Raw genomic sequence first — 57671 nt, forward strand, 5'->3', positions numbered from 1 at the left:
CAGCACAGCCATTTGCGGGCAAAGGTCGTGCACATCGTCGACGATGTGGGTCGAGAGTATCACCACGATCTGCTCGCCGATTTCGCTCAGCAGGTCGTGGAACCGGTGGCGTTCGGTGGGGTCGAGACCGGCCGTCGGCTCGTCGACGATCACCAGTTGCGGATTGCCGAGCAATGCCTGTGCAATGCCGAACCGCTGGCGCATTCCGCCGGAAAAGGTGCTCACGGCCTGTCGGCGGTGCTGGTACAGGTTGGTTTTTTGCAAAAGGGCAGTTACCTGCTCGCGTCTTTCGGGCTGATGGGTCAAACCTTTCAGTACGGCCAGGTGATCGAGCAAATGTTCGGCGGAGATGCCCGGATATACACCGAAATCCTGCGGCAGGTAACCCAGTTTGCTCCTGAGCCCGGTGGTTTCGCGGGTAATGTCCTGTCCGTCGAAAGTAATGAGTCCGCTGTCGGGCGGGGTGAGTGTGGCGAGGATGCGCATGAAGGTGGATTTGCCCGCGCCGTTCGGGCCGAGCAGCCCGAACATTCCATTGGGTATGTCGAGCGAAACGCCGTCGAGGGCGCGGATGCCGTTGGGGTAAGTTTTGGAAAGTCCCTGAATCTTTAATCGTTGCATGGCTTGGCTATTGAAGTTCATGCCTCAAAGTTGCATGCCATTCAAAATGCAATCAATTAATAATGAGCAAGGTAATGCCGGCGATGACGAAGGCGTTTGTCAGCCGGATTTCCTGCCTTTTTTACCAATATCACCAAAATCGCGACGGTCGTCATTAATTTTTGATGGCAAGCGTCCGGTGCGGTTTATTTGCGTTATGGAGGTAACAGGAAAAATAACCGACGCGCTGACCCGCCGCAGGGACACCTGGCTGTATGCGGGGCTGCTCTGCTGGGTTTCGATCGGATTTACGATCGGCCGGGATGCGCTTTGGGAGGCTTATTTTCAATCGTTGCTGAGCTTGGCCGGATTGTGGTCACCTGTGCTCGCGGTTACGTGGGCGCGCGAGGGAAGCGGGGCAGGGCGCTTTGCGGGGCGCAACCGCCGTTCCTGGTTTGCGTGCTTTTTGGGTTACTTGCCTTTGCTACTGGCCGTTTCCGGGGCATCGATGAGCACCGGCGCGCTGTTCTGGCCGGTGGTTTTTACGGGCGGGCTTTGCATTGCAGCGCTGGAATGTATTCTGGTGGCGGAAAGCCAGTTTATGGGCCAGTTGTACCAGGTCAAATGGGTGCGGAGACTGAGCCTGGAAAAGGCGGTGTTGATCAGTATCACGGGGCTTGCATTGCTGCTGGGCGCGATGGCGGTGTCGAGCCTTGACAATCCGGCCTACCATTCCGGTAAGCAACTGCTTATTGGTTTCGAAATAGATCCCTTTAAAATCCTTGCCCGGTTCCCTACATTTATCACCTTTTCCCTGCAACTTCTGCTGATGTACCTGGCCGGGTATTTTTTCTTTTACATCAATAGCCGCTGGCTGGTCCCACGCATTCTCAGGGAGCGCGGTATTCTCTACTATATCCTTTGTTCGGCTGCGCTGATCGGCATTTTTTATCCATTTTGGGGGCAGTTGCTGGCTAGTTTGCCGCTCAGCAAGGTGCTGGGCGGTGTATTTTCTGCTAGTCCGTTCGTAGCGGAAAATGCATTCGGCGTAATGTTAGTACTGGCGGTAAGTCTTCCTGTGCTTTTAGCGATTCAATGGGCGAGGCAAAACAGCCTGATTACTGCCCTGCAACACGAGAAGTCCGTAGCCGAGCTCGATCTTTTGAAACAGCAACTGAACCCGCATTTCTTTTTTAATACCCTTAATAACCTTTATGCATTGAGCCTGCAACGCTCCGAGCAGACTCCTGAGAGCATTTTACAGCTTTCGGAGCTGATGCGATATGTGATTTACAAAGCAAAGGAACCGCTTGTCAAAGTGGGCGACGAAGTCAGGTACTTAAAAGACTACCTGCAATTGCAGAAGATCCGACTGAAAAGGAACCTTGATTTACAATTTGAAGAAGAAATAGAAGACGGCACGGCACTGATCGCCCCGCTGCTGCTGATCGTGTTCGTCGAGAATGCATTCAAGCACGGCGTTGAAAACACGGAAGGGGATGCGCTCCTGAGTATTCACCTTAAAGCCGACCAGCATTCGCTTCGTTTTGTTTGTGAAAATTCATTCGAACCGGCGCCGGATGCGCATAACGGCATTGGATTGACTAATTTGCGGAAACGGCTGGCATTGCTCTACCCCGGAAAGCACCGGTTGATCACTGGATCTGACAATGGAGTATTTACCGCCAGCCTGGAAATAGATCTATGAAGTTACGCTGCCTGATTGTCGACGACGAACCGCTGGCCCATGATGTGATCCTGCGGTACCTGGAAGATATTCCGTTCCTGGAAAATGCGGGCCAATGCTACCTCGCCACGGAGGCATTCGCGTTTCTCAACCACCACGCGGTCGACCTCATATTCCTGGACATCCGCATGCCTAAGCTCAATGGGCTCGATTTCCTGCGTACGCTCGACCAGCGGCCGCTGGTTGTGATCACGTCGGCTTACGAGGAGCACGCGCTGGAAAGTTTCGAACTGGAAGTGGTGGATTACCTGCTGAAACCCTTCCGTTTCGACCGGTTCCTGAAAGCCGCGAACCGCGCATTGGAGCAGCATACTTTGCGCAGGCAGGCGGTTATCGCACCTGTGATAGCCCCGGCGCAGCACGAGCAGGAGCCGTTGTATATCAAATCCGACAAAAAGCTCGTCCAGATGCAGCTCGACGACGTGTATTACCTTGAAAGCCTGGGTAATTACGTAAAAGTATGGGGCCGCGACCAGTTTTTGCTCACGCAGCGCACGCTCGGGAGTTTTGAAGAGCAGTTGCCGGCCGATGCGTTCATCCGCATTCACAAATCATTCATTTTGAACAAAAAATTCGTGCATTACATCGAGGGTAATATGATCCGGCTGCGCAACGGAAAGGTGCTGCCGCTTGGTAAAATATTTAAGCACGTGATCAAACTGTTTCCGGGCTGATCGTCGAAGAACCGCAACAGCTATTTTAAACCTCTAACACCTCAGGCCCTAATACCAGGCGAATTGTAGTGCCTTGTTGTTTTTCAATTGTAAAGTCGGCATTGATGTCGCCACTCAGCCCAGCCATTAGCTTCATGCCCAGGGAGTTCATGTTTCGCGGGTTCAAATCTTCCGGCATTCCAACTCCGTCGTCGGATACGGATAAATGGATATTCCCGGCTTCATCTTCTTTCATTGAAATAGTGATCCTTCCCTCGTCGCGGTCCGGGAAGGCGTATTTCAATGCATTGGTAATCGCTTCATTGAGAATGAGTGCCAGCGGTATCGCCTTGGCAACCCTTAGTTCAACGGGGTCGAGATCCAACTCGAAGCGTATGGCTTTATTCCCGGCAAAACTATCCTGAAGATAATCCACCAGCTCTTTGAGGTACAGGTTCATTTTAACGATCCTGACATCATCCGACTGGTAAAGTTTCTGGTGGATCAACGACATCGCGAAAACCCGCCGCTGGCTGTTTCTGATCACGGTCACTACACTTTGACCGGGATGCGCAAGCTGCATTTCCAGCAAACCCATTACCGTCTGAAGGTTGTTTTTGACCCGGTGGTGTACTTCCTTCAGGAGCCATTCCTTTTCCTCGACGAGGTCCAGCAAAGCGCTGTTTTTCTGACTGATATCGATTTGCTGCAACGTCAGCGTCTCATTGTTTCGCTGCTTGATGCGGTATTGATTGTAAATAAGGCCTGAAAGCAGCAAAAGCATAAACGCCCCGCCGATCGTAAAGTTTCGTTCCAATTCTTTCTGGCGGATACTGGCCTGCTGGATTGCGTTCTGCCGGTTGAGCAATGCGATATTCTGCTCTTTTTCCTTACTGTCGTACTGGATCTGTAAAGTAGCGATTTTGCTGCTTTTGGCATCGTTGAAAATCGAATCGCTCAGCAGTTTAAACTGTTGCTGATGCCTGATAGCACTCAGATAATTCCCTTGTGCCGAGTCTACTTTAAAAAGCATCGCATGGAGTTGGGATACGAGCCTGACCGTGCCATTCCGGTGGTTAATGTGCAATGCCTCACTGAGATAGTATTTGGCTTTATCATATTCCTTGATGGTCAGATAGTAATTGCCGATGTCCTTATAGACTTCCACAAAGTCGATGTCTTCGTTTTTGATGCTTTTCAGGAGCGAAATAATCGTCAGATACCTTCGTTCCGCCTGCCGGTAGTCCTTCAAGCCCATATAGCAATGGCCATATGTTTTGGCCACCGTTAACTTCGCAAATATGTTGTTGGGAGGATATTTTTTAACAAGGTCATTGTAAAATGCAATCGCTTCTCTTGCCTGGCCCATATTTACCATACCTCTGCATATTCCATTGCCGGTACTCAGCACCATCATCGTTTCATTCTGGCTGGCAAAATGATTCAGGGCTTTTTCGAGGTAACGTATCCCTGGCTTCCATTGGCCTAGGTCGTAATATGCGGTGGCGAGTTTTGAATAAAAGAAACCAATAAAAACCGTATCCCCGGCTGCTTGCGCGGTTTCGATGGCAGCGTGTCCGTATTTGATCGATTCCTGGTAATTACCCATGGAATTACTCACTTCGGTCAACATGTTGTAGGTGAGATGCAACGGGCCGTTTATCGAGCGGAAGAGTGCGAGGACATCCACAAACTCCCGGAGTGATTGCGCGTAATTTCCCTGTTTATAATGGATATCGGCCACCCTGCCCAGCATATCGATTTGAGATTCCCGGTCACCGGCTTTCTCAAAGAGGACCTTTGCTTGCTGAAAACACCTCATTTTCTCGACTAGCCCTTTCGCATCCTGCGGGTAAGTTTCGCCAAGATAAAACCAGGCTATCGCCAAAAGATGCGTTTCGCCCATGGATGCACTTAACCCGATGGCCTTTTTGGTGAGTCGCACGCCCCGGGGACGGTCGCCGGTTTCTGAAAACAGGATACTCCATGTCAGTAAGGTCATTATCTGGCCTTTTTTGTAACCCAGCTGGTTGCTCAGCGCGAGCGCGGAAACGAGATGGGTACTTGCACTGTCCATGTCGGCCTGCTCTTCACCCGGTTTGTATATATAAAAGGTGGAGAGCTTCAACATCAGGATGACTTTGCTGGTATCCGCGCTCGTATACGGAAGTACACGGGCGGCACTGTCGGCAAAAGACCTGGTAAGGCGGGGAAAGAGAAATGACGCTTTTACTTCGAAATGGCAAGCTGAGAGGAGCAGTGAGATAGCGATGTAGCAAGACCTGCTCATGACAGCCGGATTAAAGTATAATTGATCAGATATGAAGGCATCTAAATCTTTTTTATACTTGGCAGACCGAATAAAATTCGCAAATTCCGTGAAAGATTTATACAGTCTCCTGCATTATAGAAGACTGCCCTCCGGCTCGGGAAAGCAGTCCGATGGCGATCAAACGCATGTGTCTATACGGCGACTTTTTGTATACATAAGCAATTGTCATTATCCCAGGCAATCGAGAAGCATATCGGCCATTCTGATCGCTTCGCTGGGGTAGGCGAGGCCCCGGACGGTGATGATGCTGCATTCGTTTTGAGCGATTTCCTTGGCGAGGTTCTCGGGCAGATTTGCATCGTTTTCCAATGGATCCGAATCGATGCGTTCGGTAGGAATGTCCATTTAGAGTTATTGATAAAGATGCATCGTATCCGGCCTTTCCAGGTCGTCGATCCATTGGTCAATGTAAGCCAGCAGGTTCTGTTGGTCCAGGCGCTCGCATTGCTGTCCGAAGCTGCCGAAAACGACAAGTCCGAAGGCAACGCAATGGGCGATCTCCAATTGAAGCAGCAAGCTCATGCTGAAACCGGCAATGAAGTTTTGACGGGCGTCCGTCGCCAGTTCGAGGACAGGCGCAGCCCGCATCCGCGCCAGGGTGAACTGTTGCTGATTACTATACAAAACCGCCTTGCTGGCGGAATACACGAGCAAGCGCGTGACGTTCAGGGTGCGGTAAATGGAAATGCATTTCCGGTTCAGATCGCCCGCATCTTCACTTTCAGGGCCCGCGTCCGCCTGGATTCCGTTCAGGACTTTCCACAGCTTGACAGTCTCGCCCTCGTCCAGGGCAAATGTGACCTTGCTATACAAAGAAAAGTCACTGATGATGTCGAGCACTTCATCCACCTGAAAGGACAGCCTGTTCTCCGGATTACCGAGGTAAAAGATAAATTCGAGATCTTTTTTGTTGATCGGCTTGATAACGTCGTAAAGCAACCCGCTCCACAGGTCGGAGGCACCCACCAGGCTCGACCAATTGTCGAATGCAACAGTGCGGCTGCGGCGAAACAGCGCCCGCAACTCGGCAATTATCGCATTATTTCTAACGAATATCCAGGGGTATCGTTCGCTGGCGATGTTGGTCGTATCGATCTGCATATCAGCCAGTGGGGTGAGGTCATGCGGACTGTCGAGGGTGATACTTCGGATACCTAAAAACTGCAATAAACCGGGAAGGGCGACTTCATTGATGCCGAACGAGCTCATGTCGAGTACCGACGCCGGACGATCGCCGTGATGGGCCGATGTTTCGCGGCTCAGATATACGGTTTGCGAAGCGTCGTAGGCCTGTATTCTCGACCGCAAGTCTGTCAGAATGGGCCTTGCATTTACCATTTCAAAGCTTGATGTTTTCATTGTTTCGAGTGATTTGCCGGTTTTGAAAATTCGGTCGCCCGTTCGCACGTGTACGGATAAACGTGGTCGGGCGGGTATGCCAGTTAGCGGAGTCAAACACGTGCCAAGTCAGGCAATCCCTTTAAAAAGCCATTTGCACGCTTGTATGGCCCTTTTTGCAGTCGGTCACATGGATGACCCGGCTGTATTACTCCAAATGGAAGAAGAAATCCAAAAAACTGGATGGCGGAGGTGGCTGGTTTGTTGTTGCCGGTTACAGTGCACGAGGCATCATCGTCGTGCACGGCGGCATTTTCATATTTGGATAACTCCAAAAAATTGGAGTTATCGCAACTGTTCGTAGTTATCAGGCCAAAATATCGTGTGGGCCAGGGCCTTCGGAATGGCCGATTGGTGCGTGAGAACTATAAAAAAACTTGGTATATTTATAATAATCGCGGTTATTTTTAATGTAACACTCAGTAAATTAGCCGCTTACTAGCCAGCTCGCGCTGTCGTGGCAATTTACCTGCCAACCTGTTTCCCTAGGATCGTTTGGAAGGTATAGTTATTTCTAAAATATGAAATTGGTCGATATCTCAACATTATAGCCGTTTGAATCAATGCAACCATCATCCAGCCTTTCCATCGACAACTCTTCCTGCAATATCCTGATTGTGGAAGACGAATACATTATTGCCAACAACCTTGAAATCATATTGACTAATGCAGGCTATACGGTACAGGGAAGTGCAAATTCGGTTGCCCGCGCACTGGATCTGATCGGGCAGCAAACGCCCGATATGGTATTGCTGGATATCTATCTGAAAGGGAATGAGACGGGCATTGACCTCGCTAAACAGCTGGAAGAGCTCAATATCCCCTTTATTTACATTTCCGCCAATGACAACCAGAGCGTGCTGGAAGCGGTAAAAGCCACTCAGCCAAGTGGTTATATCGTCAAGCCTTTCCGTGAAAAGGATGTGCTGACGACCCTGGAAATCGGGCGGTACCGGCATTCGCACAGTGTGGAGGTGAAGTTGCGGGAGGAAAAGGCGTTGCAGATTGCCCTTACCGAGGCATTGTCGGACGAGGGCAGCTGGGAAAGCAAGCTATTGACGGCGGCTCAATTGTTGCAGAAGCATATTCCTTTCGATTTTCTGACGATCCGGCATAAGAGCCTGCGTGCAACCCATGATTACAATTTCTACCGGGTAGGGTTTGAGGAGTACCAGGTGCTGAGTGTGCAGGAGATTTTACAGATGACCAATTCGAAGATCAACCAGCCGATGCTTTCGTCGGACAGCCACCATTCAAACGAGCCGGTGCGCTATTCGGAAGACGAAATGGATACGTTGTTCTTCCAAAACCCTTATGTACGGCTGCTGGCCAAAACGTTTCGCCTGCAATCGGCGCTGGTAATCCCGCTGATCCTGGGGAATGGTGAGCGGTTCAACATATGCCTTCTCAGCCGGAATCCGCGGCCCTACACGGCGTCGCACCAGGCGCTACTGAGCCGGCTGGAACAACCGCTCATGCTGACGCTCGAAAGGGTGATGGCCTACGAGGAAGTAGCCCGCCTGAGCGAAAAGCTGAAACAGGAGAACTCTTATTTACAGGAAGAAGTAAAAGCATTCGCAAATTTTGAGGAGATCATCGGAAAAAGCGAAAGCTTGCTGCACATATTTAATCTGGTCACCCAGGTGGCTCCGACGGATACGACGGTATTGATAATGGGCGAAAGCGGTACAGGTAAGGAATTGATTGCCAGGGCTATCCATAATCAATCTCTCCGAAAAGACAAGATACTGGTCAAGATTAACTGCGCCACATTACCCGCCAACCTCATTGAATCAGAACTATTTGGCCATGAAAAAGGGGCATTTACCGGCGCGGTTGAAAAGCGGATCGGCAAGTTCGAACTGGCGCACGGAGGTACCATATTCCTGGACGAAATGGGCGAGTTACCGCTCGAATTGCAGGCGAAATTATTGCGGGTGCTGCAAGAGAAGGAAATCGAACGGATAGGAGGCAAAACGCCTATCAGAACGGATGTGCGCGTGATTGCAGCCACCAACCGCGACCTGGAAGTCGAAGTGACCGAAGGCCGTTTCAGGATGGACCTTTTTTTCAGGTTGGCGACATTCCCGCTGACGTTGCCTGCGCTGCGTGAACGCAAGGAAGACATTAGCCTGCTTGCCCATTTCTTTGCCCGGAAACTGACCCGCAAGCAAGGAAAGCCATTTCTGGGTTTCTGCGATACGGCGCTCAGCGAGTTGAACAATTACACCTGGCCCGGTAATATCCGTGAGCTCGAAAATGTGATAGAACAGGCTGTCATTCTGAGTAATGGCCAAATGCCGCTGGCGCTCGGCAGACCGCTTCAAAAGCGATCGTTCTCGATCAATGCCAGGCAGGGCCAGCCCGAAAGCAGCAAGGCATTCGGGCAAGTGCCGGTTAACCCACCCAAAAACTTGTCGGAAATGAAGCAGATGCAGCGGCTGACCGAGCGGGAATACATCCTGTCGATCCTTAACCAGACGAATGGACGCATCCGCGGCGCCGGCGGTGCAGCCGAGCTGCTGAACCTCAGACCGACCACACTTGAATATCGAATTGAAAAAATGGGTATCCGCAAAATGCTAACCATTCAATCTCCTGATTCTTAATTACACACTGACGACAAACGGTAAATTTCGTGAAACTCACTATGCCCCGCCCCGGATCGGTCCGTCTTATTTTGCTGATAGCATGGCTTGGCTTTGGAGGCTTTCCGACGCGGGCGCAACCCATCCACCCTTCCGTTGCCAAACCCGATACCCATCAGATCAAAGCGTTAGTCGCACTGGGTAAAAAGAAGCTCCGGCCAACCTACACCCGAAAAGCCGACCGGGATAGCGCACGTTTACTTTTTCAGCAGGCAGAAACGATCAGTGCCAGGCTAGGTAATCAGAAGTGGCTCGAAGAAAGCCAGAGCCTGATCGGCATTACCTATTTGCTGGGTAACAATTGGCCGGAAGGCAAAGCCTATTTTATGAAGGTGGTCCGGGAAGGCCGGAAGCGGGGCGACAAGGCCGGGGAAATCAGCGCGCTGCTCAGGATGTCGACTACGGTTTTTTGCGACGATTGCCGTGAAAACCGGACCGCATTGGAGCGGGCGCTGACGCTCGCACGCGAGACCGGTGACCAGTCGCAGCAAATGCTTATACTGATGGAAATGGGTTACCAGGATTTCCAGCTGCATGCGGGAGATACCCGCGAGGCCGAAAGCAAAGCATTGCAAGTGCTGGCCATTCAAAACAAAATCGGTTCAAAGCCGTTGACCGACGCCTACCATGCACTGGCCGGGGCAAGTGTTTACAAAATGCCGGGTGAATACGGCTATTTGTCCAATGCCTACTATTTTTTGTCGGATATCAGCCAGGCCAAGGGTGATTTAAACCAGAAACTCTTTTACATTCTTAAAGTCGTCAGGGATGCCGAGGAAAGCGGCGAGCCCGACGAGCTGGACTATGCGTATTACAGGTTGGGCAATGCCTATTATGAGCTGGGGCAATTCGAGAAAAGCATAATCTATTATCAGAAATCCCTGGCGCTCAGCCGTAAAAAGGGAGAATTTATGGTGCAAACGGCACTCGCCAACCGGATGGCTATCACCCTGCTGAAACAGGGAAAGCCGCGGGAGGCGTTGCGGTTTTTGCAGGATGTGGTGCGCAAAAATCTGCCCTATACCTACGAAGATGTAATGCTTCTGGCCCAATCCTTCGGCGCCTGTTACGATGCGCTGAATCAATACCATGTCGCCGAGACCTATTACCTCCGAAGCGTGGCATGGAGCGAGGAGATCACCTCGGGATTCCGGTATGCGGCGTGGCGGAAGATCAGCCAGTTTTATACAGCGCACGGTCGGTTTGAAAAAGCATCCCCATATCTGACCCAGTTACTCGCTGCTCCCGCGAAAAAGATTATTCCGAGCCATCAGATTGAAATTTACTGGATGCGCTTCAAAGTGGATTCGGCCCGTGGCAATTACCGGTCGGCCATCACGCATTATCAGAAGTTCAAAGCATTGAATGATTCGGTTTTCAACGAGACAAAAAGCAAACAGATCACGCAACTGAGCATCCAGTACGAAACCGGGAAAAAAGATCAGGATCTGAGGCTTAAAGAACAGGCCATTCAACTATTAACGGAAAAGAGCAGGCTGCAACAAAACCAGTTGCGGCAGGCTACGTATATCCGGAACGGTATTTTCGCGGGGGCTGTGCTGCTGATCCTGTTGCTCGGCCTGGGGTTCAAGGGTTACCGGGTAAAAAAGCATATCAATGGGCTGCTGGAAGCGAAGCAGGTCGAAATCAACCGTAAAAACCATGATCTCCAACTGATTGTGGAGGAGAAAGACCATTTGCTGGTCGACAGGGAGCAATTGCTGACGGATAAGGACCGGCTCCTGGAAGAGCGCGAATGGATGTTGAGAGAAATGCACCACCGCGTGAAGAACAACCTTCAAATCATCACAAGCCTGCTGCATTCGCAAGGGTCGTTCCTGAAAGATAAGGAGGCTTTCGCCGCAATCCGGGAGAGCCAGAACCGCGTGCATGCGATGGCATTGATTCACCAGAAACTCTACCAGACCGACCGGCTGTCCAGTGTTCCGATGGACGATTACATTCGGGAAATTGTCGACTATCTCACCAATTCATTTGATCGCGGTACCATTATCCGCCGGGAGTTTGATATAGACCTCGTGGACCTGGACATTGCATTTGCCGTACCGTTGGGGTTGATCCTGAACGAGGCGGTGACCAATTCCCTTAAATATGCTTTTCCGGGAGGCCGGTCGGGTACTTTGCGAATTGAATTTAAAGAGCAAGGATACAGAACTTACCGGCTTGTGATTGCAGATGACGGGGCCGGGTTTCCGGCGAATCTGAATCCTAATCTGAGCCGCACGCTGGGTATGAGCCTTATCCGTGGATTGAGCGAGCAGATAGACGGTACTTTGAGCATTACGCAGCAGGAAGGCGTGCAGATCAGCCTCACGTTTTTCGAAGATAAGGCATCGAGAATCCCCGCCTGACCAGCCCTGGCGGATCACTGGCCGTCCTTGCGTGCGAGTAAACTCTGGCCCAGTTTGAAGATGGGCGGTGCAAAACAGATTACTGCAAGGAGCAGGATCAGAATGCATATCATGATCATAAAGACATTCATATTAGATCGCAGCTGGCTCTGAACGGCTAAACTTTTACTTACTTCCACAAAAGCCAATGTCCGCGCCTGCGCTCCCGGAAATCCCAGGGACTCGTACAATGCGACATTCTGGGTAATGGTTGCCGTAAAGTTCTGGTCAAAGTCGGTCAGGTTTCTTAAAAGCGCCTGCTTGTTGAGGAGGTTGTAATACCGCTGCATGGAGAAGAATGCCGAAATGCTGATCACCGACGATGCAAACCGGGCCATGGTAGCCATCACCGTAGCCGAAACGCCGGTGTACATCGGGGCCGTTGATACGACGAACCGGACAATTGGCACAAACAAAACACCACATGCGGTGCCTTGCAGGAAAACGGGGATGATCAGCTGATTGAATGAAATATCGCTGGAATAGCTGAAATACATCCACAAATGGTAGGCCAGCATGAGGGAAAAGCCGGCTAAGAATGCATACTTGTTTGCAACAGTTTTCAAAACCACGGGCAACGCCATTATCCAGATACCTAGCACAATGCCGGCAACATTGGTAAGGGCCAGCATGATCAACCGCTCAATCGGCCATTGCAATATGGCCGAGCTATATGCATAGACGATGTTCAGGCTGTCTTTCACTACATAAAATAGTATGAGCAGGATAATGCCAATGTAGAAACTGGGCGACTTGAATGTGTCCAGGTGAATGTACGGCCGCTTTAAGAACGACTGCCGGTACAACAAGAGCCCGAATGAATTAGCCGAGACAACGGATGAGCAAAGGATGACCGGATCATCAAACCAGTCTTTGGACGGACCATAAAGTATCGTGTATGCAAAAGATACCAGCGCAACCAGGTTCAAAGTGGCGCTTGTCCAGTCGAGTTGGTACAGCGGGTATTTTTTTAAATTGTTTGTCGGGTTCAATATCAAAAACACCAGCACAAGCGTGCTGCATTGGATCATGGTCATATAGTAGTAAATATTCGTCCACTCGATATTGCTCACCACCCAGCCGGAAAGTATCCCGATAATCACACCCGAACACAGCACAGTCCCGAAAAACATCGATAGGCCCACCGTCGGGATTTTAGCAGGCGGAAGAACGGAGAATATGAGCGTCAGTGCCGATGCGGCAATGACGCTGACTGCGAAGCCGGTGAGCAGGCGAAGGAAGATAAATACATAAATGTCGCTCACAAATAGGTGGCTCACACTCAGCAGGATACTCGCTAAAAGCGCGGTCGCCAGCATATTCCGGGTCTCGAAGTAACGTACAAACCGAAACTGGAAGGGTAGCGCAGCGACGATGCCGCAATAGGTTATTTGCAATGCAAACGACACATCCTGAGGCTCGGCCCCAAAATAGGCCATTACATAATTCTGCGTCATTCCGAACACGACGAACTGCACGGTGCCGGTTGCCAGGATAAAAACCAGCGCGATTCGGATTCCTAGTGGCCATTGCAGGGCCCAGGGCTTGAAGTAAGTGGGCGTTCTCATTGGCGTGATACTTTTTGGGCAGACACGATTACACTCATTCCCGCTCTCAGTAAGTCCACATCGCCCCGTGTAAGTTTGATTTTCACAGGAATCCGTTGAACAACCTTTACAAAGTTTCCGGTCGAATTATCCGGCGGCAAAAGGGAGAATTTGGAGCCGGTACTGGGTGAAATCGCTTCGACTTGTCCATAATACCGCTTGCCGTTCAGGCCGTCGACCGCGATGGAAACGTCCTGCCCGATGTACAAATGTCCCAGCTGGGTCTCTTTGAAATTGGCCGTAACCCATTTTTCTTTCTTGTTCACAATGGACACGAGCGGCTGGCCCGGCTGGATTTGCTGGCCTTCGATAATGGTCTTTCTGCCCACCTGCCCGTCATAGGGTGCCGTGATCACTGTGTATCCAAGATTTATTCTGGCGAATGTGAGTTGTGCTTGCTTCTTTTTGATATCGGCCAGGATCAATGCCCTCCGGCTTTCAAGTTCCGCTATTCTTGCATATGTGGATTTGAGATTTTCTTCCGCGCTGCTGAACTCGCTTGCTGCCACGTCGTGGCGTGCGGTAATCTGTTCCAGTTCCTGCCCGGTAACGGCCTCTTCATCAATCAGATTCTGGTAGCGGGCCAGGTCTTTGCGTTGCTGCGTCAGCCGCGCATTCGCGCCGCGAATTTGGTGTCTGTTAACCAAAGCCCCGATGTGGGCGGCCTGGATGCCCGCCGAAAGTACGGTTAACTGCGCTTCCGCGTCTTCGAGTGTCGCTTCGGCTTCGAGCAGTTTGGCGCGATATTCCCGGTCATCGATGACTATCAGGGTATCGCCCTTTTTGACTTGCTGATGTTCGGTGTAAAGGACCCGCTGAATGTATCCGCCGGCACGCGCCGAAATGGGGTTGATATAGGCTTCCACCTGAGCATCATTTGTTTCTGCAAATTCATTGCTCCGTATCATGTAGTCCGAAGTGTAGCTTAATATGGCCAGGATCAACAGGAGCGCGGCTCCGTTTGTGAGTAACCGGCCAATGGGGCTTTTGGAAGAAGTTGTCATGTTTTCTGAATTGAATAGGTTATAATGTTCCCTGCGCGAAGCGAAGCTGGTGGTAATAGTTGAGCGCGTCCACCTGCGCACGTACGAGGCTATACTTCGACTCCTGAAATAGGTTATCGGCATCCAGGAGGTCGATCAACAGCGCCAGTTGGTTATAGTATCTGGTGCTTACGATCCGGTAATTGTCCTCGGTTTGCTCAATGGTTCTCTTTGCGACGGCAATTCTGGTCAAAGATTCCTGGTATTTGATGTAGAGTGCGGTAATCTGGTCGGTCACATTGTCTGCCACGTTCTGCTCCGCCTGTTTCGCGATCTGGATCCTGACGGTCGCAGCCGATTCCTTGTATTTGTTGTGATAAAGCGACGATAGCTGATACTGCACTCTCAGCCCGACAAACCCGACGGAATAGGCCTGATCCACAGGCGGGAAAAAAAGGTTATTAGGATACGATAAGTTATAAGCTCCGAACAGCGCCAGCGTCGGCCTGTAATTGCTTCTTACCAGCGTAAGCCGGGTTTGTGAAATCTCCTCCGCTATCATCGCCTTCCTGACCAGGAAAGATGATCCAGCCGAGCCGTATTGATCGGCCGATGGCGGCATGGTGATTGGCAGGGCAATCCGAGCCGAATCTGTCGGTACGATATCTTCCTCGTCTTTTTTGTTCAATAGTAATTTCAACCGGTTGGCAATAATGCGGCGGTCGTTCATTACTTTCTCGGCCAGCAGCTGCACATTGGCCAGCACCACTTCCGATCTAAGCACATCGTTTCGGGTAACTCTTGTATTCTTGTACAATACCCGGATGTTGTTCAGCCGGGTTTCGGCCCGGGCGAGTTGCTCGCCAACCAGTTTTTGCTGTTCAATACTATTTACCAATTCAAAATACTGCACACACACCTGCAAGCTGATGCTGCTCTCCTGTTCGAGCAGGTTCAATGCTGCGAGGTCGCTACGCTGTTTTTGCTCCTGGATCTGCGTTTTCTGACGGCCACCCGTGTAGAGGTTCATAGATGCTTCGACGCTGGTGCCGGCACTGTTGGGGCCGGGTATGCGGGTAATGCTCCGCGAATCCCAAAGCCCATCCGAAAACAAGGTAACCTTGCTGAACCGCTGGTAGAACGCGCCCATGGTTATTTGGGGTAAAATCGCATTCCTGCTGTCGTTGTAATCTGCAATGCTTACCAGCTGTTCCTGATAGGCGATTTTGTTCCATTGATTATTTTCCCGGGCAAGGGCAAGAGCCTGGTCCAGCGACAACCGGGTTTGTGCATTGGTTCGCAGGGCAATGACGGTGAGCCCCACGATGACGAGCCATGATTTGTAATGAAAGTGGTCTTCCTGATGCTTTCCCATCGTAGTGGTACTCAATTGAGCTTTGCTTGTCAGGAAACATATAAGGCAAAGCACCTGCCACACGGGTATCGGGAAATGGATAGACGGCCCTCGTGTGTGCCCAAACCCGCCCGTTTTCGCAGTCAGCCAGGCACATAGCCATTCCCGGACCAAATTTTCCTCTCGGGCGAAAAAATATTTCCCTCGGTGGAAAGTCCCGAAAAGCCGCTGTTTACCTCCAATTTTTCGGAGTTTCTTCTGGATTAATACAAGCCTTCGTCTCGCTGAACCGACCTCGCAGGTGCCTCAGTCACTAGCAGGGGCAGTTTGGACCCACGCCCGGCGCTGGCATTTACTTTGACGCGTTGATAGCATCCCGGACAGGGACCAATCGACACAAATGCTATGAAAACAATTATCTTGCTAATCCTGCTGTCGTTCGTCGGGGCGCTCGATCCGCTTTGGAATGGAAATGGTATTTTACGGAACCCATTGCAGGATACGTTCCCTGTGCCGACCGGGATACCCGACCTCTTGTTTTACATTCAGCGCGACCTCAATGCAAACACCGTTTGCTACGTTCCCAATTTGGACAAGAGCGGCAAGCTGAATGCCCGCGCTCCAATCGATATGTTTTGGCTGAAATCCGAAGAAAACGGGGAGCGTGCGCCATTAAATTACGTACAAAGGAAATTTGCTTATGGAATCAAGGTGCGTAATCGTGGAACGGAGGAGTACGAAGTAACCCTGGCCGCTTGCTCAAAACGGTTACTTTACCTCCGAAAGGATAGCGCCGGGAAGTTTCGCATTTACACCCGCATCAATAACAAATCTTGCACACTCAACCGGGTTTTTATCCGGATAATGGGCGGGACGAAACTGGCGCCTCAGATCGAGTACATCGAACTGACCGGCACAGAACTCGAAAGTGGCAAGGTACTGGCCGAAAAGGTTCAGGTTTCGTGACTTCTTCCCGCTTTCAGGCTTTTTACAATCACCATCATCAGCAGGCAGGTAATAATAATGCCCGAAATGATGGCAACGATCTTGAAAATGGCCATGTTGGTCAAAAGCTGGCTCTGTACCAGGGTATTCCTGAACAATATGCTTTTACCCAAACTAGCAGCCTGCTCCGGCGCGAAGCCCTGGGATGCAAACAGCCGCGTGTATGCGGCCGACCGCTCGGTAAAAAGGAAATTCGTATCAGAAAGGAATGCGAGGAAATTCTCTTTGTTGGACTGATTGTAAAACAACTGCAACGTGTAAAGTCCGGCACTGCTGTTCAGCCCGGCAGCAAGCCGTGCCATAGCGGCGACGGTAATGCCCGCAAATCCGGTATAGGAAGGCAAAGCTGCGAGGGAGAAGCCTACAAGCGGGACGAAGAGCATTCCGCACGCCACGCCTTGCATGAACACGGGCAATGCCAGGTCGCTGAAAGATAAATCGGTGCTGAATAGCTGGTACATCCACCAGTGATAACCCAGCATGACGCCAAAACCGGCCACCATCACCAGCGGCCTTTTCTTGTCGAGCCGGAGCATCAGCCAGGCGGTGCAAGCCATTGCGGTAACCAGGCCGGTAAGGTTTACGGCGGCTAGCTGCATAACATCATTGCTGTTCCATTTGAGCACGCCGCCCGTTAAGCCGTAGATCAGGATGATCGTGTCTTTCATGCCGTAAAAAAGCGTGAGCAGTAATATGCCGAGCAGGAACTGGCCCGATTTGAAAATATGCAGATGAAGGTAGGGACGCTTGCTGTGACTTTGGCGAAACACAAACAAAATGACGCTCACCAAAGCGCCGGAGGCAGCCGCTACAATGCGCGGATCACTTAACCAATAGTATCTCGGGCCGTAGAGAAACACATAAACCGTTAAAGTGAGGATGCCGGTGGCGAGCAGGAAGCTAACCCAGTCAACCTGGTACAGCGGGTAAGGTTTTGCGCCGGAGTGGCTTCTGAAAATAAGCAGCATGAGCACCAGGCACAGGATTTGGGCAAGCATTAAAAACAGGTAGATATGCTGCCATTCCATTTGGTCGGCCACGGCGGCGGTGGCAAGTCCGGCAATGGTAATGCCTCCCAACGCCGAGCCATAGAACATGGTGGAACCGATAATTTGTCCGGAACCCGGTTTCAGCAAACCGAAAATCAAGGTGAGCATGCGCCCACCAAATGCGGCTGTGAGGAAGCCGGTCAGGAGCCGGAGCACCATAAAAACATGGATATCGCGCACCTGCATGCTCAGAAAGCTCATTCCTATCGCCAGCACCATGATCGTGATCAGGTAACTCCGGGCCTCGAAGTAACGCAATAACCGGAATTGAATGGGTAGCAATGCAATAATGCCGACGTAGGTGATCTGAACGGCGAAGCTGACGTCTTCCGGCTGTGCACCGAATGCCGCGATGACATAGGTCTGGTTCAATGCGAACAATCCGAATGGCGCAAGTCCGACTAGCAGCATCACCAGCAGCAGGATGTACAGGAGCGGCCGGTAACGCATTGCCCAATTTTGGAAATATTGTGGGCTCGTCATGGCTGTGGTGCTTTCGCGATCGACACGGTCGCATTCATTCCTACCTTCACTGCATTAAGATCCTGATCGGTGAGGATGATCTTCACCGGAACACGCTGGGTGATTTTTACAAAATTGCCGGTGGAATTGTCGGGAGGCAGCAATGTAAACTTCGAACCGGTAGCGCCGGAGATCGATTCGATCACGCCGTGGTAGGTCTTGCCCGGCAATGCGTCCAATGCAATGCTGACTGCCTGGCCTGGCTGCATGCCAGCAACCTGGGTTTCCTTATAGTTAGCGGTTACCCATTTATTACCCTCGTTAATGATCGATACCAGTGGCTGCCCCGGCTGGATTTGCAGGCCTTCATGAATGGTCCGGCGGCCTAGTCTGCCTGTAAAAGGTGCCGTTACCACCGTGTAGCTGAGGTTGACCCTTGCGAAATCGAGTTGCGCGGTTTTGCGTTTGATATCGGCCAGCAGCAATGCCTCACGCGCTTCCAGTTCCTTAATCCGCGAAAAGCTCGTGGTAAGTGTATGCTGCGAAGCATTGTAATCGTTCGAAGCGACATCATACCTTGCCTTTACCTGCTCGAACTCCTGACCGGTAACCGCTTCTTCCTGCAACAGGTTACGAAAGCGCTTCATATCCTGCTCCTGCTGCCAGAGCCTCGCCTTGGCGGATAGTATCTGATCCTCATTGACGGTGGTGGCTGTACGCGACGCGCGGATGGACGCGTGCAGTACCACCAGTTGCGCACGCGAGTCTTCGAGTGCCGCTTCCGCTTCGGCCACGCGGATGCGGTACTCGCGGTCGTCCAGGACGATCAGCGTGTCGCCGCGGTTGACGATCGCATTCTCTTCAAAGCGTATTTTGGCAATGTAGCCACCCACGCGGGCGGAGACCGGGTTCACGTAGGCTTCAACCTGTGCATCGTTGGTCTCTTCCGATTGGCTTTGTTTGAAAAAATATTTGCTCAGATAATACAGGGTTCCTGTTATAAAAACCAGCGTAACCGCGGTGATGGTCAGGTTGATTATGGATTTCTTTTTCTTAACGGCAGTTTCCATGGTTGTGATGGTGGGATGGTTTATAATTGGCCTTGTGCATAGAGCAGTTTGTAGTAGAATACCCGCTCGTCGGCGTGTGCCCTGACCAGGTTGTAATTGGATTCCAGAAACAGGTTATCGGCATCGAGCAGGTCGGTAAGCAGCGCCGTCTGATTCAGGTACTTTGTATTGGTTATCCGAAGATTGGTGCGCGTTTGCTCGATGGATTCCTCTGCAACCCGGATCCGGCTCAGCGACTCGCGGTACTTGATCTGTGCCGAACTGATTTCCGTTCCCACCTGATCCGAAATCACCTGCTGTTGCAGGTACATTCCCGCGAGGCGCGAACGGGCCGCCGCCATTTTCTGCTTCGAGTGGTAGAAGGCAGAGAGATGAATCCCGGTTTTAATTCCCACATAACCTACCGAATACCATTGGGCAACCGGGGGAAAGAACAGGGTATTGGGATAATTGAGCCCATAGGCGCCCACCAGCTGGACAGTAGGGTAGTAGCTGCTTTTAATGAGGCGAATGCGCGACTCCTGCAACCGGATATTTTCGCCAAATCGTTGCAGGACGTAGGAATTGTTTGGTTGATGAAGCATAGGCTCCGTTGCATAGGAGCGCCCGGTCTGCATTTCCGCAGGGTTCCGGGGTAGTATTTTGGTAGAATCCGGCAGGTTCAGGAGCACATTCAGGCGATAGTTCGCGATGGCAAGGTCGTTGGCGGCCTGCTCCCTGTTGAGCTTATTGGCCGAAAGTACCACCTGCGCACGGAGCAGGTCCGTTTTCGTGACCCGCTCGTTGTTGAATAGGGCGGTAATGTTTTTCAACCGGATCTCAGCGCGCTTGATTTGCTCGCCGATCAGGGAATCCAGCTTGTTCAGCCGCACCATTTCCATGTATTGCACCACGGTTTGCAATGCTACATTGCCCTGGATATCCGTCGTATTGATCTTCTCGATCCGTGTCCGGATTCCCGCTTCTTCGATAAATGTCCGCTGCCGCCCGCCCGAATATAAGGTGAACTCCGCACGCGTGCCTGCGTTTACGCCGTTCGGGCTGGGCCTGCGCGTGAGCGAATGTGAATCCGACAAGCCGTCTTCGAAAAGCGTCAGTTTTGAATAGCGGTCGTACTCTGCACCGAACGACCATTGGGGAAGTATCGCGTTTTTGGCATCCTGGTGCTCCGCCGCACTTGCATTCTCCTGTTGTTTGCTGGCAGCGACGGCCTGGTTCTGTGTCCTGGCCTTTTCAATGGCTTCCTCCAACGTGAGCGGCAGCGGCTGGGCAAGCGCCGACCCCGACAATACTGCCAAAGACAGTATGCTTGCCAGTATGATGACCGGGGCTTTTTTGGGAATTATAGTATTCATCATGTTCGTCTTTTAGTCCGGGGAGGACCTTTTATGATGCAAATTTCCCCACGCACGACCACTTTTAATCGTCGATATTTCGGCACTTTTGGTCGGTTCTGCGGATATTTGCAAACCTACACGTAACTCATGAAGCCAATACCTCAATACAATATCGGGCAGCTGCAAAGCTTCTTCCGCACCGACGAAGTCCCGCACGATTACTTTTTCGTTCGAGAGGATTCTTTTGGCATGTACGAGTCGGAGCCATTCCGTACCGAAACTTACGCGATCGCATTCCTGCGGAAAGGCACGTTCGTGTTACATGGCGGTCTTGAAAGGGTGGAACTTGCAGCCCCTTGTTTGTTCGCTATGGGGCCCCACGTAATCCGGCAGTTTGAAAGGGGGGATCAGGAGCCGCTGCTCGACGTCGTGTTTTTTACGGGGAGATTTTTTCTGAGCGACCTCCCGGATGTGTTTTTTCTTTCGAAATTTCAATTTTTTGAACAAAACCGGCCAAGCTTTTTCCGGGTCGACGTCAGCCAGGAGAAGAGATTTACCTCACTCTACGAGCAAATCCGGACGGTTTTATCCGAAAAACATCTCCACGAATCGCAGCTGATCAAAAGCTATGTCAATATCCTGATCCACGAATTTGATTCCGTAATGCGCAGCTGCATTACCGCGGTTCCCGAAGACCAGGGAACACCGGCATTGATCGCCAACTTTAAATCGCTGCTCGTCCGCGACTTCAAAAGTCAGCGGGCGGTCGCCTATTATGCCGATAAACTGAATGTGACGGCCAAATATCTTTCCGAATTACTTAAAGAAAAGACAGGACGATCAGCGAGTCAATGGATTAACGAGGCGATTGTCCTGGAAGCCAAGGTACTGTTACAACGCAGCGATTACACGGTAGCGAAAGTCAGCGAGCAACTGAATTTTTCGGATCAGTCTGTATTCGGGAAGTTTTTTAAGGCCAATACCGACATGTCACCGGCGGCTTATAAGAAGTCTGTGGGTTGATTAAATGGCCCTAGGTTCTCCCCAAAAGGCCTTCCAGGATCGTTTCCAGGTATGGCTCATTGTTGGATTTTTTGAAAACAAATTGCTGGCACTGATTGAACCGCGCAAATGCGCCGAGGGCATCTACCAGCTTTCCCAACGTTACTTCTGACAGCTCAACCGCCTCAAAGTGCAGGTTATGCACTATCAGCTCTTTTCGCTTGCGGTCTGCCTTCGCATCCATCCTCGCGATAAATGTTGCCCCGGCGAGTATGGGGAGTGAAAAATAGCCATACCGACGTTTTGCAGCCGGCACGAAGCATTCGATCTGATAGTCGAAGTCAAAAAAGTCTTTCAGACGGTGGCGGAAGACATTCAGAATATCAAATGGCGAAAGAATGAAAATCTGATCGGATATCTGCGCATCTACGTCCTGGCTGGCCAGCATATATAAAGGCCCTTTCAAACCGGCTATCGCAACCTGTTTTAGCTCACCTTCTGCAAACATTTTTTCAAGCTCTTTTTTAACCAGGTTTCCTTTCACGTGGCGGGCGCGCCAGGCTATCTCCTTCGTATAGGCAATTCCAAGCGCTCCCAGCGTCCTTCGGATCACAAATCGCGCATATTCCCGGGAGCTCGGCATGGATAGGTCGGTATCCGTTGGCAATACACTCTGGGGCAATGTATAGACTTTCTGAAAGGTCTTTGTGCGCTGGATCATCAGCTCGCCATCGAGGTACAGTCTTTCGAGCGCCACTTTGGAAGGCCGCCAGTCCCACCAACCGGAGCTTGCCTTGTCGCGATCGTTTTCAAAGTCACCTACCATCAGCGTCTGTTCGCGCTGCGCCCGGTTGAGAACCTGTTTCATCAAGGTTATCTCATTTTCAGTAAGCGGCTTGCGCTGGGTTTTGAACGCATGTTTGACCGGCAGGGAGAAACGGAATTCGTGCATCGGCAAATAGCCCGCATCCGAGGCGAAATATTCGAAAATACTGCCGTCCTGGCAAAGCTCTGTCAGCCATTCGGTGCGGTACCCGGGTATGCGGGCAGCCATCACATGGTGATGCGCCCGCTCCACTACGTAGTTCGTGTCCAGCTGCACAAAACCCAGGTGGTCGATCAACCGGTAAACGGCCTCGATCCCCGTGCCGAACTGCGCCTTTCGGGCAAGGCCTGCCGCATTAAGTATGATTTTTCTCGCCTGGCTTTTCGAGAGTGTGAGTGTTTGCATGGTGGTAAGGTAAGGGATTCGATTGGACGCATTGAGCTGTCGGCTGTGAACTTGATGTATTTTCTTTATGTGGGCGTTTCTGCAAGAGCATAGAAATTGTATATTGGCTCACAAACCCAAGCAGCTGATTATTAATGATAAAGTCTTTTAAACTCGACCTTCCTTCTAGCGATCAAATAGAAGTCATCAGTTCAGAAACGGATCTTTTAGACAAAAATTCCAGGCTGGATGAATTCTACACACAATACAAAATAGCTTTCCCTGAAATAACCAGCGAGCGGAAGGATGATCTGCTTCGAAGACTTAATGCGGATGCTATCCCCAACAATTACATAGTCCTGTATACCAGGGATGGCGCCGTCATTGGCGGTCTTATCATGGAATGTTACCCTTGCGGATATGCGTTGCTAACCTATGTTTTTGTCCTCAAAGAATTTGACGGGCAACTTATAGGGACCAGGTTAATAGACTATCTCAAACGGTATATCGATACAGCGATCAACAGGTCCGGAAGACTTGATAAAAGGAAGATCGTTATTTTGGTCTTTGAGGCAAAGATTGATGCAGTCTACAACAACGTTCACTACTCGTCAATATTTGAGTTCTACTTCCGGCAAAACAAACTGGAATGCCAGTTAATCAACTTGTATTATATCGAGCCGATGTCAGGCTCAGACGATTATCTGTTGGGAGTCATTCCAACCGCATCCAGCGGAAATATCAGAGAAACGCTGGCGATCTCCAGTTACCACACTTTTCTGAAAGAACTTTACTATTCTGCTGATCCTGAAAATGCTTCGCGATATCTTGCAGCCGTCAAGAATCGGATCGATGACCGCGTTGAGAATATTCCTATCGTTGAATTTCCCAAGCTTAGAAGCCCGGTTTTGAAAATACCAAAAGTATCGGTAGCCCTTCATATTATTGAGGAAGACCCGGATGACATTTCTTTGTTAAAGGAAAACTATTACTGTAAGATATTTAATTCGTACGAAAAGGATTTATTTTCACAGCGATATGTTCAAAGGTCACCCTATTTTAGTAAGCACATTGATAGTCAGCAGGTCACTATTGAATTTGACGGCATAGTACATTTTACTTCTGAGGGACGAGAAGAAACGTTCATTTTTGTGGACGAGCAAGGCAGAGTTTTAAGTGAGGAAGCGCGCCAGAAGAATGCCAGAGTTTTTATTAATCATACTTATTTTGAATCTGAAAAGAAGTTAATATGGACGTTCGTATTTCACCCGGAAAGTTATTTTAATGAATTCGAAGTCATTCAGCTTGAGAAGTATTTTACAGGGAGTCAAGAGAATGTTGGAGTAGACGCAAACAGGAACCTGGACCTGACCATTAAATTCCTGTATCAAGGGCGAAAGTACTATGATGCTCTGTCACTCGCCAACGCGATTCTCGCAGATCTGAGGTCGAAGTCGAAAACAGCTGGCCGGGCTGACCGAAGCCAAGGCAAGTTAGGCGCAATACTTGCCGGGGCAGTTCAGCTTGATAGTTCAGAGATCGGGTTTTCCAGAGATCCAAAACATAGAGTAAGATTAGTTGAACGGGAACGACACGCTGACTCGTCAAGCCCGCAAGATGATCAATGGAGGTTTATTTATCAGTACTACAACTCTGACGAATCGACGAGAAAGAACGATCAGGGTGTGGATAAATTAAATGAGTTGTATGATAACAACTCCTACTTCGAATATGCACTCAATTCATTTTGCGGAATAGCACTCGGAATATTTGATTTCGAAAGGATGTCTTTTGAGGAAGTTGGCGACACGCTGGTACCGCTCGCTTCAACGGATACATACTTTTTGATTTTGAATAAAAGTTCAATCAGTTGCTTTTGCCACGAGAACAAACTATACGCAAATAGCATCAAATATGGTATCGGCATTAATCCTTATATCATTATACCAAACGCCGTATTAGCTTACAATAGCTTTTGGATTGACCATGGCGAGAAATACCTGGTTGAAGAAAATCCGCCTGAGTTAACAGGTTGGCGTAGACTCTGGATCTTGAACAGGTTTTTTGATAAACGAAATAAAGTGATTTTTGGTCATCAGCTACGACACGAAGTGGCGGAGATTTCAAAAGCTTTGCACGCTGAGCTATTAAATGTTTTTCAGTATGAGACGGAAATCAGCATTTACAATGCCGGTATGGAAAAGCGCGGAATTAACGAGAAACGTACCGAATTAGTGCGTCATAAGAATAAGAAGGAGGATGTTTTGAAAGAGATGGAAATGCGTCGCACAAACTCCCTCGGTATATTATCCATTATCCTTAGTGTGATTTCGCTCACCCAGATCTATCAGTTCGCTGCGGAGGCACGCAAAGCGTGGATATTAGGATTTGACCCGCCAGAAAGTCTTCGAAAGGGTTTGGAAAATGATCCCAGAATCTATATTCCATCATTAAGCATCTCAATAATCTTTTTCTTTGTTTTCGCTTACTTGATTTATAGATTCTATAATGCTGCGGAAAAAGTCAAGTCACGTTCCAGGGATTCAAGGGTCGGATAGCACCCATTAGGAAAGGCAGTCATCTTCCTATCGATGTATCCGGTTGAATCCTCCCTTATTCATAATATGCCATACACTAGCACTGCAAGCTTGGTGAGCATATTTCCAACAACAGTTTAACCTGATATTGCTGATCGTCAACACGGATAAACAAGTGGTGTTTTCCCGGATAAAGCAATGTCAAACGTCTTTCTATCAGTTTTTTGCCGAGACCGGCCGGGTGCATTTCAGGTTGCCTGTTTCCCGTCAGAAGATTTTTGCATTCGAACACGACCTTGTTTTCATCGATTACAAAACGGACGGTAATCGCATTTGGAACTTTCAAATCGGTGTGTTTGAAGGCGTTTTCGATAAAAGGGATGAACAGCATCGGCTCTATCGTTTGAAGTCCGGGATCTCCCTGTACCACATAGTCAAGCGCGCGATCGTTCGAGGTCCGGATCATTTGTAAGGTAATGTACTTCTCGATATAGGCGAGCTCCTGCGCCAGCGGGATCCGGCTGTTTTTGGTTTCGTACAACATGAAGCGCATGATATCCGAAAGCTTGTTCAGGTATGCGGACGCTTTGGCGCTGTTCTTTTCAATGAGGATATCGATGTTGTTGATGGTGTTGAAAAGAAAATGCGGGTCCAGCTGCGACTTGATGAGCGCGAGCTCCATTTCATAGTTCCTTTTGTTGAGCTCTTCCCGCAGTTTAACGTCGTGAAACCAGGATTCAAAACCTTTGATCACAAAACCAATGCAACCGTTGACCAATGCGATAAATGCGAGCGGCAGCCCCAGTCCAACCGCACCGTAAATGCCGTCGTTCACCAGAAATGCGGAGCTGACGACGAATGTTAGCCATACCATACCGGCCAGCGACGCCAGCAGGGCAATTGCCGCAGCCAGCGTGATGAGATTAAAGACGTTTTTCTTCCGGAGATAATAGGGAAACAGAAAGGCATAGGAGGAATAAAAGCCGATCACTCCCGGGATGACCGCAAACCCGGCCATGATCCGGCACCAGTGCGCGAACTGCATGGACGGGCGCTGCGATAATGTCAAAAGGAAAAATAGGACGGCAAGCAGCAGGGCATATAGCGCCCAATACCCGATCTGGAATAGCACACGGGCCGAAAACCTTGATAAAAAATGCCTGTGAAGTCTTTCCATATGCGATCACCCTCTGCTCTTTCGGGAGATGTAAAGTAAAAAGTTTAAAGTGGTAAAAAGGACAAAGTAACCCGTCGACCATGCATAAATATTTACATCCGGGTCAATGCGGTTGTCATTGAGCAGAAACTGCTTGGAACAGTAGGTATAGGGCAGCAGATAGCCATACTTCCATGAAACGGCAATAAGCGAAGCAATGACCATCGCAAATCCTACCCCGATGGGCACCATGAAATTACGGATATGCAGACTCAGCAGGTATTGCAGGGAAAGAATCGGCAGGCTGTACAGAAAGAACTTGGCATTGCCTGCGAGAAAGGGCTGAAAGGGAAAATCCTGTTTTGGGAAAGGCACATTCGGGAATATCAGTGCGGGTAAAATGCCCGTCAAAACGATACCCAGGTTGAACAGCAGGAAAAACTGCACCAGCATGGTAAGCGTAATACAGAATTTTGCCAGGAACAGTACCGTGAAACTTTGCGGCGTGGTATGGACCTGTTTCCAGGCATTGTTCCGGAATTCGAGCTGGGTGATCAGGCTGGCTGTCAGGATAATGCCCATGGGCAGCACGAATACGGACATATACTGCCAGCATTGGTTATAAAGCATATGCCAGATTTTGGCGGAAGCATTTTGTTCTGCCAGGGTTTGCGGGTCCAGGATCCTTTTGGTCAGAATAATAAGCGGAATGAAAAATGCGCCGATGATGGTGAGCCAGGATGCGGAACTGTTTTTTTTCTTGATCCACTCACTTTGAAAACTGTTGAAGAGTACCATTGTTGTTTGTGATCAGGTTCATGAAAATGCTTTCGAGGTCTTTGTGGCTGGTCGTGATTTCGTAGACGGGGATACCGGCCACGATCAGTTCACGGTTGACGGCGCCGATCTGGTCTCTGGTCAGGTCAGCTATGACAATCTTTTGATCGTCGAGTTTTACGGCATTGTATTTGTGACCCACTATTTCCATCGCCCTGGCCGTGTGATCGATTTCCCAGGTGGCCTGGAAAGACTGCCCGCTTTTACTGACGAGCTTGTCCAGTGTGCCTTCGTAAACAAGCTTGCCCGCATTGATAATGCCCACGTGTGTGACCAGCTTTTGCATTTCCCCCAGTAAATGGCTCGATATCAGTATCGAAATGCCCTGCTGGCGGTTCAGCCGGATCAGCATTTCACGGATTTCAATCATCCCGTTCGGATCGAGCCCGTTCGTAGGTTCATCCAGGATCAGCAGGCTGGGGTTGTGCAGTAGCGCTATCGCAATTCCCAGACGTTGCTTCATGCCTAGTGAGAACCGGGATGCCTTTTTGCTGCCCGTCCGGGATAAGCCTACCAAATGGAGTACTTCGGAAATCCGGCTCTTTGGACATTGGAAAATCTTTTGAAACACAAGTAAGTTTTCATACGCCGAAAGGTGACCGTAAAATGACGGGCTGTCGATCATCGAGCCGATTTGTCGCAGCGTTTGCTCGCGATGATGTTCCAGTGGTCTTGCGAAGATCTCGATCTGCCCGGACTGTTTTTTGATTAAGCCCAGCATAAGCCGCAGGGTTGTCGTTTTTCCGGCTCCGTTCGGCCCCAGGAATCCGTAGATACTGCCTTGCGGAATTTTCAGGTCAAGATTGCGAACGACAGGCTCGCCGGCGCCAAATTGGTGGCTTAGTGCTTTGGTTTCCAGTATGTACACGATGAAAGAGCGCTTGGTGAAGCCGCAAATGTATCGCAAGCGTGAAGGGTGTTTTTAAGAAGTCTGCAAAACCGGGTTAGCTGTCTGCAAAATGGCTATTTTGGAAGGTAAGTGGTTTTGACCTGCGGAATGCATTCATAAAACCATGCACAACCCTGCGGGCATCGCTCATTGCCTCACCGATATATTATAATTCTTGGCAGATTTCCTATTTGCATGCAAATTGAACCCAATGTTGTGACATTTCTCGGGTAATGCGAATAATTGGAAGCTAAACGATCAATTTCCTGTAAAACAAATTTAATGCGCCATGCCGCTTAACAGAGATGCCGCCCATTTTGTGAATGTGGTTGATGCCCATAAAGGTATCATCTACAAGGTGGCAAATGCGTATTGCCGTGATACGGAGGACCGGAAGGACCTCATTCAAGAAATTACTTTGCAGCTCTGGTTGGCTTTCCCCAAATACGACGAACAGTTCATGCTGACCACCTGGATTTACCGGATCGCATTGAACGTCTCTATCTCATTTTTTCGCAAGCAAGTGAGCCGCGACAAAATCAACCATCGGTTAGACGAAGAAATTCTCACACTCATAACCGAGGACGAACCGCTGGACCTGGATTCGGACTTAACTATGCTCCATGAGTTTATCAGGCAATTGAGAGAATTCGACAGGGCGCTGATGCTGCTGTACCTTGAAGGACACAGCCAATCAGACATGGCAACCATTCTCGGGATCACGGCCTCTAACGTTTCAACAAAAGTGGGAAGGATCAAGGAACAACTACGTCGCAAATTTTCAACCTTCAAATCTTAGCATCATGCAAGAATCCGAACTGATCGAATTGTGGCGATCGTACGATCGCAAACTCGAAGAAAACCTCACCCTGAACCGTCAGAATGCGGCGGCAATCACGCTTATGAAAATCAAGTCTGTTGTCGGATCGATGGTTCCTATGAAGATCTTTGTGATTATCGTAAGCGCGCTGTGGTTGTCCCTTGTAGGTGTCGTTCTCTATCGTACCTACGATTATGCGAGCCCATTTTTCTGGTATTCTATCGCTATACACGCAGTAATTTTGGCCTTCGTGACGGGCGTTTACGTTTATCAGGTAGTGTTGATTTACCAGACAGACCTCAGCGAAGCACTTGTGGCGACCCAATACCGGCTGGCTCAGTTAAAAGGATCCACGTTGCTGATAGCGAGGTTAATGTTCCTGCATGCGCCAATCTGGACGACTTTTTCGATTCAGCAGCGGATGTTTCAGCACCCGGTCTGGATGACAGTTCAAATACTGTTCACGATCGTTTTTGTAGTCGGAGCACTTTGGCTGTTCTTCAATATCAGGTATGAGAATCGCGAGAAAAAGTGGTTCAAATTCATCTTTCGGGGCAACCAGTGGGAGCCCGTCGTAAAGTCGATCGAAATGCTCCGGGAAATTGAACAATACAAAACTGATGGACAATTAATAACTTAATAAAAATGGGTTTTGGATTTTAAATGAATCAAAAATTAACCCCAAAATGCAAACCCGGCTGCCAGAAGAAGACTCTTGGCCATCTATCGTCGACCTGTTTGAACGAATCGGGCATTGTTGATTGATAGGGGCGATGCGTCATTGCAATGGAAGGCTGAAAGAAAAGCCTGTCCTTGAAAAGTTTGATGTGGTAACCAATGGAGTAGGTGTTAAAGATTTGAAATCCTTTATCGATCTTTTTATCGTCATCATTTACAAAAGTTTGAAAAGCGGGCATTACGTCAACCTGGGCAAAAAGGCCTTTCCATAAAAACCTTTGGTAATTAAGCGAAACGCCGTGTTCACGAATATAACCTGGAAAGCCTTCGCCATCTGCTTCATATGATTTTCCAAAAGGAATGCCAATTGGCCAGCCATATTTCCAGGTTTTAAATTCAAGTGAAATCACATCCTTACCCGTGACGCGATAACCCAGGTTCAGATATACCATTTGAGGCGGATTGTTATCCGGCACTACATTAGCCAGCATAAACAGGGTACTGCCAATGAAAAACTTTCGATAGGTACTGTCTTCTTTGGCGTACTGAGCTTTAACTTGCGAAGTGCCAGCCATCAATAAGATCAAGGCGAACTGTAAAATTTTCTTTTGCATGTCTTTTCCATCGTTAAATGACAATGCAAAATTAGATTGGCGGGCAGCCTGAATACGTTCACTTAAGTTAAGAAATGATCCTAGCCTTTGATTTTCTCTAAAATCCTTGCCCTTAGCCTGCTTAGCGATTGCGGTTTTATGCCGAGAAAGCTTGCTAACTGGTGTTGCGGGACACGTTGGATCAGGTCTGGCCGCTTTTGTAGCAGATTTATATACCGTTGTTCGGGTGAGGAAGTCTTGAATTCGTCAAAATTGATCTGTTGTTTAGCCAGAAATTCTTCCGCCAGTATTCTGCAAAGGGTTTCAAACTTTGGAAACTTGCTAAACATTTCGGCCTCCATGTCGGGGTCTGAAACCAGCAGGATTGAATCTTCTACGCAAGATATGTAGTATTCGGAAGGTGCCTTTTGGATAACGCAATGCGGTGTCAGGGCTTCCATTTCTGTGTAGAAAGCGGTTGTTTTTTCTTCTCCGTCTATAATGTAATAGATTCTGATACAGCCTTTGAGTACAAAGTAACCGTCATTAGATTTTTCTCCCTCTTTGAGTAAAATGGCTCCTTTTTTTACCTGGCGAAATAGGGCCAAAGAGACGATTGCATTCTTTTCGTCGTCTGTCAGCGAAATGTATTTGGATATAAAGTCAAATAGTAAATCCTGCATTGTTGTGCTGTTCTTTTGAATTTTGGTGCGACTAAGCGAGGTATTCCAGGATTATAGAAATTATGCCGATTGCCTTGTGATCCTTAACGCCCGCCGACTCGCTGATAGCAGCGGAGGCCTGCTAACGCCGAAAATATCAGGAACAGGGTCAGAGATATAATAGTAGCCATTATTTTGCGATTATTGAATGCGAAGATGCCAATGCTTTTAGAAAATCCAGGATTCGGGCTATCGGAAGGCCAAACGTTCCAGGTCGGCAAACGGAGCATATGTGCTTAAATAGCAGGGCGGAAATCCATGAACCTATGTTAACGGAATTTCTTATCCCAGCCGATTTTCCTGCCGACGAATGCTAGGGAACTTTGCATCGGAAAATGAACGATCATCTGATGCAAATTTTAGCTACATCTGTTAAATGCCTGGCATTCGTAATTTATATCTTGCGCTTGCTCCCTATGCGCTGGGGCAATGTGCTGCGGGCAGCGAAGCGAATTCGAAGGAAATCGTACGCAGGTTTCTCGCAGCAGTCAGGTCATTGCGCATTCCGGAGGATGTCGGGGCTTCGAATTACAGCTGAGAAAGGGCGTTGATTAATTTAGCCGCCGCACTTATCTTTGGTTCATGTGGGATCTTCTAATTAAAAACCTGAGCAAGTTTGTACCACTCGATTCGCAGGAAGCGGGGATCGTGCAGTCGCTTTTTACCTACAAAAAATACCGCAGAAAGCAGTACATCCTCCAAGAAGGCGATGTGACGCGCTATGAAACGTTTATAGTAAAGGGTGTGACCCGCACTTATGAGGTCGACGACAAGGGCCAGGAGCATATCTTGCAGTTTGGCCTGGAAGACTGGTGGGTAGGGGACCTGTATAGTTTCCTGACCGAAAGCCCGACGAGCTACAACATCGATTGCCTGGAAGACACCGAGGTTTTGCATATTACCAAGGCAGATCTGGAAACTTTATACGAAAAGGTGCCTAAAATGGAACGCCATTTCCGAATCATTATCCAGAATGCGTTCATTGCATCTTCGCAGCGACTCTCGGCAAGCCTCGCCAAAAGTGCGCCCGAACGGTATGAAGATTTTATCAAAAAGTACCCGCAAATCGAGCAGCGCGTCGCTAATCACCAGATCGCTTCTTACCTGGGCATTACCCCCCAGACCCTGAGCCGGATCCGCAGCCAGGAGCGCAGCTGACGCTTTCCATTATCCTCATTATAACAGATTTACGGTCGCGGTTTGCTGCGGTTGCGGGCGGAGCCCTGCGCCTTTTTCGCTACGGGTTGCCCAAAAAAGTTATTCCAGGTTAATGGATTTTCTTATCACAGGTGATCGTTCCGGGTGGTTCGGACAGGCAACATTTGCATAAAAATTAGCCATGAAAAAAGTCACTATTTCAATTGTTTACCACAGCCGGGGCGGGCATACCGAAAGGCTCGCCCGGCAGCTGGCCGGGGCGATGACCACCGAGTGTTCGGTGGTCAATCTGGTGGACGTGAGCCGGGTATCAGCCTGTCTGGACCTGCTGCACGACTCCGATACCATCGTTTTTGGCAGCCCGACCTACTTTGGTAATGTGAGCGCCGAGTTCAAACACTTTATGGAACTGACCGGCGGCTTTTGGTACAAGCAGCCGTGGAAGGACAAACTTGCCGCCGGATTTACACTATCGTCGACGTCCAATGGCGACAAGCTGAACACGCTGGAATCGATCATGCTCTTCGCTTGCCAGCATAGCATGAACTGGATTTCGCTGGGTATCCTGCCGCGATTTCTGAATAACGAACAAACCGAAGGACAGAACCGGCTGGCCAGTTACATCGGCCTGATGGAGCAATGCGACAATGGCGACAGCATTATCAATACCCAGCATCCGGGCGACCTGCTTACTGCGGAGCTGTTTGCACGCAGGATCGTGGAGGTGACGGTCCGCTATAAGGCAGGCAGCAGCATGGGATTGCAACCAGTTAATTCATAAAATAATTTTTCTATAACCATTAAATACAGAGAGCCATGTTTTCAAGTACAATTAATAACGGTTTCAACGGGTCGGCGCTTTTTCAGCGCCTGTTTCTGGCACTGGTGCTATTTCCGCACGGCGCACAAAAATTACTGGGCTGGTTTGGCGGCTTCGGCTTTGAAGGGAGCATGCAATATTTCACAGGCCAGGCGGGGCTGCCGTGGATTGTCGGTTTCCTTGTGATCCTGATCGAATTCTTCGGGCCGCTGGCGCTGGTGCTGGGTGTGGCGGTACGGTTTTCAGCTGCCGCCATCGCCGCTGTGATGACCGGCATTATCGTCACAACTTTCCATGAGCACTTTTTTATGGACTGGTTCGGGACCCAGCATGTCGAAGGGATGGAGTTCTTTTTGCTGGCCATCGGGATTGCTGTTTCGCTGGTATTCACGGGCGGGGGCTCCTATGCGATTGGCCGGCTTTGGCAACCCGGGATACAGGCAGCACCATGAAGTTCCCCACCTGCCGATTCCGTTTACATACCGGCAATTTGTAAAAGACACTTTTTACGTTTCGGTGACATTCTTTTACAGATCATTAAGAGACAACAGGTTGGAAAACTTTTAGCTTTGCTGTGGTTGAAATTCTCGAACACATTCCTGTCAAACCATCCATGAAAAACCAACGCCTCTTTCTGATTCTTTCCTTTCTAGTAGTTGCATTTTACGTCCAGGCGGATGATCTGGACGATTTTATCCGCGCCCAAATGCAGAAGCGGCGAATCCCCGGCTTGTCCCTGGCGATCATTCAGGATGGAAAAATCCTGAAAGCGCAGTCATATGGATTTATTGATAAGGATGGAAAGGTGCCTGTCACGACGAACACCTTGTTTCAGGCAGGCTCGGTGAGTAAATCGGTTGCGGCTATGGGCGCATTGTATCTTGTTGAACAGAACAAACTGCTGCTGGACGAGAATGTCAATGTAAAACTGAAAGGCTGGAAAGTGCCTGATAACGAATTTACAAAAGACAAAAAGGTTACGCTGCGCGGGCTGCTCAGTCACACGACCGGTCTTACAGTGCACGGATTCCCGGGATATGCCGTGGGTACGAAGATCCCTTCGGTCGTTCAGATTCTGGATGGGGCAGCTCCGGCCAATACGCCACCGGTTCGCGTGGATTTTATTCCGGGCTCACGTTGGAGGTATTCGGGCGGCGGTTATACCGTCATGCAACAACTTATGGTGGATGTGACCGGCGCCGGTTTTCCGGAATTCATGAAAAAAACTGTGCTTTCGCCGCTGGGTATGAAAAATAGTACCTACCAGCAACCCTTACCGCCGGAACTGGCGAAAACGACGGCAACCGGTCATTACAACAATCGAAGTCTGGTGGAAGGGCGCTGGCACATTTATCCCGAGATGGCGGCAGCGGGATTGTGGACTACACCGTCCGATCTGGCCAGGTTCGCGATCGGTATTCAGAATGCCTATGCTGGAAAATCGGGAAATGTATTATCCCAGTCAATGACCCGCCAAATGCTGACGGATCAGAAAAACAGGGATGGGTTGGGTGTTTTTTTGCAGGGTGACAGCACATCGCTCCGCTTTGGTCACAATGGGCGCGACGAGGGTTTTGACGCGTTGCTCACCGCTAGTGTGAACAAAGGGCAAGGCGTTGTGATCATGATCAATGCGAACGACAACTCGCATATGATGGGCAGGATCGTTGATTTTATCGCCGACTACTACCATTGGGATGGATTTCCAGTAAAGGTTAAACCTACCGCCGTAAATGTGGATGCCAAAGCTTTAAAGGCTTTCGAGGGCCGATATGAATTGTTTAATAATCGCATTGTTACTTTTGAGGCTGAAAATCAGCGACTTTTCACCCTGGAAGATGGTTTTGTCGACGAAGAACTTGTGCCCGTCAGTGCTACTAAGTTCACATCGACGGACCGCAATGTATCTGTGATCTTCAATTCTGACGCTAATGGAAATGTGACTGGCTTCACGCTTCAAGACGATGATCAGAAGTATGAGCGTAAAGTACCACGTATCGGGCCGCTTGCCGATATCCATAAAACCAATGCCGACCCCGACCCGTCACGCACACCCAAAATCATGGCGGCTTTGCAGGCCATGGTAAAAGGTGGTAAAGTACTGGAAGAAGCATCGGGCCTCACTTCGGGAGCCAAGCGCGACTTTGCAGGCGGAATGCGAGAGCCGGAAACGCTGAAATCATTGACCTTCGTTCATTCGGAAAACGTTTCAGGCCGCGGCATTCAACGGCATGAAAGCGACGTAAGCGAAATCGTGACTTACCAATTGAAGTCCAATCAGCCGGACACCTATATAATCGTCCATCTCACCTCCGACGGTTTGGTTACGGATTGCGATCTTGTTGAAAAATGATAGCGTATTCGGCGCGAAGCAAACACGATATTCCGTAATTCTGCAAGTCATCTGACTGAATATCGGAGAATTTTCTATTACGTGATATTGATTAAATGGTTGATAATAAGTGGATTGTGGGATTGGTACATGCATTGCTATGTAATAGCGAAAGCAAGTGGGCAACGCTTCAAGTAGCCCTATTTTTACCATCATTCCAAATCTAAAAGTTTATGAAGACCATTGCGACAATTCTCGTAACATTCCTGATCTCCAACTATGCGATCGGCCAGCATTCAGGTGCCAGTCACGGCGCCACGGCTCCGGAGTTGATTTATAAAAAGAAGCTGGATATGCCTGGTCTCGAAGGCAAGGAAGTACGCATGGGAATCGTCACCTACGCGCCGGGCGAAGTGTCGCCGCCGCACCGACATCCCATTGCGATATTCGGTTACGTTTTGGAGGGGGAAATTGAAATCACTTTTGAAGGTGAAAAAACAATAAAGAAAAAAGGAGACCCTTTCTATGAGCAGCCCGAAGGCCTGCACAACGGGACCAGGAATCTCAGTAAAACCAAGCCCGCCAAATTGCTGGTCTATTTCCTGGGTGATGAAGGCAAACCACTCCTGGTGCTAGAACCGAAGTAGGCCGTTGCCATCTGACCGGGCGTTGCCGCCCAATGCAGGTTCACAGCCACCTCACTGTTCATCAGTAGGGTGGCTGTTTTGCTTGTATCGAGTCATAAGCTGCGTTATCCATAATGTCTAGTATTGATGTTATTTTGTCAATTATACTTGACAAAATGAAATGTTTACATATCTTTACACAAGTTAAACATGCAACATCTAGACTTATGGAACGATCTGAAAAAAACGCAGGCCAAAACTCCGTTATCTTCGCGCTCATTTACGGGGCTACCTACATTCCCGCGACGTGGTTGTTGAAGCATCAAATGGTAGACAGGCCACTTTCGATAATCATCGCCATAGTGCCGATTATCACGTTTTCTGTTTTTATTTTGAAAATGATCAGGGCTTTTTCAGTGATGGACGAGGTGAAGCAGCGGGTGCAGTTGGAGGCCGTGGTGATCGGATTTTCATTGACGGCCATGTTGGTAATGCTTTTGTTTCTACTCGAACTTTGCGGTATTTCCAATCGCGGCTGGTTTGGTTATGGTCATCTGGTGGGATATTGCTGGGCTTTTTATTTTGTCGGCTGGTTTGTTTCGAAGAAAAAATACGGTGTATGAAGAATACGATAAAGGTTGAGCGGGCTAAGAAAAACTGGACCCAGGCCGAACTGGCAAAGGTTATCGGAATATCCAGGCAAGGCTTGAATTCGATTGAAACCGGGAAATTCATTCCTTCGACCGTGCTCGCCCTGCGAATGGCAAAGGCTTTTGATACGACCGTCGAAGTATTGTTTCAATTGGAAGATACGGAAGGGTAAACCGGCGGGATGTCGGGAAAGTCACCTCGCCGGTCATTTTTCAGGCGAGTCAGAACGCCGGGTCTAGCTTCTGCTCACTCGCTGACTCAGCAGCCGGAGCGTACGATGTTCTGAATACGGAACTCATTGTAGGATAATTATAAGTGTGAAGGGGTCGCGGTTTAGATTGAATACAGGTGCTCGATATTTCCCCTCAGATCGATGAGAAAGCAGTGAACGTTTAGGACTACCGTGTTTCCTTCATCGTCCATTTCGAATTCATGTATCTGATTGGCGAGTGCAGTAGCGAATTTGACGTGGCAGCTGTGCTCCCCGGCGGAAAGGGCTTCCGCTGTTAAAAATGTCTTGTAGGCGCCGCAGTCCTCATGTTCAATGATATAGATGTCCTTGATGTCGTGTAATATGATGGCAAGTCTTATGTGGTCCCGCCAGACATCGTTCCAGGTTTTGTAGCTTTTTACTTCGCTGCCGAGTTTGTCATGGTCCAGCAAAAGTGTGAGTTCGTCGTTGTCCGCCTGCGTAATCAGGGAGGTGCCGGCGAGAGCAAAATGGTCATACCGGTTTGTCAGGTTTTCAAAATGCAGGAATTCAAGCAGGTTGTCGGTCAGGCGCAGATCGATACAGCTTAAAACCAGAATGTTTTTCTTGGGAAGGTGGTACAGGCCACGTGGAGGATATTCGCGATAGGACATAGTTACTGATAGTTTAAGGGTACAATTAATTTTACAAGGCGCCCAAAAATACAGTAACTGATCACATAAAAAAGTAGCTCGTTGAAATATTTAATGATTTTATTGTCAATTATTTAGCAAACGGTTCGCGACAGACGTAGAAATGTACTTCCCCTCATCGCGCAGATCAGGTTATTATTCTGCTGGTGCAAAAATCATCTTTCCAACCCTAACGCATCTGCACGACTTGCTGAATTTCTTGGGCGAGTGCTGGTATCGACTCAGTTTTTTGCATGACCTTATCAATGCCCGAATTTGACAGCTTTCGTTTCAAGTCGTCGGGAATGGATGAAGAGTAGACGACCATGAACGGATGATCGAACTGACGAATTTGCTGTAATTGCCTGAGGCACTGATCGCCATCCACGCGCGGTAGTTTCAGGTCGATGAAAACGTGGGAGGGAGGCATTGCACCGGGTTGGGTGAAGTGGGCAATTGCAGATTCGCAATCCGTAAAATACAGGCAGTCGATCGGCTCCTTTAAATCTTAAATAGCCATGTGAAAGATTTCGTGTTCGTCCGTATCGTCGTCGATCATCACTATAAGCGTCTTATTTCTCATTGTTGTGAATAGCATGTTGAATGAGGGCTGTCCACAAAAAATCTGTGCCGATGCGAAAGGGCAAACTGCTCGTGCAGTTTGCCCCTACACCATTGCGGGTATTATACCACAACAGGGATTGATTTAAGGTATCGGATGAGGAATGGTAGCACCCTTGAATGCCTGGGCGGCTTTGAGGAGCGGTGCCAGCTGATCCCGGAATTTTGAGATCAGCGGGCCTTTATAATTATTCAAATCCGCGATACAGGCGTTCCGTTTTTCGTCGCGCTGATAGTCGTAGTTAACTTTCCAGGTACCTGAATGATCCCCGGTAATGCGGTCTTCCCAATGATAGCCGGAAACACGTGTGCCGATCTGTACACAGGTAGGCGACATTCCGCCGCTGCACCGGTTTACCGGCTGTGTTTCTTCTACCAGCTGGATGGCATCGGAGCGTTCTGCTGCCAAGCCGTCGACGGCATTCTGCACGTAGGCGCTGGCCGTGTTCGCGAAGTTACGCATCGCTTCAATCGCGCCGCTTTGGGCCGGGTCCGGTGATGCTGCGTCAACTGTGGAAAGATCCTGGTAAAGACCGATGATCGTGCCTGCGCCAGACACGTAGGCAACCAGTGCGGCTGCACCCAGGTTGTCGGCGCTCAGCGCACCCAGCGTGCTTGTCATGCTGGTGATAATGCTCGATCCCCACGAGTACGCGTCCTGCATGTTTTTGGTGCGCGCGTCGCCGGTGGTGCCTTTTACCCTGTTTTTAATAGGCATGTAAGTCGTGGTCAGCTCGTTGTTCAGGCCGGCCAGCGAACCTTTCAGTATTTCCACATCGTTGGTTTTCGATATCTGCTCAGCCGCGCATTTGGCGGTTTTGACAACATCATCCCAGGAAATGCCCTTCGTAGCCTGGTCGGCAAACATCGAAATAAACGGGGTAAACACCAGCCCGATTTCAGAAAGTCCGAGCAATGTATTGATCATCTCGAATATATAAGCCGTGGCTGAATCGTCCTGGACGGGGCGGTCCCATCCCCAGCAAGGATTCGAGGATTTGAGTTTCAAAGACGGCCTTGCGTCTACCAATGCATTATTGACAAACCGGTGCTGCTGCGAGGCCAGATGTATCGTTCGGAAGTTGGTGGTTCGCGTCACTACCGGTGTCCCTGCCGGAAGATGCTGCCATTCTGCCGAAAGGATTCCTTTTCCGGGCTCACCTTCTACCAATTCGCCTGGTAACAGCGGAAATGCCGCCTCAATATCCAGCATGGCGCAAGCTACTTTCAGATCGATCAGCCGCAATTCGGCGTCGGACAGTGGTTGGTCGGGAGTGGTTTGCAGCGGCAGTGATGCGGCATTGCCACGCAATTGCTTCACCGACTCAGAGAGGTCAGCGTTCGGATCAGAGGATAAATTTGTTAAAAGAGCTGTTTCATAATCTGCCGGGGCCGCGGCGGTAATCTCGTCAACAATAAAGGTGACGCCTCCAAGAAGTGTTTGCATGAATGGGTAGGATATGATGTTAAGGAATCAAAACCCTAAATTTAATTGTAGAAATACTTCTTGCACTACCGTTAAGTAACCAGGGATAAACCGCACAAACCGCCGATGCCGGAAAAGGTGCGGGCAGAATAGCATCCATTGATCAATTCTGACATTTGATGAAAAGCGTAGCTGTAAGTATGATCGGCTAAAACTTTCAAAAAAAAACATGCTTTTTGGTCAGGTTGTTATGCAGGATTTTAATAGGCGATTTTGGAGAAAATGTATACAGCGGTATACGGAACCTCGATGGTCTCCCCGGCTTCGTTCGGCGGTGTCGACGGCGCCCTGCCGCCTGCTGTTGCAATGCGTTGGATGTAGTCCACCCCTTCGAACCGGCCGGTAGGCGTTGTCCCGGTTTTCGGCATCAGCAACAACCAGTCGACACTACCCGCATCGACGTTCGCGGTTTTGGGCGGCGTGAATTGTTGCGCAACGATCAATGCATCCGAAGCTATGACAGACCAGGAAGGGCCTGCGAAATGCGTCCCGATTTTTGCATTGGAATTGTCAAACAAGTCGGCTTGCGGCGCTACAAATGCCCATTCATAGGTAATCGGATTGCTGTTGGCTTTCACCTGCGACCGGTATTTCTGTATGCCTTTCGCAAAATAGGCAGCTACTCTCGTATGTCCGTAAGGGTTCGCAGGCAGCGCTACCTGCGCGGGAATGGGAAGGGCCAGGGCCTGGGAAATGTGTTCGGCTGGCGATAACGGGTCTGGCTCGCCGTGGTCGGTACATGCCATTAGAAAGTTGGCTGCAAATGCCGCGGCAAAAATTGCGGTTTTACACAAACAGAAGACTTTGTACATTTTAGCTCGATTTAAAAAGTGAAAAGGATATAGTTCGATTGAAAGTAAAGCCGGTTTTACATGCCAGCGCCTGCGCCACCGACTTTACCCAATCAGGATGGAGTGGACTTTCGAACTTTAAAACACGTTACAGATTTTGGTACCAGATATTGCCGAGGCTGTTGACCGCCCATGGATGGCCGAATTGGTTGACGGCCATCGCGATACCCGTCCCGCTCATTTTGCTCCAATCGACGCCGTTCCATCTGTACATGCTGTATCCACCGTACACCGGCGTGCGATCGATCATGTACACCGTTCCTTCCGGCCCGGCAAAAACGTCGGTGGCCAATCCCGGTACCTCCGACCAATGCCGGCCGCCATTGTTCAGATAGGAGATTTTACCCACGTTATCGACCATCCAGAGCTGGTTATTGGCTGCAACCGCGATCCGCACCCCGGCGCCTACCATCCGGGTCCAGCCGGTGCCATTCCATTTGTACACACCATAACCTCCCTCGACCGCGCCGCCACCAACCACGTACACCGAGCCATCCTCACTGGCGGTAATGTCCTTGGCACTACCTGGCATACGCTCCCAGGCAACCCCGTTGTAGCGGTGAATGTGGCCGAGCATGTTGACAGTCCACGGTACGTCCGCCTCGCCGACCGTGATCCTGATTGCGGTGCCGGGTGTGCGCGTCCAGGTGCCCCAGCCTGTCATGCGGTAGACATTATACCCGGCATACGCGGCGTCCTGGCCGATGGCGTAAATCGCCTGTCGTCCGACGGCAATATCGGTGGCCGAACCCGGGACGAGCATCCACTCGCCATCGGGATACATTGCCTGAACGGCTTTCACATCCCCGCCCGTAAAGCCTGTCCAGGTCTGCACCACGGAATTCATAACTGACAGCGGATCGGAAAGGGGAGTGCCGGGAACGGGTTTCTCGGATTGCCCGGGCGTCACCTGGTCGGTGTGCATGAGGCCGATCGTATGCCCCATCTCGTGCGCTATGGCAGTCAGCTTTGTTTTGGCAGGAAGGGTGTTATACCGGGTATTAATGACGATCGGATTTCCGGGTCGGCGGTCGGTGTAAGGAAACTGTGCACGGGCAATGTAATCACTGTTCGGTTCGAATGTCGTTCTGATGGAAATGTTCGCGCTGTTATAATCGGACACTTCTACGAAATTGATTTTAGTGCCCCACATGAGATTCCACTGCCTGATTGCTTCCCTGATAGCTGTTACCCATTCCAGCGGGACGTCCGGTTGCATAAATACCCGGATATTCCTGGCATAAATGTCGTCGACGAGGTAGAGCCCGCGCCGGTGCGTGCTGCTGGCGCCCCGGTCTTCCTGGTAGTATTTTTCAGCCTCGACTCGGGGCATTACAACGTCTCCGTCGATGATAAACAAGCTGTCCGCCTCGCTGTAACTGATTTTGGCCTTCGCAGCGCCGGTGGTTGAGGCAAGGAAATCCTTCAAGCTTTCTACACGGGCGGAATCGTTGATTTCTTTCAGCACAGGCGCGTTCACCGGTACTTCATCCTGCTGGCAGGCATATAGGAACAGGGTGGAAAGGATGGTTAACAGGATGATTTTTTTCATGGAAATTGTTTTTACTGTTTGAGAATTTAGATGAGTACTTAAAGTTGGATTTTACGAATGCGAAGGTTCCTTACATCGCCCACGTACAGGTTGCCGGCCGGATCGATGGCCATGCCGCTGGGTTCGCTGAACCGGGCTTCGGGGCCGGTTCCATCGGCGAAGCCCTTAACGCCCGTGCCGGCAATGGTGCTGACTATTCCTGCCGGGGTAATTTTCCGGATAGCGGCGTTCAGATCCCCTACATATAAGTTCCCGAGTCCGTCGATGGCGATCCCCTCGGGGTTGTGAAACCGGGCATCGGCGCCGTTGCCATCCACATAGCCAAGTATGCTGGTACTGCCGGCTAAAATGCTCACAACACCCTGCGGCGTCACTTTGCGAACGACAAACCCGCCGGCGTCGGCCACGTACAGGTTGCCCGCCTTGTCGATTTCCATCCCTTCCGGGAATCCAAAGCCCGTCGCAAAAGTGCTGACTACGCCGTCGGGGGTGATTTTCCGGATGCATGCATTGCCCCCGTCGCTTACATACAGGTTGTTGTCGGGGTCGAGCACGATGTCGGCCGGGAAATTAAATGCCGCCTCCTTGCCTCTGCCGTTTTTGAACCCCGCGGCGCCGCTGCCGGCCAGGGTGGTAACGATGCCGTCCGGGCTGATTTTGCGGATCAGGCTGTTGCCGGCGTCGGCTACGTAAATGTTCCCGTCGCCGTCCACGACCAATCCGTGCGGATAGTTGAACCGCGCCTGTGCTGCCGTGCCGTTCGCGGACCCGAATGCGCTGTCGCCTGCAACCGTCGTCACCCAGCCGTCGGGCGTGATTTTTCGGATGCGGTTGTTCCCGCTGTCGGCCACGTACAGGTTACCTTCGGCATCGGTTGCCAGGCCGTAGGCCTCCCGGAAGGCTGCATCCTCTCCGTGCCCGTCGGCGAAGCCGTAAATGCCGCTTCCGGCCAGGGTGCTCACCGTGTAGCTATGCGGAACTGCCGGTTCGGTGGGCGCAGGAGGGTCGGCGGGAGCCGGTGGGGCTGCCGTTTCTTCCTTATCACACGAGCCGGCCAGCAGGCCCGTGAGTATAACCGCGATGGAAATCAGTAAAGTCCGCATAGTTACAGGTAGCCGAGCCACCATTTTTGGGTGTGATTTGTTCTTTTGTATTTGTCGAAGCGCTTGCAGAATGTGTACAGAATGAAAATCAGGGCCAGCCAGACGAGGTAAACGGTGACCAGGGAGAACCCGTAGCCTTGCATTTCCACGGCCTTGTTTACATTGGTATTCAATACCATATCCTGCCACTGGTAACCCGATAGTACCGCCGCCACAATGGCCAGGCTGTGTATCAGCAGCAGGTGGGCGAGGTAGTAAAACATCGGCACCCGCCCGAACACCGCTATCGCCGACCGCCATATGCCGGGTGTTTTTTCAAATAATGAGAGGAAAATGAAGGCCGGGCCGAGGGTCATCAGTACGTAGAGCAACGAGGGCGGGTATTTGCTCACGTTCAGGAATGACAGCGCGCTGAACAGCCCGTTTGTTTGCACAGCCCAATGTGCCGGATCTCCGTAACCATTGGACGCCCGCAGCGCGGCAAACAATATCACCGCGCCGACGCCCAGCCAGCGCAATTTTTGTTTTCGTTTCTGCGCGTTGTAGGTAGGTAAATAGTACCTCCCGAATGTATAGCCGAGCGCCATAATGCCCACCCACGGCAGCAGCGGATAACGCACTGTAAATGAAGAATGCCCAAAAGTGAAAGAGCCCGGCTCGTGCAGCAATGCCCACATAAACGAACCTGATCCGGTGCCTGGATAGTGGACGCCATCGAGCAGGTTATGCCCGGCGATGATCAGGACAGCGAGGACGGCGATTACAAGTTGATCGGCATAGATGAGCGCAGACAGGAGCACCATGCTGAGGCCCGTTACCCATATCACGGCCAGGTTGAAATAAGGGTAAGAGGGATTGAACGTCCATTCCAGCGTTACGATGAAGCATTCTGCGAAGATCAGCCATAATCCCCTTGTGAACAGATAAAACGACAGTTGTTTCTTCCCTCTCGTACTGCCGTACAAATAAGCGGAGGTGCCCGCGAGGAAAATGAATACCGGCGCGCAGAAATGGGTAATGAGCCTTGTCAGAAAAATAGCCGCATTCGTTTGGGTCAGGTCTGTCGGGCTGAACAGGAAGGCGTCTTTGTGAAAATAATCCCTTACATGATCGAGCGCCATCAGGATCATGACTACACCTCTCAGAAGGTCGATGGATTCCACCCGGCTCCTTTTTGAAGTGCGTAAGCGTGGATAACTGCCCGGGTAATCGGGTATTGGCATGTTGTACATAGAGAAATTGGGTTGATAAACCGGCCAGACTGATGGATGTCTGACCGGCGCTTTCATGACTGGGTGCTGCTAACGTCGAGTAATGTGAAACTTTTTGTAAGTGCAAATCAACCACCACGCCCGCCAACGGATATCAGGGGTATTGCCTATTTTGCATGGGACTGTTCTCTATTTTTTTTGGACAAAAATGAGGGGGATTTGATTTTACGGCGAGGGTGTCAGGCAACTTGGCGCGACGTTTCCACGTATGCATGCTAATAGCTCAATGCGGCAGATCAACTTCGCCGCTTATCCCATCAGCCATGGAATTAATAGAACGATCGATTTTTTTAGCCCGGTTAAGGACCCAGTTTGAAGAAACCATTGACGGGGAAGGACATTGCATTTTGTTGAGCGGGGAGGCCGGAATCGGCAAAAGCGCATTGGTAAAGGCATTTTGCAACGAGCACAAAGCCGCTTGCAACATTTTCAGCGGTACCTGCGACGATCTTTTCAGCCCCCGGCCACTGGCGCCGCTCAATGACATTATCTGGCAGCTGGGAAGCGAGAAAGTGACATTGGCGGCCCATGCAGGCAATCGCGGCGAACTGTTCGGTTGTTTTTTGAATGAGTTGAAAAGCCTCGCCAAACCATCGATTCTCGTTTTTGAGGACATTCACTGGGCCGACGAGGCCACCATGGACTTCATTAAATTTCTCAGCAGGCGCATTGCCAGCCTCAAATGCTTTTTCATCCTTACCTACCGCACCGACGAGATTCACACGCGGCACCCGCTGCGCAATCTCCTGGGCCAGCTTCCCAACGATTCGTTTTCGCGGATGGAATTAACCCCGCTCTCCATGCGGGCCGTTACATTGCTCGCTGCCCGGAAGGGTTACAGCGGCGATGATGTCTTTCATATTTCAGGTGGTAATCCATTCTATGTCAATGAGATTATGGCGAGTTACAGTGTGGGCGTACCCGAAAATATCAGGGACTCAATCCTGTCAGTTTATCACCGCCAGGGTGACGAAACCCGGCAGGTGTGGGAGTTGCTGTCCGCGTCACCTACGGGATTGGAAGTGCAGCATATGGAGAAACTGATACCGCATTATGCCGCGGCAATTGAGCGGTCGATCGACTCCAAAATTCTGATACTGAGGGACGATAAACTGTTTTTCAAACACGAACTCTACCGCCGTACCGTCGAGTCGTCCATTTCACCGTTCGCCAGGATTATCCTCAACAAGAATATACTGGAACTGCTGCTGAAAGCACCTGAGCTTGAAACGGAGAGGATCATCCACCATGCGGAGTTGTCCAGGGACTACGAACTCCTGCTGGAACACATTCCGGTGGCTGCCCGGAAAGCCATATCCCTGGGTGCTCACCGGGATGCGGCCAGGCTGTTTTGTACCGCCATTACCTATTACAAGGGTTCCGACCCCGCAAGACTAATCTTCTACTACCAATCCTACGCCTACGAATGTTATCTGATCAACCAGACGAGGGAGGCCATCAGCTACCAGGAAAAAGTACTGGCCTTTCTCGAAGAGCAGGGCGAGGCGGAGAAAATAGCGGATTGCCAGCGTTTTCTGTCCCGTCTGTGGTGGTTCGAGGGCAATCGCAACGAAGCCGAAAGATATGGTTGTGAGGCTGTCGAAACGCTGAAAGAACAGCCCGATTCGCGTGTCAAGGCGCAGGTTTTCAGTAATATATCTCAACTGAAAATGCTCTCGCACCAGCCCTACGAATGCATGGTATGGGGGCACCAGGCCATTGCCATGGCCAAACAATTTGACGACATGGAAACGCTTTCCCATGCATTGAATAATGTGGGGACGGTACAAATGGAAATGCCCGAGCTGAAAGAGCGTGGCCTCGATGTATTGCGGGAAAGCCTGCAAATCGCCCTGGACGGCTCTTTCCACGAGCATGCCGCCCGCGCGTACACAAACCTGGCGGCAAGTTCGATCCGCCTGAAAGATTTCCAGTTTGCGGGGCGGATATTGCACGAAGGGATTTCCTATTGCGAGAAGCGTGATCTGGATTCGTGGAAGAACTATATGATGTCGCTCGAAGCGCGGATGAAACTCGAAACCGGCTCCTGGGACGAGGCGCAGGAAATAGCCCGGCAGCTTCTCGCAAACGAGGAACAACCGGTGGTCGTCGCAATCGGGCCGATGATCGTGATCGCGACGATCAGAATGAGGCGGGGAGAGCCGGGAGCGCTGCCGCTTTTAATGCGGGCGAAAATCAAGGCATTCGAAACGATGGAACCACAAAGGATCATCCCCGCCGTGGTCGCATTGCTGGAATATGAATGGCTTACCGGCGAGCATGCATTGGAGGCGGCAGAGCTGGAAAACACCATTGAAATGACCGGGACGATGGGTAGCATCTACGAAAACAGCGAGTTTTACTTTTGGTTAAGCAAAGTGAGAATGCGGGAGCTGTCGGCAGAGCTTATTTACAGAAACTATTTGTCGGCTAACTTTTCCCCCGCAAGTTGCACGCAGCCGCTCTGGAGCGTGAACGGATGCCCGTATGAGAAAGCGCTTATGCTTTTCGAGGGGCGGGAAACAGACAAAAGCGAGGCCATCAAAACCGTGCGCAAAATGGGTGCGGCGGCCACTTATGAAAAGCTGAAATCGCTTATGCTTGCGTCCGGTATCAGGCGGATCCCGCGCGGCATCCGGAAAAGTACCAGCGCCAATGCGGCCAACCTGACCTTGCGGGAGCTGGACGTGTTACAATTGCTCAAAAATGGCATGCAGAACAAGGAAATCGCCGATAAACTGATCATATCCGTCAAAACGGTAGAGCATCACATCTCGGCTGTGCTGGTGAAACTCAATGTCAACTCGCGCGTCAAGGCCGTCAACGAGGCAGTGAGGCTTGAAATACTAAAATAGGGGATCGGGGCTGCTAATATGGGTAAGATCACTATGATCGGCGTGCCGGACGCCGTGTAGCTTTGCATTCGAATCAACATCATATATACTGAGCACATGAAGAAATTTTTGATCGAGCGGGATATTCCCGACCTGGGAAATTTGTCGGAAGAAGCATTGCGCGCTATTTCGCAGATCTCCTGCGCAACCGTCAATAGCCTGGAAGCGCCTTACCACTGGATACAGTCGTTCGTAACCCAGGATAAGCTGTATTGCATCCATATCGCGGAATCGGAAGAAGTTGTCCGTGAGCATGCGCGACTCGGGAATTTTCCCGTCAAATCCATCGCAGAAGTGAAAGGGATCATCGATCCTGCCACAGCCGCCAATGCCTAGAAGCAGGCCGCCCAATTCGCTAAAAATCCATCCAGGTTTTAATCAGGAGCGCTTTATCTCGGCTCACCAGTATTTCAAGTTCCGGGTTCTTCTTTAACTCGAGTTTCAATTTCCCGTTAAAATGGTTGTAGATCTGTTTGATGGCGTCGATGTGAATGATGTACTGCCGGTTCACGCGGAAAAAGTACTTGGGATCGAGCTGCTGTTCCAGCTCTTCCAGCGTTTGTATGAGCGTTTCGTCGGTGCCATTGGTAAGCCTTGCCCTCGTAATCCTGAGTTCTGAGTGGATATACTCAATCTCACCCACCCCTATGGTTTTATAGCCGTCGCGAAATGGAAGCAGGAACCGGCTGCGGTATTCTTTTTTATTGATCTGCGTCAGAAGGCTTTCGATTGCCAGGGCGGTATCGCCTTGCTGGCGTTGCTCGGCAATGCGCAGCGAATGTTCCAGTTCGTCCTTTTCGACGGGTTTCAGCAGGTAATCTACACTGTTAAATTTGAATGCACGAACCGCGTATTCGTCATAAGCCGTGGTGAAAATGATCGGGCACCGCGGTTTGACTTTGTCAAAAATCTCAAAACTAAGCCCATCCGCCAGGCGCACGTCCATCATGATCAGGTCCGGGCAGGGGTTGGCCGACAGCCATTCAATGCTTTCCGAAACGCTTTCGATCGGGCCGGAAATTGCCGCGCCCGGTTTTAGCATCGAAAGAAACCTTTTCAGGCGGTCGGCATTGGGCTTTTCATCTTCGATTATTAAAATATGGTGTATCATGCTTTTATCAATGGAATGGATACCCGGAAAAACGCGTCGTCCGCCGTTATCCGCGGCGCCCGCTCGGAAAGCAGCTGGTACCGCTGTATGATATTTTGCAGCCCTAAGCCCGACGACGAACCCTTTTGCTGCAAAGGCAGGATATTGTTCGACACCACCAGGTCGGTGTCCTTGCCGCTTACCACCAGGATTTTCAAGGGATCAGACTTCAAATGCTTGTTGTGTTTCATCGCGTTCTCGATCAGCAGTTGCAACGTCATAGGCGGAATATGCAGGTTCAGATGCGCGGGATCGATGTCTATTTCAAAATGAAGCCCGGTGCCCGCGCGGGTTTGGAGCAGGAAGATATAGGCTCTCAAAAACTTGATTTCTTCTTCCAGCGGGATCAGGTCCCTCTTGGAATTGACCAGCAAATAGCGGTATACTTTGGCGAAACTTTCGGAATACTGATACCCCAGCTGCTGGTCTTCGAGGATCAGCTCCGAAAGCACGCTCAGGTTGTTGAACACGAAATGCGGGTCGAGTTGCAGCTTCAATGCTTCCAGTTCGGCTTCGGCGGCGGCTTGCTTGTGCCGCGTCGAACGCAGTTTGTGCTCCGTGGCTTCCAGTGCGGCGTCTTTCCAATTGGATATCAGGAAGTTGCCGGTGTGTATGGCGCTGATCACGAACGCAATGAATATGTTGATCATCGTCCATTGCAATATCCCCACCTCGCGGTCGATGGTATCGATGTCGACGCTCTTTTTATCGATAAGCATAATCACGATAATGGCGCCGGATACGAGCAGGATCACGCTGCCGATGTTCAGCGCCGTTTCGATCAGCAAACGGCGGAGCGGCCTTTCGATCCAGGAGTATTTCCGGTTCAGTCTTTCATGAATGGAAATGCTTGATAATGAAATGATAATGCAGATCAGGAGCGAAATGGCCAGCTCTTCCAATATCTGCAAAGGCGTCCGGGTGAAGTAGTACTGCCACCACGAATCGTACGGATTGAGCATGTAGGAAAACACGTACAGCATGGCAAATGACAAAAGTGCAAGCGCGATCGACTTGCCTCTTTTGGACATTAACTGGCTGCGTGAATTTTCCATTTTGAATACCATTGCGTTGAAACCCCTCCTAAGTTAAGGCATAACTTAAATCCGCCGTATGTTTTGACAAAACTAGCAGGCTGGCCGATGAACCTGCGCCAAATTATGACTCAAACGTTGAAATCCGTGACTGAGTCGGGCGATGGGGGTAACCAAAACGTAAATTTTGAAATGCTTTTCCGGACATGACCCATCACCGCTTTTCGGATGGAATTCAGTTCGGGACGTGTTACGTTTCAATCGCCAATATCTACGTTTCAGTCAAAAAAACGGCCTGTGCGGGTTGGTGGGGCTGTTTATTTGCTGGAAAATAACTCAGTCAACATGCTTGAACCAACTCCTAAAACGAAACATTTTCACCTGGCGCTGTGGGCGCTCTCGGCCGCGGTGGCATTCAGCTCGTGCAGCACGCAGGCCGACCATGGCGGAATGCAGCAAATGCCCCCGCAGGAAACCGATTTTGTGCAGGTAAGCAGCGGCCACGCGCCGGTAGAATCGCAGTATCCGGGCGCCATCGAAGGAAGTGTTAATGTAGATATTAAAGCCCAGGTGAGCGGCTACCTCGATGCGATCTATGTAAAAGAAGGCGATTACGTCAGCAAAGGGCAATCGCTGTTCAAAATCAAGGGCGATGTATTCAACGAGCAGGTCAACAACAGCAATGCCGCATTGAAATCCGCATTGGCGGCGCAGGCGAATGCAAGCATTGAGCTTGAAAAAATCCGCCCGCTTGTGGAAGGAAAAGTCGTGGCCGATATTCAACTGAAAGCGGCACAGGCAGCGTACGAAGCCGCTACCGCGCAGGTGGAGCAGGCGAGGTCGGCCCTGGGCTCATCGCAGCTGAATGCCAATTTTGCGACGATCAAGGCGCCGGTGAGCGGCTACATCGGCCGCATTCCCAACCGGATCGGTAACCTGGTCACGCCGGCCGACGCAACGCCGCTGACCACATTATCGGAGATCAACAGCGTTTTTGTTTACTTTTCGATGAATGAATCCGACTTCATCGCCTACCAGAAAGCGGGTATCGGCAAAGGTGAAACCATTGAGCTCATCACCGCCGACGGTTCGACGTATAACCACAAAGGTAAGCTGGAAATAGCCAGCGGAAACATCGACCGAAATACCGGAAGCATGAGTATGAAAGCGATCTTCCCCAATCCCGACAAGCTGCTGCGCTCTGGCGGATCGGGCAAGGTGGTGATCCGCCGCGAGCTGGATAGCGTCCTCACTTTCCCGATGGCGGGCGTGAAGGATATTCAGGACAAATTCTTCGTATTCAAGCTGGCCGACAGCAACAAAGTGGCCATGGCACCTATCACAATCGCAGGCCGGTCGGGTAGCAATTACCTTTTAAAGTCCGGGGTGGAGCAGGGCGACAAAGTCGCGATCAACCGCATTGACGTGCTGCAAGATGGCATGGTAGTAGCGCCGAAAGTCGTTCCAGCCGGTTCAGAGTCCAGGTAATTTCCAGTTCAGATATTATTATGTTAAAACAAATCATAGACAAGCCCGTAACGGCCACGGTGATTTCCGTTGTGCTCGTTATCCTGGGTATAATAGGCCTTACCCGGCTTCCGATCACCCGGTTTCCCGATATTTCCCCGCCGACGGTGATGGTGAGCGGCAGCTACCCGGGCGGTAACAGCGAGGCGGTGATCCGCTCGGTGGTAACCCCGCTGGAAGAGCAGATCAACGGCGTCGAAAACATGCAGTACATCAAATCGACGGCCAGTAACGACGGATCATTTTCCATTACCGTCATTTTCAAACAGGGCGTCGACCCCGACCAGGCCGCTGTAAACGTGCAGAACCGCGTGCAGCAGGCCACCCCGATCCTGCCGCAGGAGGTGATCCAGATGGGACTCACCACGTCCAAGCAGCAGAACAGTATGATCATGATTTTCAATGTATATACTACCGATAATAGTAAATACGATGAGCTGTTCCTGCAAAACTATGTGAATATCAACCTGATACCGCAGATCAAACGGGTGCCCGGCGTGGGGCAGGCGCAGACATTCGGATTGAAGGATTACTCGATGCGGGTCTGGCTCAATCCCCAGAAGATGGCCAGCTACGGATTGGTGCCGTCCGACGTGAACCAGGCAATCGCCGACCAAAGCCTCGAATCCGCGCCCGGAAAGCTCGGGCAGGAGTCGAATGCGGCATTGGAATATGTTATGCGCTACAAAGGCAAGAAGAACCAGGTTTCGGAGTATGAGAATATTGTAGTAAAACGAAACGGAACGGAGCTCGTGCGCTTGAAAGACGTGGCCCGGATCGAGTTCGGCTCGTTGAATTACGGCGGCAATTCCACATCCAATGGCAAGAATGCCGTTACCGTGGCCATTCTGCAAACAACCGGTTCCAATGCGAATGCCATCGAGATTGGCGTGCAGGATGAGCTGGCGAAAGCGTCCAAAGCATTTCCTCCGGGCATTAAGTACACTAACCTGATGAGTACCAAAGAGCGGCTCGACGAAGCGACCAGCCAGGTGAAATCGACTTTGATAGAGGCATTTGTACTGGTTTTCATTGTCGTATTCCTGTTTTTGCAGGATTTTCGCTCGACCATCATTCCGGCCATCGCGGTGCCTGTGGCCATTGTCGGTACTTTCTTTTTCCTGCTGGTTTTTGGATTCACCATTAACGTGCTGACGCTCTTTGCGCTCGTGCTGGCGATCGGTATCGTGGTCGATGATGCGATTGTGGTCGTCGAAGCGGTGCATAGCAAGATGGAAGGCACCAGCCTCTCAGGAAAGGAAGCTACGCACAGCGCGATGAGCGAGATTACCGGGGCGGTGATCTCCATTACATTGGTCATGTCGGCCGTGTTCATTCCCATCGGTTTCATGACGGGGTCGTCGGGGATATTTTACAAGCAGTTTGCCTACACGCTGGCCATTGCGATCATCATTTCGGCAGTGAATGCGTTGACGCTCACCCCGGCATTGTGTGCATTGCTGCTGAAAAACAACCATTCGGGCGAAGGCCACCACGGCGAACAGCCCAAGCAGGGCTTCGGCAAGCGTTTCTTTACGGCATTCAATGCAGGTTTTGATAACCTTTCGGGCCGCTACATCCGCGGACTGAAATTCCTGATCGCCCGGAAATGGGTCGGAGCGGGGATGATTGTAGCGATTACCGCCGTCGCGGGCTGGCTGATGATCAGCACGCCCAAGAGCTTTGTGCCTATGGAGGACGACGGCTTCCTGATTTTCGCCCTGAGCATGCCCCCGGGCACGGCCCTGGACCGTACGACGGCAGCGGCGGAAAAAATCGAAGCGATACTGGCGAAGAATGAGGCCGTGGAGACGAGCTCGATCATTACAGGCTTCAATATTTTGTCCAACAGCGCGAGCCCAGCTTATGGAATGGGTTTTATTAAACTCAAAGCCAAAAAAGACCGGGGTGCCGAAAAGGATATCGACGCCATCCTGGCCAACATGACCACGCAATTTGCGAGCATTAAGGAAGGTACCATTATGGCATTTAGAAGCCCGCCGGTGCAAGGGTACGGCATTACCAGTGGGGCCGAGGTGGTGTTGCAGGACAAAACCGGCAAGGATGCAAACTCACTGAAAACAATGGGTGATAAAGTTCTCGGCCAGATCATGCAGCAGCCGGGCGTGCAATATGCCTATACCACCTTCCGGACCGATTTTCCGCAGCTCGAAATGGAGGTAGACAACGACAAGGCGCGGCAAATGGGCGTGAGCGTAAGCGCGATGATGAATGCGATACAGACCTACTTCTCCGGCGACCAGAGCCTGAACTTCACCCGTTTCGGCAAGTTCTATCGCGTGAGCGTGAAGGCCGACGGTATTTTCAGGATGGACGAGCAGGCATTCAACGAGATTTTTGTGCGCAACGATCAGAACCAGATGGTACCCGTGAAATCGCTCATCCGGCTGCATAAGGTGTACGGGCCGGAGTCGGTGGACCGCTATAATTTGTTCAATGCATTGAATATCACGGTCGTGCCTAATCCCGGTGTGAGCAATGGCGAGCTCATGGATCGTCTCGAACAAAGCGTTTTCGACAAGCTGCCGGGTGATTATGGCTACGAATGGACCGGGCTCAGCCTGGAAGAGAAATCGGCCGGAAACCAGACGATGATGATCCTGGGCCTGTGCCTGCTGTTTGTGTACTTCCTGCTGGCGGCGCAGTTTGAAAGCTACCTGCTGCCATTGTCGGTGTTGCTTTCCATCCCGACGGGTATCGTGGGTGCATTCGCCGCCATCAAAGCGGTAGGGCTCGATAACAACATATATGTACAGGTGGGGCTGATCATGCTGGTGGGGCTTTTGGCCAAAAACGCGATCCTCATCGTCGAGTTCGCTGTCCAGCGCCGGGCCGCCGGGTTTTCGATCATGGATGCCGCCATAGATGGCGCAAAGTCGAGGCTGCGCCCGATCATTATGACATCTTTGGCATTCATCGTGGGCATGATTCCGCTGATGATCGCAACCGGAGGTTCCGCAGCGGGTAACCGCTCCATCAGTACCGGCGCGGCCATGGGTATGCTAAGCGGTGTGGTGCTGGGGATCTTTGTGATACCGCTGCTGTACATGCTTTTCCAGTTTTTACAAGAAAAAATATCAGGTAAAAAGCAAGCCATTGCGCAACCTGTAACCGAACTGCAATGATTTTTATCAACAAAAATATAATGGGCAGCTTGCTGCTGACAGCGAGCCTGGCCTCCTGCGTGGTAGGGAAAAAATATGCGCGCCCCGACCTGGAAGCGCCCGCACAGTTCCGTACCCCGGTTGTCGTTACGGCGGATACGATCCAGTTACCCTGGCGGACGTTTTTCAAAGACCCGCAGCTGGTGTCGTTAATTGAGCAGGCGCTGGTTAAAAACAATGACATTGGCATTGCGGTCAAAAATGTGGAGCAGCTCGACCTGGCCGTGAAGCAGGCGCGGCTCGGCCTGCTCCCCACGGTGAACCTGTCCGCCGGCGCGAACCGTTCGTGGCTGTCGAAAAACTCGTTGAACGGCTCTTTGAGCGAACAGTTTTTGGGGACTTCCTACATGGACGATTACAGCGCCGCATTGCAGGTGTCGTGGGAAGCCGATATCTGGGGCAAGGTGAAAATGCAGAAGGAGGGCGCTATTGCCAGTTATTTTGCGCAAAAGGAAAACCTTACGGCGCTGAAAACCCGCATTATCAGCCAGGTAGCGCAATCGTACTATAACCTGATCAGCCTGGACGAGCAGCTGAAAATCGCGCAGCAAAACATTGCATTGAGCGACAGTACGCTGGATATGATGTATTTGCAATATAAATCGGGGCAGATCAACTCCCTGGCCGTCGACCAGGCCGAAGCCCAGAAGAAAACCGCCCAGCTGATCGTCCCGCTTGCACTGCAAAACATTGCCGTGCAGGAAAACGCGTTGAGCATTTTGTGCGGCTCCTATCCCGACAGTATCGCCAGGCAAGGCGCACTGGCCAATGTGGTTCCTGCCGACCAGTTTGCGTCGGCGGTGCCGGCACAGCTGCTCAGCCGGCGTCCCGACGTGAAAGCGGCCGAATACGCCGTGGTTTCTGCGAATGCCAACACCGGCCTGGCGAAGGCCGCCATGTATCCTGCACTGAGCATCTCACCGCAGATCGCCGCCAATTCATTCAATTTCAGGCAGTGGTTCGATCTCCCCGGCTCGCTCACCCGCACGCTGGCGATCAACCTCACGCAGCCGATCTTCCAGAAAAGGGCATTGAAAACAGCTTACGAAACCGCAGCGATTGAGCAGGAAAAGGCCGTGATTCAATACAAGCAAATGCTCATGAATGCGGTAGGAGAGGTTTCCGACGCCATGGCCAGGTCTGCCGGGGCTTCCGAACGGATGGTACTGGTGAATGAAAAGACCGCCCTGCTTAACAAGGCGACCCAGGATGCCACCAAGCTCTACAAAAGCGGAATGGCCACCTACCTCGAAGTGATCACCGCCCAGAACAGCCGCTTGCAGAACGACCTCGAAGCCATCACGATCCGGCTCGACAAGCTGAATGCGGTTACGGATTTATACCGGGCATTGGGCGGTGGGGTAGAGTAGCATAGGCATAGCTCATATCAACATCAAAATGGTTCATTGACCATTCTTTCGGAAGCTTGCCGAACTGCTTTTTGAATTCACGGGAGAAATACTTGCGGTCTTCGAAACCGACCAGTTGCGCGACTTCGCCGACAGTCATATCGGTTTGTTTTAGCAGTTCGGAGGCTTTGTTCAGGCGGGTCATTTTAACGAAATCGTTCACCGTCATGCCCGTCAGTGCTTTTACCTTCTTGTACAGTACACTCTTGCTCATTCCTACATGGGCGGTGAGATGGTTCAGCGTAAAATCTGCATTGGAGGTTTCTTTCAGGATAATCTCCGTCAGACCGGCTAAAAACTGGCTCTCTATGTCTGTTTCAACCAATACTGGATCTGTGGCGAGCTGCCGGGTATATTGCATTTGACTGGCATGGCGGGTCGCGAGGATATTCCTGATCTTAAGTTCGAGGATATCGATGTGGAATGGCTTTGAAATATAGTCGTCCGCTCCTGCATTCAGTCCTTCCATTTGATAATTCAGCGAGGACTTGGCAGTCAGCAGCATGACGGGAATATGGCTTGTTTGAACATTGGATTTGATATTTTTACATAAATCCAAGCCATTGATCCCCGGTATCATCACGTCGCTGATAATGATATCGGGAATATGCGTTCGTGCTTTTGTCCATCCGTCCTCGCCATCCGCTGATTCGATCACGTGAAATGCTTGCCCCAGCGCTTCCGCGCAAAAGCTGCGGAGTTCGTCGTTGTCTTCGATGAGTAAAACGGAATACTTGCCAATGTCGCCTTTCGATGCTGCATGCTGCCCCGGTTGGATATGATTACCCAAAGTTTCGAACTGCTTGTGCCGTTCTTCATCGAAAACCGTGACAGGCGGGTTGAAATGCGAAATGCCTTTAAAAAGTGTTACCGAAAAGCAGCTGCCCATATCGGGTCCGGTATTTGAGCTTTTTACGGTTAGCGACCCGCCGTGCAACTCCACGACGCGGTTGGCGAGCGACAGCCCGATTCCGTAGCCTGTATTGCGCAAATCATGTTCATACACCTGAAAGAAATTGACAAACAGCCTGTCCAGAAGCTCCGGTGCAATGCCCTTGCCGGTATCGGATACCGTTATCTGCACCGAATTGGCCTGGTCGGTAATACGGATACGGACGGTCCCCGCTTCGGGAGAAAACTTATAGGCATTGTGCAGCAGGTTGTAGATGACCTTCTGCAATTGTCCGGGATCGTACCAGAGCTGGATGCTGTCGGCGGTACTTTGAAGGATCGTTTCGATCTGCTTTTCCGCGGCCAGGTGTTCGAAGGCCGCAACGCAGTTTTTGACAAAACCAACGATGTCGGACGAGCATACATAGAGTGATATTTCTTTCCTTTCGATTTTTCGGAAATCCAGAAGCTCGTTCACCAAACTCATCAGCTGGTCGATGTTTTTACCGGTGGTTTTTAACAACCTGGCGGCATCCGGATTGACAATCTCGGTATCGAGTAAACGCTTGACGGGAATGCTGATGAGCGTCAGGTGTGTGCGGATTTCGTGTGAGATATTGGTAAAAAAATCCAGTTTCAGCTGGTACAACTCGTCCTCCTTTCTGAGTATTCCGCGATACCAGAAAAAGCGGGTGACCAGGAACGCGATCAACAGGAAAACACCTGCATAGGCTACGTAAGCGACCCAGGTATTCCACCAGGGCGCATCGATCGTTATCACCAGTCTCTTGGGCGCATTGTTCCAGATGCCGTCGTTATTGGCACCTCTCACGGCAAACACATACCGGCCGGGAGGCAGGCTGGTGTAGGTCGCCGATGGATTATCCACGTAGTTCCAGCTGTCTTCAAAGCCTTCCAGCCGGTAGGCGTACAGGTTTTTTTCAGGATGAAGAAAATTCAGTACCGCAAAATCGACGGAGAAGCTGCTTTGATTATGGGTAAGGCTGATTTCTTTCAACTGATTGATCGCGCCGGTCAAAAATCCTTCGCTTTTTCCCGCTTGGGAAGGCTGGTTAAAGAGTTTGAACCCGGTCAGTGCAATTCCGGGCGGAGCCGAGTTGACGGGAA

Annotated in this window: 47 protein-coding genes (2 of these 47 cut by a window edge); 21 read left to right on the top strand and 26 right to left on the bottom strand. The window is 50.6% G+C overall.

Annotation, left to right across the window (positions count from 1 at the left end; translation table 11 throughout):
* Positions 1-621, bottom strand: partial view of an ABC transporter ATP-binding protein gene (locus tag BLQ88_RS01210; protein WP_090146296.1) — the 5' portion only. It extends 276 nt beyond the left edge of the window; the window shows 621 of its 897 coding nt (coding positions 1-621); the start codon lies at positions 619-621; its stop codon lies off the left edge, out of view.
* A gap of 196 nt (positions 622-817) precedes the next feature.
* Between BLQ88_RS01210 and BLQ88_RS01215 the strand changes: the two genes are divergently transcribed.
* Positions 818-2308 (top strand): sensor histidine kinase, encoded by a 1491-nt coding sequence (locus tag BLQ88_RS01215; RefSeq protein ID WP_176884852.1) that lies wholly within the window; start codon positions 818-820, stop codon positions 2306-2308.
* On the top strand, positions 2305-3021 hold the full coding sequence (locus BLQ88_RS01220) for a LytR/AlgR family response regulator transcription factor (protein ID WP_090145907.1): 717 nt from the start codon (positions 2305-2307) through the stop codon (positions 3019-3021). Before BLQ88_RS01215 ends, BLQ88_RS01220 begins: the two co-directional genes overlap by 4 nt.
* Before the next feature lie 25 nt (positions 3022-3046).
* Here BLQ88_RS01220 and BLQ88_RS01225 read toward each other — a convergent pair whose 3' ends face one another.
* The 3 genes from BLQ88_RS01225 to BLQ88_RS01230 form a co-directional block, all read right to left on the bottom strand.
* Positions 3047-5290 carry a tetratricopeptide repeat-containing sensor histidine kinase gene (locus BLQ88_RS01225; protein ID WP_090145909.1) on the bottom strand — a complete coding sequence of 748 codons (2244 nt, stop codon included), beginning with the start codon at positions 5288-5290 and terminating at the stop codon, positions 3047-3049.
* Between the two features lie 210 nt (positions 5291-5500).
* Positions 5501-5677 carry a hypothetical protein gene (locus tag BLQ88_RS36630; RefSeq protein ID WP_176884855.1) on the bottom strand — a complete coding sequence of 59 codons (177 nt, stop codon included), beginning with the start codon at positions 5675-5677 and terminating at the stop codon, positions 5501-5503.
* Positions 5678-5683: 6 nt separating this feature from the next.
* Positions 5684-6691, bottom strand: a complete 1008-nt coding sequence (locus tag BLQ88_RS01230; protein WP_090145912.1) for a hypothetical protein — start codon at positions 6689-6691, stop codon at positions 5684-5686.
* 602 nt (positions 6692-7293) lie between these two features.
* Here BLQ88_RS01230 and BLQ88_RS01235 point away from each other — a divergent pair.
* Both BLQ88_RS01235 and BLQ88_RS01240 read left to right on the top strand, forming a co-directional pair.
* Positions 7294-9339, top strand: a complete 2046-nt coding sequence (locus BLQ88_RS01235; protein ID WP_218132873.1) for a sigma 54-interacting transcriptional regulator — start codon at positions 7294-7296, stop codon at positions 9337-9339.
* 29 nt (positions 9340-9368) lie between these two features.
* The gene (locus BLQ88_RS01240; protein ID WP_143016772.1) at positions 9369-11750 is read left to right on the top strand and encodes a histidine kinase dimerization/phosphoacceptor domain -containing protein; all 2382 of its coding nucleotides are present in this window, start codon (positions 9369-9371) and stop codon (positions 11748-11750) included.
* A gap of 14 nt (positions 11751-11764) precedes the next feature.
* Here BLQ88_RS01240 and BLQ88_RS01245 read toward each other — a convergent pair whose 3' ends face one another.
* The 3 genes from BLQ88_RS01245 to BLQ88_RS01255 are packed head-to-tail and all read right to left on the bottom strand — an operon-like array spanning position 11765 to position 15769.
* A complete protein-coding gene (locus BLQ88_RS01245) occupies positions 11765-13357 on the bottom strand; it encodes an MFS transporter (RefSeq protein WP_090145916.1) in 1593 nt (530 codons plus the stop codon).
* The gene (locus BLQ88_RS01250; RefSeq protein WP_090145918.1) at positions 13354-14400 is read right to left on the bottom strand and encodes an HlyD family secretion protein; all 1047 of its coding nucleotides are present in this window, start codon (positions 14398-14400) and stop codon (positions 13354-13356) included. The genes BLQ88_RS01245 and BLQ88_RS01250 overlap by 4 nt, the downstream gene beginning before the upstream one ends.
* 19 nt (positions 14401-14419) lie before the next feature.
* On the bottom strand, positions 14420-15769 hold the full coding sequence (locus BLQ88_RS01255; protein WP_143016773.1) for a TolC family protein: 1350 nt from the start codon (positions 15767-15769) through the stop codon (positions 14420-14422).
* Between the two features lie 369 nt (positions 15770-16138).
* On the opposite strand from BLQ88_RS01255, the gene BLQ88_RS01260 reads away from it, so the two are divergent.
* Positions 16139-16699, top strand: coding sequence for a DUF4833 domain-containing protein (locus BLQ88_RS01260; RefSeq protein WP_090145922.1), 561 nt, complete (start codon positions 16139-16141; stop codon positions 16697-16699).
* Here the strand turns inward: BLQ88_RS01260 and BLQ88_RS01265 are convergent.
* Genes BLQ88_RS01265 through BLQ88_RS01275 form a run of 3 tightly spaced genes read right to left on the bottom strand, consistent with a single transcriptional unit; the run spans position 16687 to position 20677 of the window.
* Positions 16687-18270, bottom strand: a complete 1584-nt coding sequence (locus BLQ88_RS01265; RefSeq protein ID WP_143016774.1) for an efflux MFS transporter permease — start codon at positions 18268-18270, stop codon at positions 16687-16689. The genes BLQ88_RS01260 and BLQ88_RS01265 overlap by 13 nt on opposite strands.
* Entirely contained in the window at positions 18267-19319 is a 1053-nt protein-coding gene (locus BLQ88_RS01270; RefSeq protein WP_090145926.1) for an HlyD family secretion protein, read from the bottom strand. Before BLQ88_RS01270 ends, BLQ88_RS01265 begins: the two co-directional genes overlap by 4 nt.
* 20 nt (positions 19320-19339) lie before the next feature.
* Positions 19340-20677: a TolC family protein gene (locus tag BLQ88_RS01275; protein WP_090145928.1), complete on the bottom strand. Its 1338-nt coding sequence runs from the start codon at positions 20675-20677 to the stop codon at positions 19340-19342.
* 126 nt (positions 20678-20803) lie between these two features.
* On the opposite strand from BLQ88_RS01275, the gene BLQ88_RS01280 reads away from it, so the two are divergent.
* A complete protein-coding gene (locus BLQ88_RS01280) occupies positions 20804-21679 on the top strand; it encodes a helix-turn-helix domain-containing protein (protein ID WP_090145930.1) in 876 nt (291 codons plus the stop codon).
* Between the two features lie 10 nt (positions 21680-21689).
* On the opposite strand, the gene BLQ88_RS01285 is transcribed toward BLQ88_RS01280, so the two are convergent.
* Positions 21690-22889: a winged helix-turn-helix domain-containing protein gene (locus tag BLQ88_RS01285; RefSeq protein ID WP_090145931.1), complete on the bottom strand. Its 1200-nt coding sequence runs from the start codon at positions 22887-22889 to the stop codon at positions 21690-21692.
* Between the two features lie 134 nt (positions 22890-23023).
* On the opposite strand from BLQ88_RS01285, the gene BLQ88_RS01290 reads away from it, so the two are divergent.
* Positions 23024-25426: a GNAT family N-acetyltransferase gene (locus BLQ88_RS01290; protein ID WP_090145933.1), complete on the top strand. Its 2403-nt coding sequence runs from the start codon at positions 23024-23026 to the stop codon at positions 25424-25426.
* A gap of 76 nt (positions 25427-25502) precedes the next feature.
* Here the strand turns inward: BLQ88_RS01290 and BLQ88_RS01295 are convergent, their stop codons facing one another.
* Genes BLQ88_RS01295 through BLQ88_RS01305 form a run of 3 tightly spaced genes read right to left on the bottom strand, consistent with a single transcriptional unit; the run spans position 25503 to position 28305 of the window.
* A complete protein-coding gene (locus BLQ88_RS01295) occupies positions 25503-26582 on the bottom strand; it encodes a sensor histidine kinase (protein WP_090145935.1) in 1080 nt (359 codons plus the stop codon).
* A 6-nt stretch (positions 26583-26588) separates the two neighbouring features.
* Positions 26589-27359: an ABC transporter permease gene (locus BLQ88_RS01300; protein WP_090145936.1), complete on the bottom strand. Its 771-nt coding sequence runs from the start codon at positions 27357-27359 to the stop codon at positions 26589-26591.
* Positions 27331-28305 (bottom strand): ABC transporter ATP-binding protein, encoded by a 975-nt coding sequence (locus tag BLQ88_RS01305; RefSeq protein WP_229212520.1) that lies wholly within the window; start codon positions 28303-28305, stop codon positions 27331-27333. Before BLQ88_RS01305 ends, BLQ88_RS01300 begins: the two co-directional genes overlap by 29 nt.
* 271 nt (positions 28306-28576) lie before the next feature.
* Here BLQ88_RS01305 and BLQ88_RS01310 point away from each other — a divergent pair, with 271 nt between their 5' ends.
* Both BLQ88_RS01310 and BLQ88_RS01315 read left to right on the top strand, forming a co-directional pair.
* Positions 28577-29086: an RNA polymerase sigma factor gene (locus BLQ88_RS01310; RefSeq protein WP_090145938.1), complete on the top strand. Its 510-nt coding sequence runs from the start codon at positions 28577-28579 to the stop codon at positions 29084-29086.
* A 4-nt stretch (positions 29087-29090) separates the two neighbouring features.
* On the top strand, positions 29091-29747 hold the full coding sequence (locus tag BLQ88_RS01315) for a hypothetical protein (protein WP_090145940.1): 657 nt from the start codon (positions 29091-29093) through the stop codon (positions 29745-29747).
* 28 nt (positions 29748-29775) lie between these two features.
* On the opposite strand, the gene BLQ88_RS01320 is transcribed toward BLQ88_RS01315, so the two are convergent.
* Together BLQ88_RS01320 and BLQ88_RS01325 are read right to left on the bottom strand one after the other, a co-directional pair.
* Entirely contained in the window at positions 29776-30399 is a 624-nt protein-coding gene (locus BLQ88_RS01320) for a hypothetical protein (RefSeq protein ID WP_090145942.1), read from the bottom strand.
* Between the two features lie 80 nt (positions 30400-30479).
* Positions 30480-31061, bottom strand: a complete 582-nt coding sequence (locus tag BLQ88_RS01325) for a Crp/Fnr family transcriptional regulator (RefSeq protein WP_090145944.1) — start codon at positions 31059-31061, stop codon at positions 30480-30482.
* A 621-nt stretch (positions 31062-31682) separates the two neighbouring features.
* On the opposite strand from BLQ88_RS01325, the gene BLQ88_RS01330 reads away from it, so the two are divergent.
* The 7 genes from BLQ88_RS01330 to BLQ88_RS01360 all read left to right on the top strand — a co-directional run bounded on the left by BLQ88_RS01330 (position 31683) and on the right by BLQ88_RS01360 (position 36859).
* Positions 31683-32258: a Crp/Fnr family transcriptional regulator gene (locus tag BLQ88_RS01330; protein WP_090145946.1), complete on the top strand. Its 576-nt coding sequence runs from the start codon at positions 31683-31685 to the stop codon at positions 32256-32258.
* Between the two features lie 181 nt (positions 32259-32439).
* Entirely contained in the window at positions 32440-33039 is a 600-nt protein-coding gene (locus tag BLQ88_RS01335) for a flavodoxin family protein (RefSeq protein ID WP_090145948.1), read from the top strand.
* Positions 33040-33074: 35 nt separating this feature from the next.
* Positions 33075-33530: a DoxX family protein gene (locus BLQ88_RS01340; RefSeq protein ID WP_090145949.1), complete on the top strand. Its 456-nt coding sequence runs from the start codon at positions 33075-33077 to the stop codon at positions 33528-33530.
* 161 nt (positions 33531-33691) lie between these two features.
* On the top strand, positions 33692-35431 hold the full coding sequence (locus BLQ88_RS01345; protein ID WP_090145951.1) for a serine hydrolase: 1740 nt from the start codon (positions 33692-33694) through the stop codon (positions 35429-35431).
* A gap of 212 nt (positions 35432-35643) precedes the next feature.
* On the top strand, positions 35644-36057 hold the full coding sequence (locus BLQ88_RS01350; RefSeq protein WP_090145953.1) for a cupin domain-containing protein: 414 nt from the start codon (positions 35644-35646) through the stop codon (positions 36055-36057).
* Between the two features lie 206 nt (positions 36058-36263).
* Complete coding sequence (locus BLQ88_RS01355; protein ID WP_090145955.1) at positions 36264-36659, top strand: hypothetical protein; 396 nt, start codon at positions 36264-36266, stop codon at positions 36657-36659.
* The gene (locus tag BLQ88_RS01360) at positions 36656-36859 is read left to right on the top strand and encodes a helix-turn-helix transcriptional regulator (RefSeq protein ID WP_090145957.1); all 204 of its coding nucleotides are present in this window, start codon (positions 36656-36658) and stop codon (positions 36857-36859) included. Before BLQ88_RS01355 ends, BLQ88_RS01360 begins: the two co-directional genes overlap by 4 nt.
* A 161-nt stretch (positions 36860-37020) precedes the next feature.
* On the opposite strand, the gene BLQ88_RS01365 is transcribed toward BLQ88_RS01360, so the two are convergent.
* The 7 genes from BLQ88_RS01365 to BLQ88_RS01395 all read right to left on the bottom strand — a co-directional run bounded on the left by BLQ88_RS01365 (position 37021) and on the right by BLQ88_RS01395 (position 44414).
* Positions 37021-37551, bottom strand: coding sequence for a hypothetical protein (locus BLQ88_RS01365; protein ID WP_090145959.1), 531 nt, complete (start codon positions 37549-37551; stop codon positions 37021-37023).
* 208 nt (positions 37552-37759) lie between these two features.
* Entirely contained in the window at positions 37760-37999 is a 240-nt protein-coding gene (locus BLQ88_RS01370) for a response regulator (protein WP_090145960.1), read from the bottom strand.
* Between the two features lie 276 nt (positions 38000-38275).
* Complete coding sequence (locus tag BLQ88_RS01375; RefSeq protein ID WP_143016775.1) at positions 38276-39637, bottom strand: hypothetical protein; 1362 nt, start codon at positions 39635-39637, stop codon at positions 38276-38278.
* A gap of 239 nt (positions 39638-39876) precedes the next feature.
* Positions 39877-40488, bottom strand: a complete 612-nt coding sequence (locus tag BLQ88_RS01380; protein WP_090145963.1) for a DUF3455 domain-containing protein — start codon at positions 40486-40488, stop codon at positions 39877-39879.
* Between the two features lie 127 nt (positions 40489-40615).
* Entirely contained in the window at positions 40616-42079 is a 1464-nt protein-coding gene (locus BLQ88_RS01385) for a M57 family metalloprotease (RefSeq protein WP_090145965.1), read from the bottom strand.
* Positions 42080-42117: 38 nt separating this feature from the next.
* Positions 42118-43182 carry an NHL repeat-containing protein gene (locus tag BLQ88_RS01390; protein ID WP_176884857.1) on the bottom strand — a complete coding sequence of 355 codons (1065 nt, stop codon included), beginning with the start codon at positions 43180-43182 and terminating at the stop codon, positions 42118-42120.
* A gap of 2 nt (positions 43183-43184) precedes the next feature.
* Positions 43185-44414, bottom strand: coding sequence for an acetyltransferase domain-containing protein (locus BLQ88_RS01395; RefSeq protein WP_218132874.1), 1230 nt, complete (start codon positions 44412-44414; stop codon positions 43185-43187).
* A gap of 302 nt (positions 44415-44716) precedes the next feature.
* On the opposite strand from BLQ88_RS01395, the gene BLQ88_RS01400 reads away from it, so the two are divergent.
* A complete protein-coding gene (locus BLQ88_RS01400) occupies positions 44717-47308 on the top strand; it encodes a helix-turn-helix transcriptional regulator (RefSeq protein ID WP_176884859.1) in 2592 nt (863 codons plus the stop codon).
* 96 nt (positions 47309-47404) lie between these two features.
* A complete protein-coding gene (locus tag BLQ88_RS01405; protein WP_090145971.1) occupies positions 47405-47683 on the top strand; it encodes a DUF4242 domain-containing protein in 279 nt (92 codons plus the stop codon).
* 19 nt (positions 47684-47702) lie between these two features.
* Here BLQ88_RS01405 and BLQ88_RS01410 read toward each other — a convergent pair whose 3' ends face one another.
* Both BLQ88_RS01410 and BLQ88_RS01415 read right to left on the bottom strand, forming a co-directional pair.
* Entirely contained in the window at positions 47703-48458 is a 756-nt protein-coding gene (locus tag BLQ88_RS01410) for a LytR/AlgR family response regulator transcription factor (RefSeq protein ID WP_090145973.1), read from the bottom strand.
* Complete coding sequence (locus tag BLQ88_RS01415; RefSeq protein WP_176884861.1) at positions 48455-49552, bottom strand: sensor histidine kinase; 1098 nt, start codon at positions 49550-49552, stop codon at positions 48455-48457. The genes BLQ88_RS01410 and BLQ88_RS01415 overlap by 4 nt, the downstream gene beginning before the upstream one ends.
* Positions 49553-49876: 324 nt before the next feature.
* On the opposite strand from BLQ88_RS01415, the gene BLQ88_RS01420 reads away from it, so the two are divergent.
* From BLQ88_RS01420 to BLQ88_RS01430, 3 genes are read left to right on the top strand one after another with little or no spacing between them, the layout of a single operon-like run.
* Positions 49877-51019, top strand: a complete 1143-nt coding sequence (locus BLQ88_RS01420; RefSeq protein WP_090145977.1) for an efflux RND transporter periplasmic adaptor subunit — start codon at positions 49877-49879, stop codon at positions 51017-51019.
* Positions 51020-51039: 20 nt separating this feature from the next.
* Positions 51040-54204, top strand: a complete 3165-nt coding sequence (locus BLQ88_RS01425) for an efflux RND transporter permease subunit (protein ID WP_090145979.1) — start codon at positions 51040-51042, stop codon at positions 54202-54204.
* Positions 54201-55613 carry an efflux transporter outer membrane subunit gene (locus tag BLQ88_RS01430; protein ID WP_090145981.1) on the top strand — a complete coding sequence of 471 codons (1413 nt, stop codon included), beginning with the start codon at positions 54201-54203 and terminating at the stop codon, positions 55611-55613. The genes BLQ88_RS01425 and BLQ88_RS01430 overlap by 4 nt, the downstream gene beginning before the upstream one ends.
* Here BLQ88_RS01430 and BLQ88_RS01435 read toward each other — a convergent pair.
* Positions 55573-57671, bottom strand: partial view of a hybrid sensor histidine kinase/response regulator transcription factor gene (locus BLQ88_RS01435; protein ID WP_090145984.1) — the 3' portion only. 1960 nt of this gene lie beyond the right edge of the window; only the last 2099 of its 4059 coding nucleotides appear in the window; the start codon falls outside the window, past its right edge — the gene reads right to left on this strand; it ends in the stop codon at positions 55573-55575. The genes BLQ88_RS01430 and BLQ88_RS01435 overlap by 41 nt on opposite strands.

The organism is Dyadobacter soli, from assembly GCF_900101885.1.
Lineage (GTDB): Bacteria > Bacteroidota > Bacteroidia > Cytophagales > Spirosomataceae > Dyadobacter > Dyadobacter soli.

What these genes read in the sequence shown, in the direction of transcription:
- BLQ88_RS01345 (WP_090145951.1), top strand. Translation starts at nt 33,692, where the DNA reads ATGAAAAACCAACGCCTCTTTCTGATTCTTTCCTTTCTAGTAGTTGCA.
- BLQ88_RS01375 (WP_143016775.1), bottom strand. Translation starts at nt 39,637, where the DNA reads ATGCAAACACTTCTTGGAGGCGTCACCTTTATTGTTGACGAGATTACC.
- BLQ88_RS01250 (WP_090145918.1), bottom strand. Translation starts at nt 14,400, where the DNA reads ATGACAACTTCTTCCAAAAGCCCCATTGGCCGGTTACTCACAAACGGA.
- BLQ88_RS01330 (WP_090145946.1), top strand. Translation starts at nt 31,683, where the DNA reads ATGTGGGATCTTCTAATTAAAAACCTGAGCAAGTTTGTACCACTCGAT.
- BLQ88_RS01280 (WP_090145930.1), top strand. Translation starts at nt 20,804, where the DNA reads ATGAAGCCAATACCTCAATACAATATCGGGCAGCTGCAAAGCTTCTTC.
- BLQ88_RS01275 (WP_090145928.1), bottom strand. Translation starts at nt 20,677, where the DNA reads ATGATGAATACTATAATTCCCAAAAAAGCCCCGGTCATCATACTGGCA.
- BLQ88_RS01270 (WP_090145926.1), bottom strand. Translation starts at nt 19,319, where the DNA reads ATGGAAACTGCCGTTAAGAAAAAGAAATCCATAATCAACCTGACCATC.
- BLQ88_RS01405 (WP_090145971.1), top strand. Translation starts at nt 47,405, where the DNA reads ATGAAGAAATTTTTGATCGAGCGGGATATTCCCGACCTGGGAAATTTG.
- BLQ88_RS01420 (WP_090145977.1), top strand. Translation starts at nt 49,877, where the DNA reads ATGCTTGAACCAACTCCTAAAACGAAACATTTTCACCTGGCGCTGTGG.
- BLQ88_RS01360 (WP_090145957.1), top strand. Translation starts at nt 36,656, where the DNA reads ATGAAGAATACGATAAAGGTTGAGCGGGCTAAGAAAAACTGGACCCAG.
- BLQ88_RS01390 (WP_176884857.1), bottom strand. Translation starts at nt 43,182, where the DNA reads ATGCGGACTTTACTGATTTCCATCGCGGTTATACTCACGGGCCTGCTG.
- BLQ88_RS01315 (WP_090145940.1), top strand. Translation starts at nt 29,091, where the DNA reads ATGCAAGAATCCGAACTGATCGAATTGTGGCGATCGTACGATCGCAAA.
- BLQ88_RS01320 (WP_090145942.1), bottom strand. Translation starts at nt 30,399, where the DNA reads ATGCAAAAGAAAATTTTACAGTTCGCCTTGATCTTATTGATGGCTGGC.
- BLQ88_RS01340 (WP_090145949.1), top strand. Translation starts at nt 33,075, where the DNA reads ATGTTTTCAAGTACAATTAATAACGGTTTCAACGGGTCGGCGCTTTTT.
- BLQ88_RS01355 (WP_090145955.1), top strand. Translation starts at nt 36,264, where the DNA reads ATGGAACGATCTGAAAAAAACGCAGGCCAAAACTCCGTTATCTTCGCG.
- BLQ88_RS36630 (WP_176884855.1), bottom strand. Translation starts at nt 5,677, where the DNA reads ATGGACATTCCTACCGAACGCATCGATTCGGATCCATTGGAAAACGAT.
- BLQ88_RS01350 (WP_090145953.1), top strand. Translation starts at nt 35,644, where the DNA reads ATGAAGACCATTGCGACAATTCTCGTAACATTCCTGATCTCCAACTAT.
- BLQ88_RS01230 (WP_090145912.1), bottom strand. Translation starts at nt 6,691, where the DNA reads ATGAAAACATCAAGCTTTGAAATGGTAAATGCAAGGCCCATTCTGACA.
- BLQ88_RS01290 (WP_090145933.1), top strand. Translation starts at nt 23,024, where the DNA reads ATGATAAAGTCTTTTAAACTCGACCTTCCTTCTAGCGATCAAATAGAA.
- BLQ88_RS01325 (WP_090145944.1), bottom strand. Translation starts at nt 31,061, where the DNA reads ATGCAGGATTTACTATTTGACTTTATATCCAAATACATTTCGCTGACA.
- BLQ88_RS01430 (WP_090145981.1), top strand. Translation starts at nt 54,201, where the DNA reads ATGATTTTTATCAACAAAAATATAATGGGCAGCTTGCTGCTGACAGCG.
- BLQ88_RS01225 (WP_090145909.1), bottom strand. Translation starts at nt 5,290, where the DNA reads ATGAGCAGGTCTTGCTACATCGCTATCTCACTGCTCCTCTCAGCTTGC.
- BLQ88_RS01265 (WP_143016774.1), bottom strand. Translation starts at nt 18,270, where the DNA reads ATGACGAGCCCACAATATTTCCAAAATTGGGCAATGCGTTACCGGCCG.
- BLQ88_RS01300 (WP_090145936.1), bottom strand. Translation starts at nt 27,359, where the DNA reads ATGGTACTCTTCAACAGTTTTCAAAGTGAGTGGATCAAGAAAAAAAAC.
- BLQ88_RS01385 (WP_090145965.1), bottom strand. Translation starts at nt 42,079, where the DNA reads ATGAAAAAAATCATCCTGTTAACCATCCTTTCCACCCTGTTCCTATAT.
- BLQ88_RS01410 (WP_090145973.1), bottom strand. Translation starts at nt 48,458, where the DNA reads ATGATACACCATATTTTAATAATCGAAGATGAAAAGCCCAATGCCGAC.
- BLQ88_RS01295 (WP_090145935.1), bottom strand. Translation starts at nt 26,582, where the DNA reads ATGGAAAGACTTCACAGGCATTTTTTATCAAGGTTTTCGGCCCGTGTG.
- BLQ88_RS01380 (WP_090145963.1), bottom strand. Translation starts at nt 40,488, where the DNA reads ATGTACAAAGTCTTCTGTTTGTGTAAAACCGCAATTTTTGCCGCGGCA.
- BLQ88_RS01395 (WP_218132874.1), bottom strand. Translation starts at nt 44,414, where the DNA reads ATGTACAACATGCCAATACCCGATTACCCGGGCAGTTATCCACGCTTA.
- BLQ88_RS01220 (WP_090145907.1), top strand. Translation starts at nt 2,305, where the DNA reads ATGAAGTTACGCTGCCTGATTGTCGACGACGAACCGCTGGCCCATGAT.
- BLQ88_RS01365 (WP_090145959.1), bottom strand. Translation starts at nt 37,551, where the DNA reads ATGTCCTATCGCGAATATCCTCCACGTGGCCTGTACCACCTTCCCAAG.
- BLQ88_RS01285 (WP_090145931.1), bottom strand. Translation starts at nt 22,889, where the DNA reads ATGCAAACACTCACACTCTCGAAAAGCCAGGCGAGAAAAATCATACTT.
- BLQ88_RS01370 (WP_090145960.1), bottom strand. Translation starts at nt 37,999, where the DNA reads ATGCCTCCCTCCCACGTTTTCATCGACCTGAAACTACCGCGCGTGGAT.
- BLQ88_RS01335 (WP_090145948.1), top strand. Translation starts at nt 32,440, where the DNA reads ATGAAAAAAGTCACTATTTCAATTGTTTACCACAGCCGGGGCGGGCAT.
- BLQ88_RS01235 (WP_218132873.1), top strand. Translation starts at nt 7,294, where the DNA reads ATGCAACCATCATCCAGCCTTTCCATCGACAACTCTTCCTGCAATATC.
- BLQ88_RS01415 (WP_176884861.1), bottom strand. Translation starts at nt 49,552, where the DNA reads ATGGAAAATTCACGCAGCCAGTTAATGTCCAAAAGAGGCAAGTCGATC.
- BLQ88_RS01245 (WP_090145916.1), bottom strand. Translation starts at nt 13,357, where the DNA reads ATGAGAACGCCCACTTACTTCAAGCCCTGGGCCCTGCAATGGCCACTA.
- BLQ88_RS01260 (WP_090145922.1), top strand. Translation starts at nt 16,139, where the DNA reads ATGAAAACAATTATCTTGCTAATCCTGCTGTCGTTCGTCGGGGCGCTC.
- BLQ88_RS01400 (WP_176884859.1), top strand. Translation starts at nt 44,717, where the DNA reads ATGGAATTAATAGAACGATCGATTTTTTTAGCCCGGTTAAGGACCCAG.
- BLQ88_RS01310 (WP_090145938.1), top strand. Translation starts at nt 28,577, where the DNA reads ATGCCGCTTAACAGAGATGCCGCCCATTTTGTGAATGTGGTTGATGCC.
- BLQ88_RS01215 (WP_176884852.1), top strand. Translation starts at nt 818, where the DNA reads ATGGAGGTAACAGGAAAAATAACCGACGCGCTGACCCGCCGCAGGGAC.
- BLQ88_RS01425 (WP_090145979.1), top strand. Translation starts at nt 51,040, where the DNA reads ATGTTAAAACAAATCATAGACAAGCCCGTAACGGCCACGGTGATTTCC.